We start from the raw sequence: 57,671 nt of genomic DNA on the forward strand, positions 1-57,671 counted from the left end.
ATGCCGGTGATGCGGGCTATGGCGATGATGGGTTCGTCCGAAGTGCCGCCGTGGCCTGAAGAGGGAGGCAGGGCCTCAATCGGCTCGCGTCATGATCCGCAAGTTGCCTCGGTCCTCAGTCTGGGAGCAGCCCCAGTATTCTTGAAATGATATCGCGAGCTTCTTGCGCGAAAACACCGGACCGGCATGGCGTCGTTCCCTTGTCATAGAGGCTCACTACGATGCGGACCGCCAGCATTCCACGATCTACCGGTCCGACATGCAACGCCTCAGAGCTTTGGTTTCACTCTGTTTTGAATACCGCTATCGCATTCTCGACTGGGTAACGGTGTCCGCATTTGCCCTGTATGTTCTCGTCTTTCTTCAAAGCTACCCGCAATCGTAGCGATTTGGCGCTGCGCGCGCCTGTCATCAAACGTCGACGTTACCGTCCTAGGCTGGATTGACAGGGCGCGGGACCATCTGCCACTTGGCGAATGACATATTTTTTGAATCGCCTGCAATATGACACGTCTGCATTGAGGGGCGTCCGAGATGTAACCACCCCCCGCTCTCGGTGCTGACATCATTGCCAGAGCGTTGTGTTTCGTTCCGTCCAGCGTTGGAGCGGCAACTGCTGGTCCGCCTCGAAGCGAACCAGCAGTGCATTCCACCAGGCTCGCTCAGGCCTTGATAAATGCCAACAGGTCCTCGTTGATGACGTCCGCGTGCGTGGTCGGCATACCATGTGGGAAGCCTTTGTATGTCTTCAACGTGCCTTTCTTTAGAAGCTTGGCCGACAGCGGCCCGGAATCGGCATAGGGCACGATCTGATCGTCGTCGCCGTGCATCACCAGAACAGGCAGATTGATCTTCTTCAGGTCCTCGGTGAAGTCAGTCTGCGAGAAAGCCACGATGCCGTCGTGGTGCGCCTTTGCGCTACCCATCATTCCTTGCCGCCACCAGTTCTGGATAATGCCTTCCTGGGGCTTTGCGCCCGGCCGGTTGAAGCCGTAGAACGGACCTGCGGGAAGGTCGCGGAAGAACTGCACCCGGTTGGTGGCCGTCTGCAATTGCAGACCGTCGAACACCTCCTTTGGCAGACCGCCCGGATTGGACGCAGTCTTGACCATAAGCGGCGGCACTGCCGCGACGAGGCAGGCCTTCGAAGCCCGCTTCTCGCCGTGGCGCGCCAGGTAACGCACAACTTCACCGCCGCCAGTCGAATGGCCCACGTGGATGGCACCCTTGAGGTCGAGATGAGTCACCACGGCTGCCAGGTCGTCGGCGTAATGGTCCATGTTGTGCCCGTCCCAGACCTGCGACGAGCGCCCATGGCCCCGCCGGTCATGGGCAACGACGCGAAAGCCCTTGGAGAGGAAGAACATCATCTGGGCATCCCAATCATCGGAGCTCAGAGGCCATCCGTGCGAGAAGACGATGGGCGTCGCATTGGCGGGACCCCAGTCCTTGTAGAAGATTTGGACACCGTCCTTGGTTGTGACGTAGCTCATGGCTAAATATCCTTGCGAGGTTGCCGCGCTGCCAGACGCGGTCGAAGTAGCGGAGGCTGCATTGGGCACAGCCGCGGTAACTGCGGCGCCGGCCCCTAGAACCAGCAATTGGCGGCGCGTAATTTCAGGGAAGGTAGGCTTTGGTAATTCAGACATGCATTTCATGACAAGATCTCACATAAGTTGTACGGCGGTAATGAATGGGGCAATGAATGGGTATGAACGCTGTAGCCGCTCGCGAAGACGTTTCGTCTCCCATTGGAAGGAGCCAGATCAAGCGCCATCGGTGTAGGGATCGCGCGGCTCTGCGACGCTTCGTGCTCCGTCGGTATAGGGATCGCGCGAATCGGTCACGCTTCGAGCGTTATCGTAGTAGGGGTTGCGCGCATCGCGAACGGGCCGCGCACCGTCAGTACGGACGTCGTGCTCGGCCAGCGCAGAGGCGGATGCCAACTGCGGCGCAGAGGCAACAAAATAGACAACGGCGGCCGATAGGCCGAGGACAAGTTTCTGGGCTGTGAATTTCATGGAAGGAAGGCTCCTACTGAATGGAGAAAGACATCTGTACCAAACCTGGTGTAGTGCTTGGCGATCGTGAGGCTCAATGCGTGTCGATGTAGCGCCGCGGAGTCGACGCCACAAGGCCAGCACAGTAAGAATGGTGTCAGGGCGGATGAAGAACAAGTCGTCGTTCCGAAACGACCGTCTCGCGCCGTGAGACGATCGGACCTGCAAAATTCTTATAGAATCCGCTGTAAAACCAGGGAATCTGCAGTCCGGACCGGAGGGCGCTATGCGATCTTGGCGAAGGCTGCGGCGATCAACGCAGCAGGCATCGGGGCCTGGAAAGAGTCCGTCTCCAGCAGAGGGCGACTCGATTCAGAGCGCAGCGGGCGGTCCGCGAGGGCTTGCCGGCAGGTAGTGACGAGTGAGGTCGCGGGGGGGGGGATGGATAAGCTCAGTGCGATGAGAGCGTTTGTCAGAGTTGTCGAATGCGGCAGCTTCACAAAAGCGGCGGATGCGCTAGGTTGGCCGAAGCCGACGGTGAGTCGCTGGGTCCAGTGGTTGGAGAGTGAGCTAAAAGTGGTTCTGCTCAACAGGACAGCAAGACGAGTCGCCGTAACACCCTGCGGGGCTGCGTACTTTGAGCGCGCGACCCGCATCCTTGCCGAAGTCGACGACCTGGAAGCAGGGCTGTCCAGCGAGCGGGCGATGCTTAGCGGCCAGCTTCGCGTCGACGTTGGGTCCGCCGTCGCCCAAACAATCCTTGTACCGGCCATGCCAGACTTTTTCTCGCGCTATCCGGGCATTGATATCAAGCTCGGCGTGAGCGATCGTCCCGTTGACCTGGTGAGTGAAAACATCGACTGCGTTCTGCGCGCGGGGAACTTACGCGACGAGTCACTGGTGGCCAGGCGATTGGGGCAGTTTCGTTGGATCTTCTGTGCATCTCCAGAGTATCTGAGGCGGCATGGCGTTCCCACCCACCCCAAGGACCTCGAAAGCGGATCTCACCGCGTCGTGAACTACTTCCTTCACCGAACCGGTCGCATCTATCCATTTGTTTTGTCCAGGGATGAGGAGCGCGTGGAAGTGCAGGGCTCTCACTTGTTAGCGACGAACGACGTGATGACGACGCTGGAGGCTGGCGTTCAAGGTTTGGGCGTCATCCGCACGACCACAGCGACTGCGGGGCGGCACCTGAAGTCAGGGGCTCTGCAGCAAGTGCTAACCGACTGGTCCACAGATACAGTCCCGATTTACATGGTGTATCCGTCGCATCGGCATATGAATGCTCGATTGCGGGTGTTCATCGACTGGGTCGCGGAGGTTTTTGCTCCCTATGATGCACACCAACCACCGGCAGTGGTGCAAACGGCCCATGACGACTCAATGAGCGGCGTCACGGAAGTGGCTGACATCGCTATCCCCGCTGACTCAGGGCGCGGCAAATGTGCCGATCAACCGTCATAGAAAACCGTTCTTGAGTTGCCCGCATGGACCAGCAAGACCTGTCACTGGCATGGCGCTCCGGTGATGCCAGTGCTCGCACAGATCGGGGATCGCCTGGGGATGTCCGGCGCATCCGCGCGCCACTTGGAGTTGCCCCTGCTGCGGAACCCAGGCGCATGAGGGCAGGCGTTGAACAAACCTCAGGGGAGGAAACCGCGGAGTCCGGCGATGCCGATGATGCGGGCTATGGCGATTGATGGGTTAGCCGCATCAGTGGCGTCATGGCTTGAAGGGGAGGCAGGCCATCAATCGGCTCCTGCCATGGCGCGAAGGTCGGAGCAGTTCAGGATCGCGTGGATACCCAGTGCATTCAACGTGGTCGAGCGAGTCGGCGAGCGCAACTGTCCGCTTGCGGCTCCGGATTTCGCAGAGTCGTCGGTAGAGTGGGAGGTGCGGGACGTGTGGGCTCACGCCAGGGCTCGCTGCGGTGGCGGGCCGCGGATGCACGCACTGCGCGGGATGACCTCGATGATGAGCATCGGTGCGCCACAGTGCCGGCAAAGGAGGGGCGGACGTGTAGTGACATCGGTGTCGTCAGGCGCCGCGGTCACCGTCGACACGACGTTCAATAGCTCGCGTACCTTGACCAGGTTCGCGCGGCGCACCGGATTGGCAAGCAGCCCGTAGTGGCGGATGCGATGGAAGCCGCCCGGCAGCACGTGCAGCAGGAAGCGCCGCATGAATTCTCCGACATCCAGCGTCATGGTCTTATGGCGCGTGCGGCCCTTACCTTCTACCGAGATAACCTGCACGCCCTTGTTGGATGCTTCGCCCAGTGCCGCGGTGCGACACCGTTCGATGGCCGGCGGATCAGCCGCCCTTGGTCCTTTTTTGGGGGTATGCGCGAGGCTATATCGCCAGACGGGTAAGCGCGGACAAGGAGGCGCTGCGACGCCTCTGGAAGAACTTCAAGGCGGAGAGCCTTCCCATCTAAGTGAATAATCTTGGTGCATCCGTAAGACCGATCCCGGGGTTGTCGGGTGAGGCCTGGTGGTGACCGAAGCAACTCTCAAATCGGCCTTTCAAAGAACAATGTCCGACTGACGCAAGCTGGCCGGCAAGCGACCGCTAGGGGCGAAGCACGGTGGGCCGAAACTACTGTTAAGGATTGTTTGATGCCTGCCCTCGTCTGCAGGCTGTAAGAGGCCGCGGCGCCTGTGGGCAGGCGTCGAACAATCCTCGAGGGAGGAAACCGCGGGGTGAAGCGATGCGGCGTGCTGTGCTATGGCGATTGAAGCGTTTGTTCGATCAGCAGAGCCGGGAGATCTCGGAGGAAGCGCAGTGTGAAGCGTACGTAGGCATGGCGGGAGGTTGCAGCAGGTTAGGGACAATCGAACGATGCGAGCGTGCAACGAGGCGGCCTGAGGCAGCGAGCACGACTGTCCGCTTTCGGCTCCGGTCTCCGAAGAGCCGACGATCGAGTTTGATGCGTAGGACGTGTGGTGTCATGTGATGACTCGCTGCGGTGGCGGTCCGCGGATACAGGCACTGCGCGGGATGACCTCAATGATGAGCATCGGTGCGCCACAATGCCGGCAGACGAAGGGCGTGGGCATCGCGAGCTCGGTGTCGTCAGGTGCAGCGGTGACTGCGGGCGCGGCATCCAACAGCTCACGCGCCCTGGCCAGGTTCGCGCGGCGCACCGGGTTGGCAAGGAGCCCATAGTGCCGAATGCGATGGAAGCCGTGCGGCAGCACGTGCAACAGAAAGCGCCACATGAACTCACCGGCATCCAGCGTCATGGTCTTGTAGCGGGTGCGGCCCTTGGCCCGGTAATCCTTCCAGCGGAAGGTCACGCCACGCTCGTCCAGGGCGAGCAGGCGCTGGTTGGAGATCGCCACGCGGTGGGTATAGCGCGACAGGTAGGCCAGTACTGCCTCGGGTCCGGCGAACGGTCGCTTGGCATACACGACCCATTCGGAGGTGCGTAGCGGCGCGATCCACTGCGCAAAGGCAGCCGGATCGGCGAGCGCGGCGTAGTCGCCGAAGAACTGCAACTGACCCTGACCATGCGCGGCCTGGAGGGCCTCGAGGAAGCGGCGTCGGAACAGGCGGGAGAGCACGCGCACCGGCAGGAAGAAGCCGCGGCGGCAAGCCACCCACCGTTCCCCGTCCAGTGACAGGCCGCCGCCGGGGACGATGCCGTGCACGTGCGGATGATGCGTGAGTGCGGATCCCCAGGTGTGCAGCACCAGGGTGGCGCCAATCTGCGCACCGAGGTGCTTCGGGTCGGCGGCGATGGTCCGCAGGGTGTCGGCGGCGACATCGAACAACAGGCCGTAGATCACCGCCTTGTTGTACCAGGCAATGGCGCTGATGGGTCCTGGCAGCGTGAATACGACGTGGTAGTACGCCACGGGGAGCAGATCCTCACTGCGCGCTTCGAGCCAGCGATGCGCAGCGCTGGCTTGGCACTTGGGGCAATGCCGGTTGCGGCAGGAGTTATAGGACACCTCGAGCCTGGCGCAGCCGGAACAGCGCAGCACATGCCCTCCCAGTGCCCCAGTGCGGCACTGTTCGATGGCCGACATGACCTGCAACTGCCCAAGGCTCAAGTGGGCAGTCTGTCGCCAGGCCGGCCCGTGGAGGCGGAAGATGTCCACAACCTCGAGCACAATGAGCTCGGCGGCGGGACCTCTAGTCGGAACGCAGGTTCTCGAGCGGGCTGACGACCTCGCACAGCAGATCAGTCGCGACTTGGGCATAGAGCGCTGTCGTCTCCAGCTTCTTATGCCCAAGCAGTACTTGAATGACGCGAATATCGACCTTCTGTTCGAGCAGGTGGGTGGCGAAGCTGTGTCGCTTATATCGCTGGGTAGATAAGCGGCATTATCTACCCTTCCGGATTATGTCTTGTAGCCGCGTGATGGCCCGTTTTTCCGGGCAAATGGACGATGCCGAATAGAGATAATCTCGAACTCCTTCCACCCGCTCCCCCGTCGGGGAAGGAGTCCATCATGAAGTTCATCATCCATGATCAGGTCGTTCTCTTGCGAGAACCTGAAGGTCCACTCGCAGCCCATTTAACATCCTTTGCCAACGCCATCAGCGTGCAGGGCTACAACGTATGGTCCCTGAAGCGGTCGGTCCGAATCGCCGCATATTTCAGTCGATGGCTTAAACAGAGAGGTGTTGGCGTACAGGACATCTGCTCCGATCACGCAACACGATATTTACGCTATTGCGTCTATCGAAACTAAATGCGGCCGATGTCGTGCGCTTTGTGCAGGTCCAGGCGCCACGACTGCATTTAAAAGAGGCGAAGCTTATGACCACTGTCCTGCGATCTTTTCTGCGCTATGTGCGCTATCGCGGCGACATTACGCTGGACCTCGCTGCCGCCGTTCCCGTGGTTGCCAACTGGTCGATGCCGTCAATTCCCCGGGGAATCTCAGCAGACCAGACACGGAAGTTGCTGGCTAGCGTCGATCGACGGACTGCAGTCGGTCGTCGCGACTACGCGATCCTGCTGGTGCTCGCGCGACTGGGGTTGCGGTCCAGTGAAGTGGTCTTCCTCGAGCTCGATGATATCGACTGGGACGCAGGTCAACTGAGCGTACGCACCAAGGGTGGACAACGCATCGAGCTACCCTTACCTGCGGACGTCGGCAAAGCCCTCGCCGCCTACTTGCAACACGGTCGGCCGAAGAGCGCCAGTCGCCGCGTATTTTTACGTGCACGCGCGCACATCACCGGCTTGCGTGGGCCAAGTAGCCTCGGCTCCGTCGTTCGGCGTGCACTGCAGCGTGCCGGCATCGACGCGCCGACAACGGGTGCCCATCAGTTCCGCCACGGACTGGCTACCCAGATGCTGAACCATGGAGCTTCGCTCAGCGAGATTAGCGAGGTGTTGGGTCATCGTCACCCACAGACCACGATGATCTACACGCGGGTCGACATCAAGGCATTACGCGCACTCGCGTTGCCCTGGCCCGGAGGCGCGCGATGAACACGCTTCGGCAGGCTGTTCAGGATTACCTCGACCTGAGGCACAGCCTGGGATTCAAATTGAGGGAGGAGAGCACGGCGCTACCAGATTTCGTCGCGTTCATGGAACAGCATCGTGCGTCTTACGTTACGCAGGCGTTGGCGCTCGCTTGGGCCCGGCAACCCGCAAATGTTCAGCCCGACCGATGGGCGCAACGACTGCGCTGGTTGCGCGGGTTCACGCGATATCGCATTGCTACCGATCCCCGCACGGAGATACCAGCACCGGGTTTATTGTCATTTCAACCGAAGCGGGCTCGACCGTACCTATATTCGGCCGACGAGATCCGGTGTCTGCTACAGGCGGCGCTGCAGATGCCATACCACTATGAACGGGGTGCACTGCTGCCATGGACCTATCATTGCCTGTTCGGGCTGTTGAGCGTGACGGGTATGCGCTTGGGTGAAGCGCGCAATCTCGAACTTCAGGACGTGGATCTGACGGAGGCGATATTGACGATCCGCGGCGCGAAGCTCGGAAAGACCAGACTTATTCCTTTGGATGCCTCGACATGCAAGGTGCTCGCAGACTACATCACGCGGCGGAAGCATCACTGGGCGGGTCGACCGGTATCTTCCTATCTCTTTGTTTCCAGCCGCGGTAACAGGATGGATGCCGGCGCGATTCATCGCACTTTCTATTCGTTGTCGCGACAGATTGGCTTGCGCGGGGCATCCGACAGTCGCGGGCCGCGTCTGCACGACATGAGGCACGTTTTCGCGACGAACACACTTGTTCGCTGGTACAAGTCCGGAGATGACCCGGAGCGCTGTCTGCCAATCCTGTCAGCCTACCTCGGCCATGCTCACGTCGAGGATACGCAGTGGTATCTGAACGGCTCGCCTGAATTGATGCGCGAGGCGATGCGCCGGCTCGAACAACTCTGGGAGAACCGGTCATGAATAATGCCACCACCGTTGCTCCGTTACTGGAGCGTTTCTTCACGCAGCGCCTGATGCAGCAGCGCCATGCGAGTCCACACACGATCAGTTCCTATCGCGATACCTTTCGTCAATTTCTTAAGTTCGTGCAGCAGCGCCTGCATAAGCCACCGTCGCGACTGAACTTCGAAGACATCGATGCTCCTCTGATCGTCGCGTTCCTGGACGAGCTTGAGAAGAACCAGGGCGTTAGCGTTCGCACCCGAAATCTGCGCCTCGCGGCGATACATTCCTTCTTTCGCTACGCCGCTTACGAAGCACCGGCCCATTCCGCACAGATCCAACGGGTGCTTTCCATCCCCTGCAAGCGCTTTACCCGTACGCTGATCCACTTCCTGACGCCTCCAGAAGTCGACGCCTTGCTTGCCGCGCCTGATCAAGGCACGTGGTCTGGCCGGCGCGATCACGCCTTTCTGTTGGTTGCAGTACAGACCGGCCTTCGCCTGTCCGAGATGACCGGGCTCAATCGTGAGGACCTGATCCTTGGCGCCGGCGCTCACGTGCGCGTGATCGGGAAAGGTCGAAAAGAGTGCTGTACACCTATCGCCAGATCCACACGCGCCGTACTGAAAGCGTGGTTGCGAGAACCACAACGCGGCGATGGCACGGTCCTGTTTCCCAGCGAGCGGGGTGAACGCCTCAGCGTCCACGGTGTGCAATACCTGCTAAACAAGCACCGCAAGACCGCGTGTGAAGTTTGTCCGTCATTGAAGCAGAAGCGGGTCACTGTCCACTGTTTAAGACACACCATGGCCATGGACCTTCTTCAATCAGGCGTTCGCCGCTCGGTCATCGCGTTGTGGCTCGGGCATGAATCGGTGGAAACCACGGAGATCTATGTCGAAGCGACCCTTGCGATAAAGGAACAGGCCCTTGAGAAGGCAACTCCGCGACGCGGCAAGCCAGGAGGCTTCAAGCCGACAGACGAGCTACTCGACTTCCTGAACAGTCTTTAGACCCTCCAAATTATGTCGGGTGATCGCTTCAGTTCATCTGCTTTACGACCCGTAATCAGCAGCCGATCGTCGGAGCTCGATCGTGTCACCCGACATAATCGGGAAGGGTAGATAGTGTCGCAGCGTATGCATGGATACGTGCTTCTCAATCTGCGCCTCCTGGGCGGCGGCATGGATGGCGCGATTGAGCTGCCGGGGCTGAGCGACTCGATGGGGTTGAGGCCCGGGAACAACCAGCCACCGTCGAGCATCTTGCCTTGGGCTTGGGCGACGCGCCACCAGACGCGCAGGCGTTCGAGCAGCACGGGTGAGAGCATCGCGTAGCGGTCCTTGTGACCCTTGCCCTGTTCGATGCGCAGGGTCATGCGTTCACTGTCGATATCGGTCACCTTCAACGCCACCACTTCGCTGGCGCGCAAGCCGGCGCCATAGGCGACCGCGAGCGCGGTCTGGTGCTTCAGGTTCCCAGCGGCCGCCAGCAGTCGGGCGACTTCGTCGGGACTGAGTACCACGGGGAGGGTGCGTGGTACTCGTACCGGGCGCATCTTGGCCATGCGTTGAGCATCGCCGAGCGTCACTTCAAAGAAGAACTTCAATCCGGTGATCGCGGCATTGAGCGAAACCGGGGAGATGCCGTGATCGACCAGATGGAGTTGATAGCGCCGTAGGTCCTCGGTGCTGGCCGTGTCGGGAGAGCGGCCGAGAAAGGCCGCGAACTGGCACACGGCGCGGATGTATTGGGTCTGGGTCTGATCCGCAAGCTTGCGCATCCGCATGTCTTCGATCATGCGCTGGCGTAGCGGGCTGATGGTAGGCGTCGCGACTGACATGGCTGTGCTCCTGTCGAGGCTCGAGGCGAATTGCCTCGGTCTTCAACATAGAAAACACCGCTGGCGGTTGAGTCACTTCGCGCTTGGCCGGAGGGTTACCGCGCGAGCGGTTTAGGCCACCGACCCTCTTGCGCCGTTCGAGGCTTCGCCACCTCGATGGCGGCTAACCGGCTCCAACGGTCATCCGCTCACACATTCGCTCCGGCAGGTCGGAAGGAAGAGCCAGCCGCCGGGGCGCCGACGAACTTATATCAGCGGCCGGTGTGGACCTACACAGCCCACCGATAACGGCCATCCAACGAGTATTGGGTCGAAAGCATCACGCTTCAGGCCTCGGAATCTTCGGGAGTGCTCGATTCTGATTCCATTTCACCGTCGCCGAGGGTGGCATTAGCAAGCTCAGCCGTTTCCTTCGTGACTTGCTGGACTGACACGTAAGCAGTCTGGGCTGCGTGGATGGCCGACTTCACGATGGCCACGGTCGACTCCGAAGCAACCGGGCTGGCATCCGAGACCTTCGCAAAAAATGCCTGCAACTTCTCTGCATTGGCGGCTTGGACGCCTTCAATAATCGCTGAGAAATCAATCTGGGCGGCGTTGGAAATCTCGGAAAGTTGACGGATGTAGCTCAGGAATTTCTCGTGCGCCGGCTTGATGGTCTCCTTCTGGAGCGCCAAGATATCCTGAATACTCGTTGCGGATAGCGCTTTCAACGTAACATTGGCGTCGTTAGCGAAATGGGCCCTACTTGCTTGCAGGTTCAACGCCGCAAGCCGCTCCAGGCTTTCGAAGACCTTTAGTGTCAGCCCACATAAGGTCTCCAGGCTGGCACGCTGCGCGGCGGCGATCTGTTCAGAGGTAAGGAACATCTGCGTCTCCTTTATCGCATTTATCTTCAGAGCCGGTACTCTAACCGCTGACGATGACAGCGCAGTGACCAATCGGCTCCGGGATTACACGATGGGAATCATCTGGGCATGGAATCTAACTAACCTTGTTCGATCGCCTACTGGGGGATCGCCGTAAATCTACTGGGCAATTCCCTCGCAGGCCCGCCACCGCAGCGCGATGCCCAGGCGGGGTCGGAAATCCTTGTCAAGGCTCGTGCAGTCGGACAAAGACCGCACGCGATCGTGACTGGATCGACGCGTGTTACCGTGACTACGACAAGGTGCCCCTCGGCGCCAGGCTTTTGGCCTACGCGGACGCCATGCAACGGATGACGCAGCGCTATCCGGAGGACGACGAAGTCTGCATCTATTACGCGCTCTCCCTGCAGGCTGCCGCCCCACCGACTGACAGAACCTATGCCAACCAGCGGAAGTCCGCTGAGATTTTGGGGAGGCTGTTTGCAAAGAACCCGCAGCATCCCGGCGCCGCGCATTACCTGATCCATGCCTACGACTATCCGATCAGAGATGCGAGGGGGAGGAGGAATGTGAGTATTGCGGCACAGTCAGCCGTCGTGCCGGTGGTGACCTCGCGATTGGACTAATCGCAGGACTCCCCTTAAATGAAGTGCCTCATAAGCCATTGGTTATTGAGGCGGCACTACGCGACTGTCGCGCAAAAGCGTCGCCATGTAACGACGAACGAAGGTCGAACTCAACTATTGCAAGGCGGCGCTGGATATGCAGTTAGAATCCGCCCGACCGCGCTCAGGACCTTCCACGAGCGTCGTTTGAATGTGCTTTGGCGGCCATATGGGGCAGGGGTGATGTTGGTGGAAGTGGTATGGCGCTGACGAAGTTGGCTGGGGCCTTTCTTGCGCGCCCAACTCTCTTTATTGTGGGGGCGATTGCGGCTGCTGTGACCCTGGCGTGCATCACGGCGGTAGCGCTTTACGAGATGCGCTTGGACGCGTTCGCACGAGCACGCGACGCCGCAGATAATCTCTCACTGATTCTGCAGCGTGATATTGAACGCAACATCGAGGTTTACGAGCTGTCGATACAAGCTGCCATTGATGGCGTCAACGACCCGGCCATATTGCGTTTGCCGCCACAGATTCGGCAGCGTGTTCTCTTCGACAGGTCAACCAACGCCAAGGATATGGGCTCGCTCCTGGTCACAAACAGTGCGGGCGACGTAGTGATTGATTCTCAATCGGCTCCCCCCAGAAAGTTCAATCTTAGTGACCGGGACTACTTCAGGATTCAACAGCAGTCGGCCGATGTCGGGCTTTTCATCAGCAAACCATTCTCACCGAAACTAGCAAAAACGGACACGTCAATTGGGCTAAGCCAACGATTGGTGGATAGCCAAGGCCAGTTCGCAGGTATCGTCGTCGGGACACTTCGGCTGAACTATTTCCACCGCCTGTTTGAGGGGATGACTCTGGGCGACCATGGCTCCCTCACGTTGCTGCGAACGGACGGAACAATTCTAATGCGACGCCCTTACAACCAGGGCGACATCGGTCAGAGCATTGCAGGCGTCCCATCATTCAAGCCGCTCATTCAAGCTGACCGAGGCAGTTACATTGGCATTGCGGCGCTAGATGGTGCCCGGCGCCTGTACAGTTTCAAGCATATAGGGAAATATCCGTTGATAGTCGTCGTGGGGCTCGCCACTGAGGACATCTACGCCGAGTGGAAGCGGCGCGCTTGGGCCATTGGTAGCGCTGTGGCAGCGCTCGATTTTCTCATCGTCGTGATGTCAGTTCTGTTCGCGAAGCAATTTCGCAAGCGGCTCAAAATGGAAAAGAGGCTTCATCTACTCGCCAATACTGATAGCCTAACGGGTGTGGGCACGCGCCGTTATCTGGATTCAGCCCTCGATGTCGAGTGGCGACGTGCGAGCAGGAATAAGCAGAATCTTTCTGTATTGATGGTAGATGCCGATTACTTCAAGAGCTTCAACGACCACTATGGACATGCTACCGGAGACAGGGCGCTAAGAGCCATCGCTCGCTGTATCATCGATAGTATCCGTCGTCCGGGAGATTTCGTCGGACGTTATGGAGGTGAAGAGTTCTGCGTGTTGCTCCCGAATACAGACCTGCAGGGTGCGGTTCAAGTAGCGGAGAAGATTCGTTCTGCGGTCCTTGCAACTAACAAAGAGAATTTCGGTAGCCCAACCGGAAGACTGAGTGTAAGCATTGGCGTCGCCGTTTTTGATGGCAATGCCATGCCTGGTGATACGGCGGACCAGCTCGTACATATGGCCGACCAACGACTCTATGAAGCCAAAGCCGCTGGTCGAAACACCGTAATCCCCCAGCAAGAACTCCCTCAATTGGCGGTAGTTTGAGGATGGATTTTGGCACTTCCTGCAATGGCTGGCGTGGGTGCGTGATACTTGTGCGAGCCGGTCTGGAGGTGGGGCGCGGAATGGCGTCGCTATACACCAGAGCAAAGTGCTCGGAAGTCGGGGCGCCGGCGTTCGATTTCAGGTTACAAGCGAACTTGCAATTCCTTCGCCTTCCAAGGCGAGCAAACAGCGTTTTGAGTTGGAAGCCCGGTGGCGAAGCAGTGCCGCAACAGCTTAGTCATCGGCGAACCCGGCGAACTCTTTTCAATTCCAATCGTTCACGCAAAGCGCGAGCTAGCAGATGGCCGTCACAGTAATGTCATTTGGATGCCGACATAATCGCTCATCAAGCAACTCTGCGGTTTCGAATGATATGCACGTAACGATTCGTACATTTATTATCCCAGGAAAGCGGAGCCGCGAGCCTCTGCACCAAGCGGCCGTGTACGCCACGACAGCACAGGACGCCACTCCCCTAATGAGAAGTGATTGGAGTCAGCGAGAGTCCGAGGTATTCAAAGAAGCGCTGAATTGGGCTCGACGGAATTCTTATATCGTGTCGAATCCCCGGTCGGGCTCATTCTATGGAATCGCTGCCGCCCGCTAAGTGGAACACGGTTGCCATGGCACTGCTGTCCAGTGCGATGGGATTCAGGCGCGATAGTATGTTTCAACCTGCCATTTACCGCGCTCGGTACCATTGCCGCACCGTTGTGAGCAAGGTGATGGCTTGCTGTTGTGGCATCTATCAACCGGCCGTCACGGCGGAGCGGCTTCCAGAGGCTTGGGGCACGGCGGCTATTTCCACCTGAGAGCCAAGAGCAGTTTCTTGTGCATCCAGGCGGGGAGGAGAGAGTCTGAACGGTAGCTGCGCCTGGCTTGATACCGGTGGGCACGGCAATCTCGCGCTCCGGATTGAGCGTGACCGTGTCGATTGGCGACCAGTCTCGCGTGTCGCATGTCCAGCGACGCGGGTTGCGCTCACGGGCCTGAACATACAGCGCGTGGCGCGCGGCCAGAATCTTGTCGTCTTGTCCGGCGTGGCGCTGTGCCGGGCTCACGTAGCGGATGCCGCTGTGCTGATGCTCATGGTTGTACCAGTGGACGAAGTGCGCCGCCCAGGTGCGCGGCGCGGCCAGATCGGCAAAGCCCGTGGACGGGAACTCGGGTCTGTACTTGGCCGTGCGGAACAGGCTCTCCACAAAGGCGTTATCGTCGCTCACGCGTGGGCGCGAATACGAGGGCTTGACGCCCAGCCAGTGCAACATCGCCAGCACCGTGGTGGCCTTGAGCGTAGCACCATTGTCCCCGTGCAGCACCGGCTTGGTCGCCATGGCGTGAATACCCTCGGCCAGCGCCGTGCGCTTGACCAGATGCGCCGCGTGGTTGGCGTCGTCCCGATCGTGGACCTCGAAGCCCACGATCTTGCGGCTGTACACGTCCAAGCGGGCAAGAGAGCAACGTCTCCGCTGCCCCCTCCCCAAAGAACCGCCCAAGCGACTTTCACCGCAAACGGCTCAAGCACGGCTAAAGTATCAACTTGGTGATACCGGGCTTGTCGTTCTGCACAAGCCCTTCGCATTCGTCATATCGTTGGTCCATCTCATTACAGAGACGAGGGCGCTGAACTGCCATCAGGCTGTAGTGGTCAAGTTATTTCGGACAGGCAGATAGGTTCTTTTTCTATCGATTTCGCCTCGTAGGCAGCGGGCGACAGATACCCCAGGGGATTAGCTTGGCATCGTGGCCGAGTGCCCGCAGTTCTCGCGCAAGACAAATGGGTGCCGGCGCAGGCCTCCATGACCAGCGTGTCGCTGGCCTGTCGTGCCGTTCATCAAGCTGGTCCGACGGGGTGCCGCTCGTGCACGTCGGCAAGCACCGCCTTGAAGACGATCTCAATAAGCTGCTCCGGAAAGGCCAGCCTCGATACGCCGATCAGATTGCTGGTGCACTGAGGCCGCGCGTTGGCGTAGGCTTCTTTGCGCACCTTGCCCGCTACTGCAAACGCCTCATCGACATCGAGGACATAGAGCGTCTCTTCCACCACGTGGTCGAGGGTGGCTCCGAACTGTGCCAGGATCCTTGCGGCGTTTGCATAGGTCACTCGCATCTGCTCCGCCATCATCGAGAAGTCCGCTGGCTTGCCGTTTTCATCGAGCGCAGCAGGCGCGATCATGCCGCCCTTGTCGTCGTGGCTGAGCTGGCCGGACACATAGATCATGTTTCCGATCTTGATCGCCTGTGCATAGCCGTAGTCGTCTTCCGCCGGCACACCGTGATAGGCAGCCTCTTTTCTATTCGCTGCGGTCGTGTTGGTCATATCTGATCTCCTGTTGAATAAGCCGGCCCGGATGTCCGGGTCATTTGTTTACCTCATGACTTCTGAGCGTTGGGCCATGAGCCCTGTACGGAAGCCAGAAGGAGAGAAAGCGATGCAGCTAGCAGAACGAGATCCTTAAGAAGGAACTGGCCAGGCATAGCTGAAATGGCCGGAAATCCACCCGCCGTCGCTTCTGCTACGCCGGGGGTGGTCAAGAAGAAGGTGAGCGTGATCAGATAGGTCGCAGCCGACATCGCCGCTCCCAATGCGGAGAAAATGGGCTGGAAGGCTCCGAGAATCAGCGCTGCTGCGGTCGACAGCTCAAGTACACCTATAACGTAACTTGCCCCTTGAACTCCGAACACGGCGTGCAACCAGCTCATGATGGGGCTGTTGGCGATGAACGGAGCGATGCCGTTGGCTTCGTAAGCGGTGAATTTCATTCCACCGAACCAAAGAAAGATGGCGACCAGCGCCCATCTGAGCAGGGCCAGAAGAGAGAGCGATCCAACGCTCTTTTCAGCGATTTGTAGACGAAACTGATTTGCACGAGTGATCATTGGGGTTTCCCCTTCAAGTTGTTCATCCGGTGGTTAGGAGCCTCCACTGTAGGCCCACCAGATATCGATTTCGAGACTACCTTTGCTCAATAAAATGCCAAAAAGGATCAAAACAGCGAGGCAATCCATCCCCCCAAACGCGGCACGGCCCGGCACGACGCAAGCCGTCTGTCGAGATCGAGATTCAGGTGCTTGCAGGTATAGACGAGCGCGTCGTGGATCACTTTCCCGAACGAAACAGAACGACAACGACATTCCGATCCGCCACGGATCGGGGTAGTTGCTACTGGGCGTGCATGTTGGACCGCGCATCATTGCTAGACCCAGACCCGAATGAGCTCCGCTCGAAGGAATGGCCTGCCTTGCGCCGGCGCATCTAGCGCCTCATCGAAGCTGCACACGGAAAGCGAAGCGCATTACTCGGCTTCGCGCGCCAGGCGGCGCCATTGCCCCGGCGTCATCCCCATCCTGTCGGTGAACACACGCCGGAATGCCGATACGGATCGATACCCGACTGAGTCGGCCACAGCCTCCGCGGTCATTGCCGGCTTCTTCAGCTCGTTGGCGGCCAGGCTCATCCGGATATCGGTCAGCAGTTCGTTGGCCGAGCGCCCCAGATTGGCCTGAAAGTGCCGCATGAAGGTGGCGCGTGACATGCTGCACAAGTCGGCCAGATCAGACAGGTTCCAGGGTCGCGCCGGATCGGCGAACATGGCTGAAATGGCCGGGGCCAGTCGTGGATGGCCGGCAAGCGCCAACAAGCCTGCCGGGGCCTGTTCGGATTCGCTCGCCGCGCGCAGTACCAGTGTGAACAGCGCGAAGCTAAGCGCGTTGAGCATGGCATATCCGCCCGGTTTATCGCCGGTGGACTCCATGCGCATCAGCCCCACGAGACTGGCCAGGTGGTTCGAAGCGGACACGATGCCCTCTTCACCACGGCCGTCCATGGCCCGTACTACGAGAGTCGTGGGTAGATAATCGCGAATCAGCCGATCATGGGGCGGCCCGATGAAAAATCGCCCGCACAACATGTCCAGATGCTCGCCCTGGCCGTCATTCTCGCTGAGCGTCCATCCTGCAGAACCTTGGCGATTGTAGGTAAGACCCGGCGCATGTCCGCTGCCATCGTGCAGCACGTGCGCCGACCCGTGAGGCAACAGCGCGATATCTCCACCCACTAGCTCCCTGGCCGTCCCCGTCCCCGGATCCTCAATAATGGCCCGGCCCTTGAGCACGACGTGGTAGGGAATCTCGTGCGCCGCGGACTGATCCCAGGCCACACGCCATGGCGCACCGTAGACGCAGCGAACCTCCAGCTGGCCAGTGATGTTGATCATTTGCAAGAGATGGCTCAGCCAGTCGACTTGGGACATAGGACCTCGGGAACTTGATACGCTCAAGCGTCTTATTGCGATTGCACACCGGTTGTACGCACCACATGGCCTCAGTGCAAGAGCTGATCGGACACGTTGCGCACCGGCCGAGCTGCTCGATTGCAACCATCTATCGCGACCCAGCCAGGATCATGGAGGATAGCGATGCGCCGAACGAGTCCTGAGGACAGTACCCGCATCAGCGGGTTAGGCCAATAGCTTTCGGTACTGGATGAAACCCGAGCGATCAGCGATGCGGTCGTAAAGCTGCATGCCGTTATGGTTGGATTCGTGTGTCAGCCAGTGCACACGGGACGCCCCGCGACGTCGCGCTTCCGCATAGACATGCTCGATCAGCGAGCGACCGATGCCGCCGCCACGCGCATTGTCAGCAACAAACAGGTCCTGAAGATAGCAGTAGTCGCCCGTCGTCCAGGCAGATCGATGGTAGATCGAATGCACCAGCCCCAATGCTTGTTCGCCCACCATGGCAAGCGCTGCATGCATCGGTTCGTCTGGGTCCAAGAAGCGCCTCCAGGTATTGAGCGTCACGGACTCGGGGATATCCACTTCGTAAAATCGCTGATAGCCTTTCCACAGCGAACGCCACATATCAAAATCGTAGTTATCAATGGCTTTGATCTCGACTGATTGCATAGAATATTCCTGAAATAAGAGATGTGCATTCATGCACTGGCCGTCATCTATGGCGGTCAATTGTCGCTGCGTGAATGTTGCGCCCGTCTTTGGCCCGTGACTATTGGTAAGTACCGTTCGCTGCAACGGCGTCTACGCAGCTCGTGGGGCCTGCAGAAGCCTTCCCTCTCCGGGCTTCTGGCTAGGCCGCCGTCACTTCGAGCCCGCGCTGCACCGCCGGACGCGCGAGGCCGCGATCGAGCCACATCTGCACATGAAGAAAGCGGTCGAAGCCAACAATCTCGCGCGCTTCGTAAAAGCCGATCAGGTTGCGCACCCAGCCAAGCAACGAAATATCGGCGATGCTGTAGTCAGCGCCCATCACCCAGTCGCGGCCTGCGAGCCGTTCGTCGAGGACACCGAGCAGCCGCGCTGATTCGGTTGCGTAGCGGTCGCGCGGGCGCTTGTCCTCATAGTCTTTGCCGGCGAATTTGTTGAAGAAGCCAACCTGGCCGAACATCGGTCCGACACCGCCCATCTGCCACATCAGCCACTGGATCGTTTCGTAGCGCGTGCCGGGATCGGGGGAGAGGAACTGCCCCGTCTTGTCGGCGAGATAGATCAGGATCGCTCCCGATTCGAACAAGGCCAGCGGCCGTCCGCTCGGACCGTCAGGATCGTAGATCGCAGGGATCTTGCCATTGGGGTTGAGCGCGAGGAAGGCCGGACCGTGGTTCTCATTCGCCATGATGTCGATGCGGTGCGGCTCATAGGCGAGGCCTGTCTCCTCCAGCATGATGCCGACCTTCACTCCGTTGGGCGTCGGTAAGGAAAAGAGCTGGAGCCGATCGGGGTACTGCACCGGCCAGCGCGTGAAAATTGGATGATTGAGTGTCACTTTCTTCCTCCTAGACTTGTCGGCACATACGAAAAGCCCGGACGCGTTCCCAAAACTCTTTCCTGGGTGCTTACGGGCTCTGGCGTTACGCTAGGACCCTCGGAGAGGGTCGATGCGGCCGGATAAAGTTCAGATCGAGCCAGCCGGTGTGACGGCAGGAAAGTCCTTCTCGGGGTCGAACACGTTGTTGAAAAAATTCGTCAGGGAGTACATGGCCACCAGCGCGACGATCTCCATGACGTTCGCATCCGTGTAGCCGGCATCGCGCACAGCTTTCAGATCGGTGTCACTGACCTGGCCGCGGGTCTCGATGACTTTGCGCGCAAACTGGAGGGCGGCGTCCCGCTTCGGGTCGCTGGCGTGGCCCTTCCGAGCGAGAATGATTTCCTCGGCCGACAGCTTGGCCATATGCTCGGCCGTAAAGCTGTGAACTGTCAGGCAGTAGTTGCAGCCATTCACTTCGGAGACAGCGAGACCGATGCCGTCACGCGTCTTCACGTCGAGCGCCCTGCTCAAGGAGCCGAGCAGAGTGGCCCATGCGTTGAACGCAATCGGGCTCTGCGCGAAGCTCGCCATCATGTTTGGGGTGAACCCGATGTTCTTGGTGAACGCATCGAGAGTCGGTTTCGAATCGGCCGGTACCTGTTCCGGCTTTAGAGCTACAGTTCTTGCCATCATAATCTCCGTGAGTTACGCGTTTCGCTAATTGGGGAAAGTCCATGTGGGAACCATCCCTCGGCTTACTTCGTGCCCGAGTCTTGGGTCGAAGCTGGTCATGCCTTCAAGTAGGAGGTACCTTGCGGCCGCCTCCCGCTTGAAGGCCACTTAGTCGTTCGGCGCGATCACTGCCGCCGCGACGCACCTATACCAAATCCAACACATCGTCCACCGGACGGCGCGGCTTCTGCGCCCAGTTTCCCGGGCGCTCTGCCCCGATGGACAACAGCATGACCGGCACTTCGTTTGCAGCCAGTCCGAACTCGCGGTGCACCGCTTCGGCATCGAAACCGATCATCGGCGTCGAACCCAGGCCCAGCGAGCGGGCCGCATAGATCATCGCCGCCACGCCGAAGGTGCCGGTGCGTACGGCCTCGTCGCGCTGGCGCTGTGGGTAGTCCATGTACAGATCGCGTGCGGGGATTTCCCATTCAGGCACCATCGTTGCCGGCATAACGCCTGCTTCAACCAACGGAGCCAGGCGTTCCGGTATTACGCTGGAATCGGCCAATTGGCCGCAGACGATGAAGGTAACGGCGGCATCGGTGATCGCAGGTTGATTCCAGGCGATCGGACTCAGCCGAGCCTTGGCTTCACGTGTGCGCACGGCGATGAAGCGCCAGTTCTGCATGTGGAAGGATGTCGGCGCGGCGGTGCCGATTCGCACCAGCTCGCGGATTTGGTCGTCGCTCAAGGTGGCGGCAGGGTCGTAATACTTGGCGGCGCTGCGGCTCAAGATACATTCGATGACAGCATTGGTAGTTTCGTTGGTCATGGTTATTCCTATGGGTGAAGCGATAGGCTGTCCGGCAAGGCGGCTCACTCTACGGCCGGAAAGTCGACGTCGGTACCGTTGATACGGTTGAAGGTACTGGTGAAGATGGCGAGCGCGATGGCAAACGAGATCTCAGCCAACTGGGTGTCGGTGTAGCCGGCCTCACGAATGGCAGTGAACTCGTCTTGGCTGATCGTGCCGCTGGTGGTCTGCAGGTGGGACACGAAGCGCACCAAGGCATTACGCTTGGCGTCACCCGTGGCTTGCCCCGCGCGAATGGCGCGCAAGGCATCGACCGGCAGGCCCACCATCTTGCCCACAAAGCTGTGGGCGGCCACACAAACGTCGCAACCCGCCTTCACGCTGACCAACAGCTTGATGGTTTGGAGGTCTTGCTGGCTCAGGCTGCCTGAGGCCAGTGCGCCTTGGGCGTTGAGCAGCGCGGCCAAAGAGGCCGGCGCGAGGTGGCCCAAGGCGGCGTACGTGTTCGGGACACGGCCACCGGCAATCTTCTTGACCTGCGCGTAGATATCAGCGGTGGCGCCGGTGGCGGACTCGATGGCGGGAATAGCGATACGGCTCATGGTGCGACCCTTTCATCAGGTGGTTAGGAGCCTCCACTTTAGGCGTACCCGATACCGATTTCGAGACTACCTTTGATCAATAAAATGCCCAAAAGGATCAAAAAAACGAGGCGACCCATCCTCCACCTTCGGCGCGGCAATGAAGCGCGACGTTTGCGGTACGGTTCCCGGATGGGGTCATGCAGCAGCGGTACTCGCACATGACGTACCAGGCCGGCACCCCGCGCGGTGATTGCCACCGCCGAAGCCCGGTACGCCACCGATTTCCTCGAAGACCTGGAGTCTTTCACAGTGCCCCCAAGCTGGGCATCCATGGTGACGACGACCAGAGTGCGCCGGTGGAAGTCACTGGGCGTGAGTCGGCACGCTTCCTTACGCATAGCGCGTTAAGTGGAGTACGAAGGCGGCAGCCACTATTTGGCTCATTAGGCGACAGGTGTGCGAGGACATGGGTAAGCGAAGTCTCCGGTCTGCACAAGCGGAAGGGAGCAAAACCGATCGGTGATCAGGCCGCGAGTTGCAGCGCTGCCGCGCCGAAATGCGGATGCCGCGAAAAGATCTCAGCAGCCCAGTTCACGAACACCCGCACCTTGGCCGACAGGTGCCGGTTCTGCGGATACATCGCTGAGATCGGCAGTTCGTCGGTCTGCCACTCCGTCATGATTTCCACCAGCCGGCCACTATTGATATAGGGTTCGGCCATCGCCCGAGAGATGCGCGCAATGCCGTGGCCTTCCAATGCGCAGCCCAAATAGACGTCGGCATCGTTGGTGGAGATCACCGAAGGCAGCAGCACTTCGCTGCGTTCGCCGCCACGGATCAGCGGCCACGGCGTTGCGCGTCCGGTGCGGTTCGACAGGAAATTCACCGCCTTGTGCTGCGCCAGCTCCCTGAGATCGTGAGGCGTGCCGAAGTGGCGCAGATAGATCGGCGACGCATAGAAGGCCAGCCTCAGCCGGCCGATGCGACGCGCCACCATCGATTCCTCGAGCGCACCCACGCGCAGCACCACGTCCACGCCTTCCTTGAGCAGGTCGATCGGCTTGCCGTTGCTGGTCAGTTCGAGCTTTAGTTCCGGATACGCATTGAAGAAGTCGTGCAGTTGCGGGATCAACACCATTTTCGCGAGCCCGCTCGTGGTGTCCACCGTCAGCGTGCCGCGCGGCGAGTTGTTATGGTGCGTCAGCAACTGCTCCGCTTCCTCGACGTCTGCCAAGATGCGTACGCAGCGTTCGTAATAGGCGGCGCCATCGGTGGTCACGCTGATGCGCCGCGTGGTCCGGTGCAGCAGCTTGACGGCCAGATGGGTCTCCAGCTTCTGGATCAAGCGGGTGAGCGTGGCCTTTGGCAGGTCGAGCGACTCCGCTGCGCCCGCAAAGCTGCCTACATCCACCACCCGAGTGAATGCCTGCATTGAGACTAGACGATCCATGATGAGAGCTTTAGAAAGGAGTAAGACTTAAGCGCATTCTCCGACCGTTACGTATGTCGCAAACCGTGAAATGGGTCACACCGATATCAAACACAGCTATCAAATGACCCGAACGTGTCCAAGCTATTGACCCGTAAAGAAAAGTTCCCCGTACCGTGCCCTTGACAGGTAGTGGTGGCACTTTTGCTTGCGAAGCGGTGGCGCTCTTGCTTCGGTATACGGCGGCGGCGCGCGGATTCCTGTCACCACGCTGCGGGGGCTGATCTCCGGGCAGGCCGACCTGGGGGTATCGAACATGCCGCTCGCGCACCCGAATCTGGAATCGCGCTTGCTGGTGAAGAACCCGATCGTGGCGCTGATTCCCGCCGGTCACCGGCTCAGTACGCAAGGCTGGGTCCGCCCAAGCAAACTGGCGGGGGAGGATCTGATCGGATACGGGCCGGACGTACCCTTCGGCCTGCTGGTGCATGAGGTCTTTGGCCGGGAAGGCGGCCAGTCGGACATGCGGGTGCAGGTGGAACAGGCCCACGGCCAGGGCGCTGCCCCAAGCGGGCGCAGGTTTACAACCTCCCGTACCAACCGAGATGTGGGTAAAGGCAAGCCCGTTGTACGGGAGAGGGCGCCTGCCAGAGGCATACTAACCGGATCAGTTCTTGGCAACCGACTCCGGCAACGGACCCCAGCCACCGCCCAGGCTACGCACCAGCGACACCGCAGCCGCCGCGCGCAGGCCGGCCACCGCGTTGGCATCGCGCTGCGACTGCAGCACTGTGCGGTCCGCGTCGATCACGGTCAGGTAGTCCACCGCTCCGGCATCGTAGCGGCTGCGCGAGGTGCGCTGCGCCCGCTTCGCCCCGGCCAGCGCACCGTCGAGCGCCGTGGCCTGCTGGCTGAGCCAGCGCACATCGGCCAGGCTGTCTTCCACTTCGCGGAAGGCCACCAGAACGGTCTGCTGGTAGCGCGCCACGCTTTCCTCATGTGCGGCGCGGGCACCGGCCAGGTTCGAGCTGTTGCGGCCACCGTCAAACACGGTCTGCGCGACGGTAGTGCCGACCAGCGGCCCAAGCATCCAAGTACGCGACGACCACTTGAACAGGTTCGACAGGTCTGACGACTCAAACCCGAACAACGCCGTCAGCGAGATGCGCGGGAAGAACGCTGCCTTCGCGATGCCGATGCGCGCATTGGCCGCTGCCATCTGGCGCTCTGCGGCAGCGATATCGGGGCGACGTTCGAGCAGTTCCGACGGCAGTCCAGCCGGTACGGACACCGGCGCGGTGTCGAGCGGCCTCGCGGCCAGCCCGAACTGCGACGGCGCCACGCCGGTCAGCACGGCGAGCGCATGCTCCTGGTTGACCCGGCGGCGCTCGGTACTGGCCAGGTCGGCACGCGCGGTGCCGAGCTCGGCTTCGGCGCGTGCCGGGTCCAGATCCGTCGTCTCACCCGCTTCGTAGCGCTTGCGCAGCAGCGACAGCGCGTCCTCGCGCAACTTGATCGTCGCGTTGAGCAACTCGCGGTCGCTGTCGAGCGTGCGCAGTGCGAAGTAGGCTTGCGCCGTATCGGCTTGCAGCGCGAGCTGGACCGAACGGTACAGGTCCGCGGCGCCCTGCTCCTCGGCACGCGCCGCGTTCACACTACTGGCCACGCGGCCGAACAGGTCCAGCTCGTAGTTGGCAAACAAACGGGCCTTGTACACCGTCCGGGCCGGCACACGCGTGCCATCGGGCAGCCCTTGCGAGGCGGCCGAGGGCTGCGTGCGGGTCGGATCGAAGCCCGCCGTCAGCTGCGGATACATGTCCGCCTCGGTGGCGCCGGTGAACGCGCGCGCCTGCTTCAGGCGGGCCGCCGCAGCGGCCAGGTCCTGGTTATGCGCGTTGGCCGCGTCGATCAGGCGGTCGAGCTCGGCATCGCCAAACACCTTCCACCAGTCGCCGCGCTGCTGGCCCTCGGCCGGCGCGGCGGTCTTCCACTGCGCACCCTCGGTGGCGGCGGCCTCGGCTTCCTTGAACGTCGCAGCGGTGGGCGTCTCCGGCACCTTGTACGTCGGTGCCAGCGAGCAGCCCGCCAGCACCAGCGCGGCAGCCAGGGTGGCAAGCTTGGGCAGGTACTGCTTCATCACGTTGTTGTTCATGTCTTTCACCATCACTCTGCGGACGCCACGACGTGCGAGGCCGAAGCAGCCGTCGACACCGCCTCACGGCGTTGCTTGCGGGTGGCCAGTAGACGCAGTGCCACGTAGAACACCGGCGTCAGGAACAGGCCGAAGAACGTCACACCCAGCATTCCCGCGAACACGGCCACGCCCATCGCATGACGCATTTCCGCACCGGCACCGGTGGACACCACCAGCGGCACCACACCCATGATGAACGCGAACGACGTCATCAGGATCGGGCGCAGACGCAGGCGACTGGCTTCGATGGCAGCCTGCACCACGGTGCGGCCATGGTGTTCCAGCTCCCGTGCGAATTCCACGATCAGGATCGCATTCTTCGCAGACAACCCGACCAGCACGATGAAGCCGATCTGCGTGAAGATGTTGTTATCACCACGCGTGAGCCACACGCCAGTCATGGCGGCCAGCAGGCTCATCGGCACGATCAGGATCACGGCCAGCGGCAGCGTCAGGCTTTCGTACTGGGCAGCCAGCACCAGGAACACGAGCAGCACGCACAGCGGGAAGATCCACACACCCGCATTGCCCGCCAGGATGTCCTGGTAGGTCAGCTCGGTCCATTCGAAGCTGATGCCCTTTGGCAGCGTCTCCGCCGCGATACGCTCGGCAGCCGCCTGTGCCTGGCCCGACGAGAAACCGGGTGCCGGGCCGCCGTTCATGTCGGCAGCGGTAAAGCCGTTGTAGCGGGTCACGCTATCGGGGCCGAAGCTCTGCTTGACCTTCACCAGCGACGACAGCGGCACCATCTCACCCGAACTGCTGCGCGCCTTCAGCTGCAGGATGTCCTCGGCGTGCTGGCGGAACTGCGCATCCGCCTGCACCTTGACCTGGTACGTACGGCCGAACTTGTTGAAGTCGTTCACGTAGGACGAACCTAGATAGGTCTGCAGCGTCTCGAAAACGTCGGTCACGGGCACGCCCAGCTGCTTGGCCTTGGTACGGTCGAGCTGCACGTCGAGTTGCGGCACGTTTACCTGGTAGTTACTGAAGATGCGGGCCAGTTCAGGCGTGGCGCGCGCCTTGGTCATGAACGCATTGGTCGCATTGAACAGCTCGTCATACCCCAGTGCGGCACGGTCCTCGATCATCATCTTGAACCCGCCGATCGTGCCCAGGCCCTGCACCGGCGGCGGCGGGAACACGGCGATGAACGCGTCCCGGATCGCCCCATATTGCTTGTTCAGGTCGGCGGCAATCGCATTGCCCGACAACTCCGCGCTCTTGCGCTTCTCGAACGGATCGAGCGTGACGAACACGATGCCGGCGCTCGGGCTGTTCGTGAAGCCGTTGATCGACAGGCCCGGGAAGGCCACGGCCGATTCCACGCCTGGATGCTTGAGCGCGATCTCCGACATGCGGCGGATCACGTCCTCGGTACGATCCAGCGTGGAGCCATCAGGCAGCTTGGCAAAGCTCACTAGGTACTGCTTGTCCTGCGCCGGTACGAAGCCCTTCGGCACGAGTTGGAAGACCCCCCAGGTGGCCACCAGCATCACGGCGTAGACGCCGAACACCGAACCCTTGCGGCGGATCACGCCCTTCACGCCACGGCCATAGCTGTCCGAGCTGCGGCCAAAGAAGCGGTCGAAGCGGGCGAAGAACTTGCCAAATACCTTGTCTATGCCGCGCGTGAGCCAGTCCTTGGGCGCATCGTGGCCCTTCAGCAGCAACGCGGACAGTGCCGGGGACAGCGTCAGCGAGTTGAACGCCGAGATGATCGTCGAAATCGAGATCGTTAGCGCGAACTGCTTGTAGAACTGACCGGTCAGGCCCGTCATGAAGGCCAGCGGCACGAACACGGCAATCAGCGTCAGCGCGATCGCGATGATCGGGCCACTCACTTCGCGCATGGCCTTGTACGTGGCCTCCTTCGGCGACAGCCCTTCCTCGATGTTCCGTTCGACGTTCTCCACGACCACTATCGCATCGTCCACCACGATACCGATCGCCAGAACCAGGCCGAACAGGCTCAGCGCGTTGATCGAGAAGCCGAATGCATGCATCAGGCCGAACGTACCGACGATCGACACTGGCACCGCCAGCAGCGGGATGATCGACGCACGCCACGTCTGCAGGAACAGGATCACCACCAGCACCACCAGCGCGATGGCTTCGAACAGCGTGTGGACCACGGCCTCGATCGAGTGGCGCACGAACTGCGTGGGGTCATAGACGATGCTGTAGTCCACGCCTTCCGGCATATTCTGTTTCAGCTCGGCCATGGTCTTGCGCACGTCATTCGCGATCTGGATCGCGTTCGAGCCCGGCGACTGGCGGATCGGCAACGCCACTGCGGACTTGTTGTCCAGCAGCGAACGCAGTGCGTATTCCGACGCACCGAGTTCAATGCGCGCGATGTCCTTCAGGTACGTGACGACACCGTCAGGCGAAGTCTTGACGATGATGTCGCCAAACTCCTCCACGGTTTGCAGACGACCCTGTGCGTTCACCGACAGCTGCAGGTCGGTGCCTGGCAGCGACGGCGACTGGCCGATCACGCCGGCCGCCACCTGCACGTTCTGTTCGCGGATGGCGCGCACCACGTCGGACGCGGCCAGCCCGCGCTCGGCGATCTTCTCGGGGTTCACCCACACGCGCATCGAGTAGTCACCCGAGCCAAACATCAGCACCTGGCCCACGCCCTGGATCCGCGCGAGGCGGTCCTTCACGTTGATCAGCGCATAGTTGCGCAGGTACGTCATGTCGTAGCGGTCGTTCGGCGAGACCAGGTGGACCACCATGGTCAGATCCGGCGAGCTCTTGACCGTGGTGATGCCCAGGCGGCGTACGTCTTCGGGCAGGCGCGGTTCGGCCTGCGAGACACGATTCTGCACCAGCTGCTGGGCCTTGTCGGGGTCCGTACCGAGCTTGAAGGTCACCGTCAGCGTCAGGTTGCCGTCGCTATTGGTCTGCGAGTTCATGTAGAGCATGTCCTCGACGCCGTTGATCTGCTCTTCCAGCGGCGTGGCCACGGTCTCGGCGATTACCTTCGGGTTGGCGCCCGGGAACTGCGCGCGCACTACCACCGACGGCGGCACCACTTCCGGGTACTCCGAGATTGGTAACTTGAACATCGAGATGGCGCCGATCAGGAAGATCAGCACCGACAGCACGCCCGCGAAGATCGGACGATCGATAAAGAATTTCGAGAGATTCATCTTGGTCTCGGCGAAAGCAGTCCCCCCTGGCGGTCCGCCGGAGCGGACGCCATGTACAACTGCAGGGGAAAAAATCAGTTCGGTGTCGGGCAGGCTCAGCTCACCTTGGCCTTGTCGGCTCTCCCCTCGTCCGCCGCCTGCTTGCGTTGGGGCGTGGTGCCACGCGGCTCCAGTTCGCCGCGATACGCCATCGTCACGGCCTTCGGTGCCACGGTGTCGCCGGGGCGCACACGCATCAGGCCATTCACGACGATGTTCTCGCCCGGCTGCAGACCCTTGCGGATCACGCGCAGCCCTTCGTACGTGGGCCCGAGTTCGACTTCGCGATACACGAGCTTGTTGGCCTTGTCGACCACGAGCACGAACTTCTTGCCCTGGTCGGTACCGATGGCGCGGTCGTTGATCAGCACGGCCGGGTGCGGCGAACCGCCACCGAGCTTGACCTTCGCGTACAGGCCCGGCAGCAGACGGCCATTGTCGTTGTCGAATACGGCACGCACGCGGATGGTGCCGCTGCGCGTGTCGAGCCGGTTGTCGATCGAGTGGATACGACCCTTGTGCGGGTTGCCGTCCTCGTTGGCCAGGCCCAGGAATACCGGCAGGTCGTTCTTGCCGCCGCCAGCGCCCGGCTGCGTGTAGCGCAGGTAGCTCTGCTCGTCGACATCGAAGCTCGCGTACACCGGCGAGACCGACACCACCGACGTCAGCGGCGGCGACGCGGCACCGGCCGCCACGAGGTTGCCCACCGTGATTTCCGCACGCGAGACCTTGCCCGAGACCGGCGCAACGATGCGCGTGTAGCTCAGGTTCAGCTTCGCCACTTCCAGCGCAGCCTGCGCGCCGCGCACATTGGCCGACAATTCGCTGGCGGCGTTGATGCGCTCGTCGAATTCGCGACGCGAGATTGCGTTGTCGTCGAGCAGGCGTTGCGCACGGGCCTTCTCGGTCTGCGCGTGCGCAGCGCGTACCTGGGCCGCGGCCAGCGCCGCTTCGGCGCGCGCCACTTCTGCGGCGTACGGACGCGGATCGATCGTGAACAGCGGGTCGCCCTTCTTCACGATCGAGCCTTCGCGGAAATGCACCGTTTCGATCGTGCCGGAAACGCGCGGACGGATTTCCACGCGGTCCACGGCTTCGATGCGGCCCGAGAACTCATCCCATTCGGTGATGGTCTGGCCCACTGCCGATGCCACTTCGACGGCCGGAGCCGGCGGCGGCGTGTTGGCCTGGGCTTCCCCTCCGTGCCATGGGCGCAGTACCGAGGTTGCCACGCCCGCCCCAAGGATTGCCACGATGGCAAAGGCGATCAGCATGCGTCGAGATTTGTGATTCATCTTTCTTAACTCCGTGTTTCGTCGGGTTTCTTCAACTGGAAAAGCAAAAATTCGGGCCGAACGCTCCCCGCCTGCCTCGCGGCTTGCCGGCCGCGATGGAATTCAAGCGCGCCTGCCAGGCTTCGAACTCAGCCAGAATCTCCGTCTTTCGCGCCAGATCCCACCGCCGGATCACGTGCAGCAGGCCGTCGGCGGTCTTGCCGTTGATCCACCCGCGGTGGCTGCTCGTTCTGCAGCATGCCTTCAGGCGTGCGAAGTCGTGTGAGCGGTCTTGTTCGGATCTCTTGCGTGATGCCGCATAAAGCCGGATATTGTTTTCCCGGCGCAGGCTGTGATTCCGTCGTATGTCCAACTGGATTTCACGAGTTTCATAGCTAACCGCAGTATTTACCGACCTGGCGGTGGTCCGTATCCATCTTTAACGGCCAGCTGTGACACTATAGGCTTGCCCAATTGATCGCTCAGGCATCATCTCAGTCCCTGCAGGACCACTTCCGCTGTGCCGCCGCTCGAAGCCGCCGTCGTCCACTTAAGTTGGTCTCCACTAATGGTGAACGGTCGCTTCTGCTGGACTCGGTTCCAGTTCGGAAACGAACTGGTGGCGACATGGAACGTGATCGTCTTGTCGGCCTCGTTCACTGTATAGGTCCCGAAGTGAGCGATCATTCCTCGCGCGATGGCCTTGTTTTCCTCCGGCGTGCCCTCCATTCGGTTGGCGGACGCAAATTTTGCAATATCGGCGCGAGATGTCATCAGGATATAGTGGCCGCTCCCGTCGAAAACTGCGAGCCCTTGCGGATTGGTGCCGTACATCGGTTGCCGACTGCCGTCCGGGCGCACGGTATCGACCGATACGTAGGCCGACGTTCCGACAACCTGTTCCTTCAGCGTCCCGGTTTGGGCGGCCATCCCACGACCCGCAGGGCCGTCAATGGGCTGCTGTGGCGTGCTTCAATCCCGTTTCTGGACACCGTATTTCGCCATATACACTTCGCGAAGGGCCTCTTCCGAAGCCCCCGCTCCGAAGCGGTAGGCCGGCGACAGCAGCGACAGCGCCTCGCGCACGTCGATGCGGACGACGTGATTCACCGGATAGTCCGGGCCGTTCGTCTGCCTAACCCACTCAGCGACGTACGTCCGTTCAGGATCGGCGGTGGGTAGGATCCGGGCCATCCCGTTGAAGCGATAGCCGCGCCGGGTGAAGACATCGACGACGTTGATCGAAATCGCCGGATTGCGTCGGAGATTCTCGATGGTCTGAGGCGAGGCGATGTCCGCGAAAAATAACGTGTCGTTTTGCGCGAATAGCGACGCCTTCGGCGAAAGATTCGGCGTTCCATCGTCATTTACCGTCGCGACGAACGAAAGGATCGCGCGTTGAATGACATCGAGCATGTCGGTGGTAAGAATCGGCATCATGGACCTTAAGTTTGCGGCTGCGGAGTGCTACCGGGGTCTATACTACGAAAGCGATGGCATAGTGGACAGAGCCATGATTCGCCATATCGACCAAGCCATGATTCACGCACAGACAGGCAAGTTTCCCCCACTCGACACGGCCTCCACGGAGCCTCTGTACCGACAGATCTATGCCCGGTTCCGCGGAGCCATTGCGGACGGTCTTCTCGCGCCAGGGGATCGGGTCCCATCGGCCCGCGCACTGGCCGAGGAATTGGGATTGTCGAGAGGAACCATTGACGTTGCCTATGCGACGTTGATCGCCGAGGGGTACTTTCAGCCTCGCGGCCAAGCGGGCACTTTCGTCACGCCGGGTCTGAAGCCCCGGTTGCCGGTACCGCCGGCAGTCCAGCCGGCGGTTTACGCCGCGGGTACGGTGAAGATGCGCCCTACGTCGATGCTGCCACTGCAGATGGGACTGCCCGCGCTAGACGCATTTCCCCGAAAAATCTGGGCCCGGCTAGGCGCGCGATGCATACGTGCCACCCAGATTCCCGAGATGATCTATCCGCCTGCACACGGCCTGCAGCCGTTGCGGACTGCAATTGCCACCTATCTCCAGGTCGCGCGCGGGATTACCTGCTCTCCATCACAAGTGTTCGTTACTTCCGGATATCGCAACACGCTGGAGTTGATCGTCCACGCGCTTCTCAATGCAGGGGACCGGGTCTGGGTCGAAGATCCCGGCTACCCGCCCACTCGACAGTTGCTGCAACACGCGAACATTGTGGTCACCCCCGTTCCGGTGGACGAGGAAGGACTGGTCGTCGCGCGCGGCGTAAGAACCGCGTCGCGCGCGCGTGCGGCAGTCGTTACACCGGCGCATCAGAGTCCACTTTGTGTGTCGCTATCGTTGCATCGGCGCCTGGCACTGCTTGATTGGGCATCACGAAGCCAGGCGTGGATCGTCGAAGATGACTACGACGGCGAATACAGGTATGTGAGCCGTCCGTTGCCCGCGCTCAAGAGCCTCGATCGCGACGGGCGCGTTCTCTATGCGGGCACGTTCAGCAAGGTTCTGTTTCCCGGCATTCGACTTGCGTACCTCGTGGTACCGGAAGCGCAGGTTGAACGGTTCGAACTGATCAGTCAGATTTTCTCGGGCGGCGGGCCTGAACTAACGCAGGCCATCGTCACCGCCTTTCTAGCGGAAGGACATTTTGCCCGTCATATCCAGCGCATGCGAAAGCTGTATGCGGAGCGCCGGGCAGCCGCCACAAACGGACTGGAGCGAGCCCTAGGAGCGCACATGCGCATCGATCCGCAGCCGGGAGGAATGCATCTAGTTCTACGCATGCAGGGTCAAGGATCGGATTGCTCGCTCGCTGAGCGCATACGGAGCCATGGCATGTTTGCTCACGCGCTGACCAACTGGAGCATCAGCGAAAAGGTAAAACCTGCCTTGCTGCTCGGCTTCACCAACATCGACTCCGAGAGCACCGCCGAGAAACTCGGACGGCGCATCTTGAAGCTCATCTGAGCGCGCCCGCAATTCGATCCTGACGATTTCGCAAGTGCCATGGCCTACAAATCTGGGCCACTCATGGCCCTTTGCTACTGGACCATAGTGCGGCAGGATGAAGGCTCCTTAAACATAGCCCCGTCGAGAGGATCCGCGATAAGCAGTGGTGTCGACTACGCCTAGATTGCGCCGCGGCCCGGCTTGTCGTCGCTTTTCTTTTGAAGGACGCCCATGAACGAACTTTCCGCCTTCCCGATCACCCGCAAATGGCGCGCACAGCACCCTGAGCGCATCCAGCTCTATTCGCTACCGACACCGAACGGCATCAAGGTTTCGGTCATGCTCGAAGAAACGGGACTGCCGTACGAACCACACCTTGTGCGCTTCGATACCGACGATCAGATGTCGCCGGAATTTCTGTCGCTCAATCCCAACAACAAGATCCCGGCCATCCTTGACCCGGCCGGCCCCGGCGGCAAGCCGCTCGGCTTGTTCGAATCGGGCGCTATTCTGCTTTATCTGGCCGACAAGAGCGGGCAGTTCATCCCGCAGGACGCCGCCGGCCGCTATGAAACCGTCCAATGGCTGATGTTCCAGATGGGCGGCATCGGCCCGATGTTCGGTCAGGTGGGCTTTTTCAACAAGTTCGCCGGCAAGGACTATGAGGACAAGCGCCCGCGCGACCGTTACGTCGCCGAGTCACGCCGTTTGCTCAACGTTCTCGACGGACGGCTCGCCGGACGCACGTGGATCATGGGAGACGCTTACACGATCGCCGACATGGCCGTATTTCCATGGGTGCGCAATCTGGTGGGCTTTTATGAGGCCGGCGATCTGGTCGGCATCGACGATTTTCCGCACGTCATGCGGGTATACAAAACGTTCATCGAGCGTCCAGCCGTTGTGAAGGGTATCGATATACCCAGCCGCGGCTGAGACGCTCCCCATCGTCCGTCGAAATCCGGTTACCGCGCAAACGCTCGTGTTGCGAAGCCGATCGATTTCCGTCGATTAGCCAGTGGGACGGCGGCCTTTAGCGGACCCTCTCGCTCGAACGGCGGAAGTGTTTTCTCAAAGCGATAGGGCGATCGCGAGGAAACTAGTCATCCCAATTCTGGTTGCGGCGTTAGCCGCGGATCAGGCGACCAATAATCCCCCATTGGCACGGCGTGACTTTAGTCTTGCGCATTGCCACTGCAACCAGAGTTAGGACCATGACGCATGTCGCAACTGCAAACAACTCGCCAGCTGTGCATTCCTACTGGCATTTGGCCCCCGCCGTCCTGGCGCTGGGTTATCCCTGGTATCTTGCACGTTTTTACGACGCGGCCGCTGCCCATCATACGTTCGCCGCGTTGACGGCTTTTGCAGTTGTCCTCACAGTTCCGATAAGCGCCTTCGTCAGCCTGTGCTCCCTCGGACGACAACCGGCGCCAACCGCACGCGGCGTCATTCTTCAGCGTCTCGCCCATTTCACGTTTGCTTCACCACCGCTCTTTGTCATCGTGGGAGTCTTCCTCTATCTGATGAAAATAAGCGGCGCAGACGAAAAAGTCTGGCTGGGTATCTGGGCCGCGGTGCTCTGTGCCGCCATGCTGGCCTTGCTGACGAGCCCGACCGTCGATAAGAGTGCGCGCGCGGCACGCCGCTTGGCGCCGGTGCGGGCGATGCATGGCGTCGCATCGGCCACAATCATTCTCGTTTTCCTTTTCCCGCACCTTGGCAATCATGCGATCGGCATCTTCGGCACGGACACGCACAAGGCGGTCATGCTGGTCCTGCGTCACCTCTATCGCGCCGGATGGCTCGAACCTATCCTGATTGCGCTCTTTTTATTCCAGATCGTGAGCGGTCTCGTGCTGTTGTTGCCGAAGCTAGGTGAGAAGCGGGATCTCCTTGGTACGCTGCAAACGGCATCGGGTGCCTATCTTGTGATATTCATAGCGTCGCATATCAACGCGGTGTTTATCCTCGCGCGATATTTCGGCACCGATACGGACTATGCATGGGCCACCGGGCTGCCGAATGGTCTCATCGCCGATTCCTGGAATGTGCGGCTAATCCCGCATTATTCACTGGGCGTGTGGCTGATCCTTAGCCACATCATCTGCGGCCTGCGCACGGTCATGCTGGCTCACGGAGTTTCCATGCCTCGAACCAATGTCATTTGCTGGACGTTGATTGGCGCCGCATCGCTGTGGGCTGCGGTAGTCGTTACCGGCATGGTTGGGGTACGGATCTGACGCCCAGTATGCGCCTGGAAGATCGACAATTGCATTCGCCGGGGTTCAGCCGATTACACCGCTCAGGACCGGCGCAAACGGGAATTTTGACCTGTTCTGGTCTACGGAAGCCGTCTCGTGCCGATGGCAGAAACGTTTAACGGAAATTCATTGTGTCGCATATGCCGTCTGTCATGCAGCCAATATCGGATATTCGAACTCGTGAGAAGACTTTTTTGGCTCGCTATGCCTAGATTTCCAATTGTCGGTTGGATCGTACGATGTGAATCTACAAGTGAACACTGGATCAAATATCTGCGCGTTCCCTCCAACATTTTAATTCACCGTGTTTTTTCCGTTGGATTTCTGAGTTTGGGATACGGATAACGGTGCCGTCTACAAAGAGAATATCGGCGGGACGGCACGGCACTTCATCTGAAGCTAGATTTGGATCTTCTGTGCTTGCTGAATTTGAATAGAACCCGGTGTGACCGACTTACAAGTGCACACTGTTTAGTCAATGAGAGTATAGACATGCATGGTTTTGATTTTGACCTATTTGTAGTTGGCGGTGGGTCCGGTGGGGTTCGTGCCAGTCGTATCGCTGCGTCGCACGGCGCAAGGGTTGGTATCGCTGAGGCGTATCGGCTGGGAGGCACTTGTGTGATCCGGGGTTGTGTTCCGAAGAAGCTCATGATGTATGCGTCTCAGTTTCGCGGCGCATTCGAGGACGCGTGGGGATATGGATGGAACATCGAAGGCCCCTATGTTCACGACTGGCCGCGCATGGTGGCTGCCAGGGACGAGGAAATCGATCGGCTGGAGGGCGTATACCGAGGGCTGCTCGATAGGGCTGGTGTCGCGGTCTTTCAAGGCCGAGCGGAACTGGACGGCCCGAATCGGATCCTGGTCGATGATCAGATCATCACCGCCAAAACCATTCTCATCGCGACCGGCGCGGCACCAGTTCGGCCTGATATTCCTGGAGCCAAGTTCATGGCGACGTCTGATGACATCTTTAGCCTACGGAAAGCGCCGTCCCGCGTAGCAATAATTGGTGGGGGCTACATCGCGTGCGAATTCTCAGGGATCTTTAGCGGACTGGGGGCGCAGGTTGTCCAGTTGCATCGCGGGGAGCAGATTCTCCGGGGATTCGACGATGAACTGAGAGATCACCTTGCGGATCAAATTTCACGCAGGGGTGTTGACCTTCGCTGCAGCATCCAAGTTACGGCGGTTGAGCGTACGCACGACGGTATGTCCGTCTATCTATCTGACGGCTCAACCTTGGAAGTCGACACGCTGATGATTGCTGCCGGGCGTCAATGCGCCACCAGCAGACTTGGATTGGATACGGTTGGTGTGGAAGTCGACGATATCGGCGCTATTAAAGTAGACCAATTCTCCTGCACTACGAACCCAGGCATCTATGCAGTCGGCGACGTGACTAATCGGGTCAATTTGACGCCCGTGGCCGTTCAAGAGGGGCACGCATTCGCTGATACGGTGTTTGGTGGGCGACCCCGAGCAATCTCACATGAGAACGTCCCCAATGCAGTCTTCAGTCAGCCCCAGGCAGCGTCTGTTGGCCTGAGCGAGACGCAGGCTAAGGCGAAGTACCCCAATGTCAAGATATTTGGTAGCTCCTTCCGGCCGATGACGGCGGTGTTGTCGTCTCGAGATGAGCGAGCGCTTATCAAGCTTGTCGTCGACGCGAGCTCTGACCGAGTGCTTGGAGCGCACATTGTTGCCGCCGATGCTGCGGAGATCATTCAAGGCTTGGCGATTGCGATTAAGTCGGGTGTAAGAAAGGCCGACATGGACGCAACCCTCGGTGTCCATCCAACGATCGCCGAAGAGTTTGTCACGCTGCGCGAACCGCGATGAATTTGGGTAGAGCAGCATCTGCAGCCTTCTGTAGGCGGCTAGAACCATCGCTGATGATTCCTGCGTCTTGCAGGTCTGTAATTCGATGCGCAACGGCGGTTTCCGTCGCATGCCTGCCAATGGCATGCCGAATGCATCGAGGTGCAATAACGTCACGCGGTCCAACAACGCTGGATCCCGGTCGGACAGCTGGGTCCGAAACTTCTGCGCCGCCCGGTTACCAGGTGGCGCAGGCCCCGGTCACTGTAGTCGGTACGACCCGCGCCTGTTTTCACCCTGGCGTTGGGAATCGTCACCCCTTCCAGCGGTGATCATGCCAAAGCCGCCAAGCTGGAACAGCACCATGATGACCGCCTGGCCGAAGCCGGACCAATAAGTTCCCGTATCCACGACCACCAGGCCGGTCACGCAGACTGCAGAGACCGCGGTGAAGAATGCGGTCAGCCAGGGCACACTCCCGCCATCGACCCGGGACCAGGGCAACATCAGCAGTACGCTGCCTGCCACGATGGCCAGCAGGAAACCCATGGCAACGGTCCGAGTTGGATGCAGAGATGCTCTCATTCCGGAATTGTGTCCTGAAGTCTGTCACAAATCCACGTTTCCAAACGGTCCGCCCAGCGTCCGAGCGGGGCCCACTCGCCGCCGCAGTGGTTGGCGCAACGAAGACGGAAATACGATCGGGGCAGGGCTAAAGCTACCTCACGCGCCAACAACAGCGACCAGCGCCACACACCGGTCAGCACCTCCGGAGTTGCTGAGACGCCGTGAATCCCGCTCAGCCGAAAGTGCATTGCCACATACATTGTGGCGACTTGCCCGCTGGATGCCGGCAAGCGGACCGACTCTGCTCGGCGACGCGTGTCTTTACACATTTTTTATGTCGCCGACCCTGGTCTTTACACGCTCTTTACACCAATTTTTCTACATTCCGTTTGTCACCCTCCGTGGCACGGAGCCATCTCATGGACACGCTGGTCGCGTTATCCATCGCGGTCTTTGGTGCGGCGCTATGGGCGCTGATTGCCGCCTGCCGGCGGCTGGAACGTCGGTCCCATGAGCGCTGAACAGCTTTATTGGCTGGTGGGTGGCGTTTCCTTCGGCCTGTTCCTCTACCTGCTCTACGCGCTGTTCAACGCGGAGGAGGTGACATGAACGCGTCGCCCTTCGTCCAGCTCGGCCTCTACCTGGTTGTACTGTTCGCGATGGCCTGGCCACTAGGTCGTTACCTGACCGCCGTAATGGATGGTCAGCTGAGCGCCCGTTACGGCTGGCTCGGTGCCTTCGAGCGGGGCATCTGCAGGCTGATCGGCACCAACGCCGACGAAGACATGCCGTGGTGGCACTACGCCATGGCCATCGTGCTCTTCAACCTGCTCGGCATGATTGCCGTCTATGTGCTGCAACGCTTGCAAGGCGGGCTGCCGCTCAATCCGGCCGGCATGACGGGTGTCGAAGCCGGCTCGGCCTTCAATACCGCCGTCTCCTTCACCACCAACACCAACTGGCAGGGCTATGGCGGCGAAAGCACCATGAGTTACTTGACGCAGATGCTGGCGCTGACGGTTCAGAACTTCCTTTCGGTTGCCACGGCGATCGCGGTGGTGGTGGCATTGGTTCGAGGTTTCGCGCGCCGCTCGGCCGCCGGCATCGGCAATGCCTGGCTCGATCTCGGTCGTGCAACCGGCTATGTGCTGTTGCCGCTGTCCTTCCTCCTTGCTTTGTTCCTGGTCGGTCAGGGGGTAATCCAGAATTTTGCTGGCTACCAGGATGTGAAGCTGATCGAGCCGCTCGCCTACCAGCGGCAAAAGCTCGATGCCAATGGCCAGCCCATGGTGGATGCCGTTGGGAAGCCGGTCATGGAGAACCGGAGGACCGACAAGCAGATCATCGCGATGGGTCCGGTGGCCTCGCAGGAAGCGATCAAGATGGTAGGCACCAATGGTGGCGGCTTCTTCAACGCCAACTCGGCTCACCCCTATGAGAATCCGAACGGTGCCACCAATTTCATCGAGATGCTGGCGATTTTGCTGATTCCGGCTGCACTGTGCTTCATGTTCGGCGCTATGGTCGGCGATATGCGCCAGGGCGTAGCGGTCGTCGCCGCCATGACCGTGATCTTCGTCGCCATGTTCGCCGTGGTGCAGTGGTCCGAGATGCAAGCCAACCCGCTGCTGACCAGGCTCGGCGTAGATGGCGCAGCCGGCAACCTCGAGGGCAAAGAGATTCGCTTCGGCATTACCGCGTCCAGCCTGTTTGCCACCATTACAACGGCGGCGAGCTGCGGCGCGGTGAACACGATGCATGACAGCCTGATGCCGCTGGGGGGGCTTGCGCCGATGCTGCAAATGCAGCTCGGCGAGGTCGTATTCGGCGGGGTCGGCTCGGGTCTGTACGGCATGCTGGTCTTCGCTATCCTGGCAGTGTTCCTCGCGGGCCTGATGATCGGACGCACGCCAGAATACCTCGGCAAGAAGATCGAAGCCTATGAGATGAAGATGGTGTCGGCCGCGATCCTGATCACCCCCCTCCTGGTGCTCGGTGGGACCGCGGTCTCGGTGCTGGCCAAGGATGGCCTGGTGGGCATCCTGAACCCGGGCGCACACGGCTTCTCCGAAGTGTTGTATGCCTTTTCCTCCGCCGCCAATAACAATGGGTCGGCGTTTGCCGGACTGGGCGCCAACACGCCTTACTACAACTTCTTGCTGGCGCTGGCAATGTGGTTCGGCCGCTTCGTTCCTATCGTGGCGGTGCTTGCCATTGCCGGAAGCCTGGCCAAAAAACCTCGCCTGGCCGTATCGAGCGGCACCATGCCAACACATGGGGTGCTATTTGTTCTCTTGCTGGTCGGTACGGTGATGATGGTCGGCGCGCTCACCTATATTCCGGCCCTGGCGTTGGGTCCCATGGTCGAACACCTGCAGTTGTTCGCGCATTAGGACACCGGACATGAACGATACGACAAAACCAGAGCTGCACCCGCAGACTATTCAAAGAGCTGGCGCCCACACCGCGCAGACGCTGCCGTTGTTCGACCCGGCACTGGTCAAGCCAGCCATTGCGGAATCGTTTTGTAAGCTCTCGCCGCGCGCTCAGCTCCGTAACCCCGTCATGTTCGTGGTCTGGGTCGGCAGCGTGCTGACTACTCTGCTCGGCATCCAGGCAGTCAGGGGCCAAGGCGAGGCGCCGGCCGGCTTCATCCTTGCCATCTCGGCGTGGCTTTGGTTCACTGTGTTGTTCGCTAATTTCGCCGAAGCGCTGGCCGAAGGCCGCGGCAAGGCGCAGGCTGCCACGCTGCGCCATAGCCGCAGAAACGTCATGGCAAAGAAGCTCGACCACCCCCAACGCGAAGCCAGGATCACGGTGACGGACTCGGCCAGCCTGCGTCGGGGTGATCTCGTATTGATCGAGGCGGGTGACTTCGTGCCGGCCGACGCCGAGGTACTGGAAGGCGTCGCCTCGGTGGACGAATCAGCCATCACCGGTGAATCGGCTCCGGTCATCCGCGAATCCGGCGGCGACTTCTCGGCCATCACCGGCGGCACCCGTGTATTGAGCGACTGGCTGATAGCGCGCGTCAGCGCCAACCCGGGCGAGGCCTTCCTCGACCGCATGATCGCCATGGTGGAAGGTGCTAAGCGGAAGAAGACACCCAACGAGATCGCCCTCACCATCCTGCTGGTCGCGCTGACACTGGTGTTCCTGATGGCTACCGTTACGCTGCTGCCGTTTTCGCTCTACAGCGTGAACGCGGCAGGCACCGGCAGCCCCGTCAGCATCACGGTGCTGGTAGCACTGCTGGTCTGCCTGATCCCGACTACCATCGGTGGCCTGCTCTCCGCCATCGGCGTGGCCGGCATGAGCCGCATGATGCAGGCCAACGTGATTGCGACCTCTGGCCGCGCGGTGGAGGCCGCAGGCGACGTTGACGTACTTTTGTTGGACAAGACTGGAACCATCACCCTTGGCAACCGCCAGGCTAGCGCGTTCCTGCCGGCACCGGGCGTCACTGAAAGCGAGCTCGCCGATGTCGCGCAGATGGCTTCGCTTGCCGATGAAACGCCGGAAGGTCGCTCCATCGTGGTGCTAGCCAAGGAAAAGTTCGCCCTGCGTGGGCGTGAGCTGCACGACGCCCACTTTATCCACTTCACCGCCCAGACCCGCATGTCCGGCGTCGATATCGGCGAACGGCAAATTCGCAAGGGTTCTGCCGACGCCGTCAAGACTCACGTGGAAGCCATAGGAGGCCATTGCCCGCAGGGCGTGACCGACCTGGTCGACCAGGTTGGCCGACGCGGAGGCACCCCTCTGGTAGTGGTCGATGGCCAGCGGGTGATGGGCGTGGTCGAACTAAAAGACATCGTCAAAGGCGGCATCAAGGAGCGCTTTGCCGAGCTGCGCGTGATGGGCATCAAGACAGTGATGATCACTGGCGATAACCGCCTGACCGCAGCCGCCATCGCGGCCGAGGCCGGTGTCGATGACTTTCTCGCCGAGGCCAGGCCAGAAGACAAGCTCAAGCTGATTCGCAACCATCAGACCGAGGGCAGACTGGTGGCGATGACCGGCGACGGCACCAACGACGCTCCTGCGCTGGCGCAGGCAGACGTGGCGGTGGCGATGAACAGCGGGACACAGGCCGCCAAGGAGGCCGGCAATATGGTCGACCTCGACAGCAACCCAACCAAGCTGATCGAGATCGTCGAGACTGGCAAGCAGATGCTGATGACGCGCGGCGCACTGACTACGTTCTCAGTGGCCAATGACGTGGCCAAGTATTTCGCCATCATCCCGGCCGCGTTTGCGGTCACGTACCCGCAACTGAAGGTGCTGGATGTGATGCACCTCTACAGCCCGGCTTCGGCCATCCTGTCAGCAGTAATTTTCAACGCCGTCGTCATTATTGCCCTGGTCCCGCTGGCGCTGAGGGGGGTGAAGTATCGCGCGTTGGGCGCCGACGCGTTGTTGCGGCGCAACCTGCTGATCTACGGGCTGGGCGGGCTGGTTGTGCCATTTGTCGGTATCAAGCTGATCGATCTGGTACTGGGACTCATCGGCGTCGCCTAGCTGGCGGGAGGCTCGCCAGAGGTGAAACCGGATTCAGCAAGGAGCTCCGATCATGAAAACGCTGATTAGACCGGCCGTGTCGCTGTTCCTGGTGCTGAGCGTCGTGACCGGCCTGCTCTATCCGGCTGCCGTCACCGGCGTGGCGAGGCTGCTGTTCCCGCATCAGGCGGCGGGCAGCCTGATCCAGCACGGCAACGAGGTGGTCGGCAGCGAGTTGATCGGTCAGGCATTCAGCGGAAAGGGATATTTCTGGAGCCGCCCGTCGGCCACCGCGCCGATGCCAAACAATGCCGCATCGTCCGGCGGCTCTAACTTTGGCCCGACCAATCCGGCCCTGGCCGATGCGGTCAAGGCTCGCGTGGAGGCGGTCCGTGCCGCCCATCCGGACCAAACCGGCCCGGTGCCGGCTGACCTAGTGACGGCCTCGGCCTCCGGTCTTGACCCGCACATCTCGCCGGCAGCAGCCTACTATCAGGTTGATCGCGTCGCCACGGCCCGGGGGATGCCACCGGCCAAGGTCCGGCAGTTGGTCGAGCAGTATCGCGAGGGGCCCAGTTGGGGCATTTTCGGCGACAGCACCGTGAACGTGCTCAAATTAAATCTGGCGCTCGACGAGGCATGACCCGCGTCTTCCCAACGGCGGAGGAATGCGAATCTTCAGGCCTTGCCAGGCGAGCCGTTTCTGGACCGAGATAGATCGACCATGAACGCCGAACGCCCCGATCCTGACCGCCTGCTGGAAGCGATCAAGGAGGAAGAGCAGGCCGCCGCGCGCGGCAAGCTGAAGATCTTCTTCGGCGCCTGCGCGGGCGTCGGCAAGACCTATGCCATGCTGCAGGCCGGCCGGCAGAAGCAGGCCGACGGCGTGAACCTGATGATCGGCGCGGTGGAAACGCATGGCCGGGCGGAGACGGCCGTGCTGCTCGAGGGGGTATCCGTCCTGCCGTCGCGCAAGATCGCCTACCGAGGCCGGCTGCTACCCGAATTCGACCTTGACGCCGCGCTGGCGCTAAAACCGTCCCTGATCGTGGTCGATGAACTGGCTCACTCGAACGTCGAAGGAAGCCGCCACCAGAAGCGCTGGCAGGACGTGGAGGAACTGCTGGCCGCCGGGATTGATGTCTACACCACGCTCAATGTGCAGCACCTCGCAAGTCTCAACGACGTGGTGGGCTCGATCACCGGCGTGCGTGTGCGAGAAACTGTACCCGACCGCGTGTTCGATTCCGCCGACGAAGTGACGCTCGTCGACCTGCCGCCTGACGAACTCCTCATCCGGCTTGCTGCCGGCAAGGTCTATCTCGCCGATGCGGCCGAGCGGGCGGCCAGGAATTTCTTCCGCAAGGGCAACCTGATCGCGCTGCGGGAGTTGGCGCTGCGTCGCACAGCGGATCGGGTCGATGCGCAGATGCGGGCCTATCGCGCTGACCGGGCCATCTCCAGCGTCTGGCAGGCGAAGGAACGTCTGGTGGTCTGCGTCGGCCCCGGCCAGAGCGGCGAAAAACTCGTGCGCGCTGCCGCCCGGCTCGCGGCCAAGCTGCAGGCCGACTGGATCGCCGCGTATGTCGAGACGCCGGCGCTGCAACGAATACCTCCCGCGGGCCGCGAGCGTGTACTGAGCGCGCTCAAGCTAGCCAAGGACATGGGTGCCGAGACTGCCACGCTGGCCGGCAGCGACGCCGCCACAACGCTAGTAGCCTATGCGAAGGGCCGCAATGCCGGCAAACTTGTGATCGGTCATCGGCTCAGGCCCGGTTGGCGGCGCAAGTTGCTGCCAGGCTTGGCCGACCGGCTGGCGGAACGAGCGGCCGAGCTGGACCTTTATCTGGTGGGCATCGATGAAACGGCACCACCGTCCGATGAGCGGCGCGCTCCGCTTGGTCAACTGGACTGGCGCGGCCACGGTGCAGCCGCCGCCATCGTGGCGGTCACCACGGTGCTGGCGGCGGGCCTCTTGTCGGTGTTCGATCTGGCCAATGTGGTGATGGTGTTCCTGCTCGCGGTGGTGGGGATTTCCATCCGCCACGGACGTGGCCCTGGCGCGCTGGCGGCCATGTTGTCCGTGCTGGCCTTCGACTTCTTCTTCGTCCCGCCCAAGCTAACCCTCACCGTCAACGACACCCAATACTTTTTCACCTTTGCCCTGATGCTCGTGGTGGCCCTGGTGATCGGCCAATTGGCTGCCCAGTTGCGCTTCGAGGCCAAGATCGCACGGCTGCGCGAACGGCGTGCCGGCGAATTGGCCGGGCTGGCGCAGCAACTTTCGGCAGCATTGACCATCGAGCAAATCGTTGGCATCGCGATCGACCGGATCGACGCCGTGTTTCAAGCCAAGTCGGCCGTGCTGCTGCCCGACAGCCAGGAGCGCGTGCGCGAACCGCACGAGGCACCCGAGGCGGCCTCGCTGGCGGTCACCGACAATAGCGTGGCGCAGTGGGTTTACGACCATCAGCAGGCGGCCGGCGAGGGCACCAACACACTGCCGTCAACGCCGGCGCGGTACCTGCCTCTGAAGGCGCCGATTCGCACCCGTGGCGTGCTGGTCATCCAGCCGGCCGACGTGGCCTTATTCGATACGCCGGAAGACATGCATTTACTTGAAGCCTGCGCCGCCCAGATCGCCTTGGCACTGGAACGGGTGCACTTTGTCGAGGTGGCACAGGACGCATTGGTCAATATGGAGCGCGAGCGGCTGCGCAATAGCCTGCTGGCTGCGGTTTCGCACGACCTGCGCACGCCGCTGACGGCGCTGGTGGGACTTGCCGATACCTTGACACGGAACCGCTTGACTGCCGAGGCCAAGCGGGAACTGACCGTGGCTATGCGGGACAAGGCCAAGGCTACCGCGGAACTCGTGGGCAAGCTGCTCGATATGGCGCGATTGCAATCCGGCGCAATCAAGCCCAAGAGTGATTGGCAGTCGCTGGAGGAGGTGCTCGGTTCGGCGCGGCGCGAGCTGGATCCGGTGCTGGTCGATCACCGTGTCAGTAGCCGTCTCCCGCCAGATCTGCCGCTGTGCGAGTTCGATCCCGTGCTGATTGAACGGGTACTGGTGAATCTGTTGGAGAACGCCGCCAAGTACACCCCGCCCGGTAGCGAGGTGGTCGTTTCGGCCACGGCTGGCGACGATACGCTGCGTGTGACCGTGGATGACAACGGACCTGGCTTGCCGGCGGGGCGCGAGGAACAACTGTTCGGCAAGTTCGAGCGGGGTGAAAGCGAATCCTCCACGCCCGGCGTTGGTCTGGGCCTCGCCATTTGCCGCGCTATCGTCGAGGCTCACGGTGGCAGCATGCACGCCGAGCGACGCAGCGAGGGAGGCGCCCGCTTCGTCTTCACGCTGCCGCGCGGCAGCCCACCAAGTGTTGTCGAGACTGAATCCTGAACACGGCCGTCCATTTCGCCAAACCGCAACCTTATGAAATCCGCCGCCCGCATTTTGGTCGTTGAAGACGATACCGATATCCGCCGTTTCGTCTGCACTTCGCTGGAAGCCGAAGGCTTTAGCGCATTCGAGGCGGAAACCGCGACGCGTGCGCTGATCGAGGCCGCCAGCCGGCAACCCGAGTTGTTTATCGTGGATCTTGGCCTGCCTGACCGCGATGGCCGCGAACTGATCTCGGAGCTGCGCGGCTGGACCCTGGCCCCCATCATCGTGCTGTCGGCCCGTGACCGCGAAGAGGAAAAAGTGGCGGCGCTGGACGCAGGCGCCGACGACTATCTGGTGAAGCCGTTTGGCGTGCCGGAACTGCTGGCTCGGGTCAGGGCGCAGTTGCGCCGCAGTGCCGTGGTGACCGGCGGTGATCATACCGCGGTGGTGAGCTTTGGTGAAGTCACGGTGGACCTGGCCGGCCGAGAAGTGAGACGGCAGGGTGAACTGGTACGACTGACGCCCATCGAGTACCGCCTGCTGGCTGCCCTCATCAAGGGGCACGGCCGCGTGCTGACGCATCGTCACTTGCTGGTCGAAGTATGGGGACCGAATGCGGTGGAGCACGGCCACTATCTGCGGATCTATATGGGCAACTTACGCCAAAAACTTGAGCTCGATCCCGCAACACCTCGCCACTTCATTACAGAACTGGGGGTGGGGTACAGACTGATTGGCCTGGGCTGAAATCATGGAGCCACGCCAATAGGACACCGTCGACGACGGTCAGGGAGAAGTCCCTGCGGTTCGTCCTCGACTCGGAAAGGCCTGTTCAGTCTCGAAAATGTCAACGATCAGGAGGAGCCATCGTGGATTCTCATGCAAATAGCCGCGAAACGCCAAGCGGCTCGCACCTGGAGCATTCCCGCGCAGCGCTCACGCTTGCTGCGCTGGGCGTCGTCTACGGTGATATCGGCACCAGCCCTCTCTATGCGGTCAAGGAAACGTTCAATCCCGCGCATGGGATCCCACTGTCCCCTGAAAACATACTTGGCGGTATCTCGGCGATCTTCTGGGCGCTGATGGTCGTCGTTTCGCTCAAATACGTGATACTCATCATGCGGGCGAACAATAGGGGGGAAGGCGGCATCATGGCGCTGCTCGCGCTTGCCTTGTCTTCGGTGAAGAAGGTGGGGCGCTCCCCCGCACCTGTCCTGCTCATTGGCCTGTTCGGGGCCGCGCTGTTCTACGGGGATGCGGTGCTGACGCCGGCCATCTCGGTACTCTCCGCCGTCGAAGGACTTGAGGTGGGCACGACAGCGCTGAAGCCATATGTCCTGCCGGTATCCGTGGGCGTGTTGATCGTGCTGTTCCTGGCCCAGCGGCATGGTACCGCCAAGATTGGTGCGCTGTTCGGGCCAATCACGGTCTTGTGGTTCGTCGCCCTGGCCGCCGCAGGCATCCACGGCATTGTCCAACACCCTGCCATCCTGGGCGCGCTCAATCCGCTGCACGCATTGGGCTTTGTCACGCAGCACGGCTTCGCCTCGTTCGCCGTACTGGGAGCCGTGCTGCTTGCGTTCACCGGTGCCGAAGCGCTCTATGCCGACATGGGGCATTTTGGCAGTGGCCCGATACGGCTGGCGTGGTTCGGGCTGGTGTTCCCAGCACTGGCGCTCAACTACCTAGGACAGGGCGCGCTGCTCGCCGTCAATGCGAAAGCGGTCGAAAATCCGTTCTATCTCCTTTTTCCCGCCTGGGCGCTGTATTCAATGGTGGCACTCGCCACTGCAGCAACCGTGATCGCTTCGCAGGCCACGATATCGGGCGCCTACTCGCTGACTAAGCAGGCAATCCAGTTGGGTTACCTGCCGCGCATGCACGTCGTGCAAACATCGGAGAGGGCTATGGGGCAAATTTACATGCCAAGTCTCAACGCCATACTGCTGGTGGCAGTCCTGGCTGCCGTGGTCGGCTTCGGTTCGTCTACAAAGCTGGCCTCGGCGTATGGCGTGGCGGTAACTGGGACCATGTTGGCAACGACCCTCCTCACCTTTTTTGTAGTCCACTATGGTTGGGGCTACACCCTGTTGCTGAGCATCTTCGCCACTAGCTTCTTTGTCGTCGTAGACGTAGCGTTCCTCTCATCGAGCCTGTTGAAAGTGGCCGAGGGGGGGTGGTTCCCGCTGCTTGTCGGCACCGGGATGTTCGTCGTGATGCTGACATGGCTACGCGGTCGCCAGGTCCTGCTCGGACGACTTCAGAGTACCGACATGCCGCTCAAGTCATTCCTCGACTCCCTGTTCCGTGCACCTCCATCGCGCGTATCCGGGACCGCGGTATTCCTCACAGCGACATCGGATGTCGTGCCCCACGCACTGATGCATAACCTTAACCACAACAAAGTTCTGCATGAGCGCATCCTGTTTCTTACCGCGAAGATGAAGGATGTGCCCTGGGTACCATTGCGCGAGAGTCTTGCCATCGAACCGCTCGGGCACGATTGCTATCGGATCACGTTGAGCTTCGGCTTCATGAACCGGCCGGACGTCTCGCAGGCGCTAGACATGCTGCCGCGAGTATCGGATCTCGGATTCAATATGATGGAGACCTCGTTCTTCCTGAGCCGCGAGACAGTCATTCCGGTCGCCGGGATCGCCAGTGGGATGGCGTTTTGGCGAGAGCGCCTTTTTGCAGCAATGAGCAAGAATGCCGGCAATGCGGGCGAGTACTTCAACATACCGCCAAATCGCGTGATCGAGATCGGAACGCAGATCCAAATCTAGTTCCTTCCGTTTCCCAAGATTGCTGTTCGGTCGACGCCACCACCGGCGCAATCCTGCACCAGGTCGAGCCGCCAATGCTCTCCTTGTGAATACAATTGCCGAGCAGGGCAGCGCCCCGCTTTGCAGCGATTGAACACGGAAATTGGTGCCTGTACATCAGAATGTCGACCCGTACCTTCCTAACACGGTCAGTCGCCGCCTCCGACGGCTGGCGTGTCTGAGGCAGTGGCCATTTTGCGACCGGCCGTCAAGCCTAGCAAGCACGTCGATGATCGAACACATCGCACAGCTATTTTGGACCGCGCCATCACGTCTTCCAATAGTTGATGCAAGGCGGCCACGTCCGAGCGCTGCAGTACTGGTGGCTTGATTTTTCGGCCCCTCGCGCTAGCCTTCTTAGATGGGGTCATCGTACTTTTGGTGCGAAATCTGGCGCTAGCAAGCCGGAATGCCGCCTGCGGCAAGGCTTTCCCGGTTACTCCTCCCTACCAGCCGATCTTCCAAGTCCCTGATTGCAAACGGTTTGAAGGACGGAACCGCCAGATTTCGTACCAAAAGTACGATGACCCCTGTATTGACACCTACCTGGCGCTTGCCGGCCTGCCCGAGCGCAAAGTCCCGATCGCCGCCGAGCGCGCCTTGGCCAGCGCGCGCTACGTGATCGGTAGCGGGGTTGTGTCGCAGTAAGTCCCCCGTAGAATGGGCCGGTGTCGAGCTCAGCATGTGTGGGCAACGATCATGAACCCGGAAGCGGCAATGGGCTGGCCCGGCGCGATGAAACCGGGTTAGCATCGCTGCCAGTGCCGCACGGGGTGCCCACGAGGCCGCACCCTGGCAATTTCTCCACGGACGTCAGCATGAAGAACGCTGACCTGGGTCGTACGTCGCCACTAAGCTTGCGCCATGTGGAGCAGATGATGGCCGAACGAGGTCATCTCGGTCGCTCACTCGACCGTGCACCGCTGGGTGCTCAAGCCGCTGCCGGCTCTGCACAGGGTGTTTCGTCGTCGCAAGCGGCCGGTGGGCAAAAGCTGGCGCATGGGACGAGACCTACATCCTGCGGTCAGCGGAAATACCTGTATCGCGCGGTGGACAGGGCCGGCAATACCATCGACTTAATGTAACTGCCGACTTCTTGCCGACTGGTCTCTCTTTATTATCAAAACCGTTTGCCTTGCAGGTTTCAATGCGTCAATGTGGGATAAGGAACGGCCGGCCGGCCGTAGTGACTTGTCTCGAGTGTACCGGCCGGTCGACTAAGGCCATTGCTGGCGCGCATGCTTGACGCGCAGGATAGTCACGGTGTCTGCGGTGACCCGATAGAAGACCACATAGTTGCGATGCACGACCATTTCGCGCGTGCCGCGTACGCGCCCACTGCGGTAGAGGGTAGGGCTCAGGCACAGCGCCTCGGCCTTGGCATAGACCATCTGCGCGAATGCCGACGCCGCGTCCGGATTCTCCGCGCCGATGTGGTCCACAATCTCGAGCAGATCGACTTGGGCGGCTGCCTTCCACTCCAGCTTACGCGTCACGCTTGGCCTTTCGCAATGCCTCGATGCGTGCCTGCACAGCGGCCTTGACCTCGTCGTGCGCGAGCGCCGGCGTGTGGTCGTCGAGCGCCTCCTGAACCTGGGCCCGTACCCATTTCTCGTAGGCCGCGGCTTGGGCATGGGCTTGCCGCAGGGCGGCGGCACGATCGGGGCGCGCTGGCTTGTTGGCCGGCGCAGTCTCGGGGCGCCAGTCCTCGAGGCTAAAACGCCCAGTCTGTAGGCCTAGCGCGCGGATGACTTCGAGCGCGCGCAACGGATTGCGAAAGGCGCGCGGGCGGCGTCGATTGCTGGTAGCTAGCACCGCTTGGCCGCCGGCACGCGTCTCGAGCTCGATTAGGAAATGGTCGCCGTCGGCGCGCAGGTTGGCCGAAAGCAGCCCGCCCGCCTGGGCCGCCGCCGTCGCTTGAGAGAGGTCAAGGGTCTGCATGGCACTCCTAATAAATAACAGTTACACGATCAATTATAGATTGTGCCACGCGTGCCGCGCTAGAAGAGGGTCGGCCGGAATTCGTGAAATTTTCGCCAAATATTGTCTAAATCATTGATTTGTAACGAAAATTTCGTGTCTGTGTCAGCGCATCGCCACGCGCCATGGGCACTGGCCGGCTAATCGTCTCGGACGACCTTACTCGGCTGGTTCGCTTCAGCCCACCGGGCTGACCTGTCCAGGTCGAACTTCAGTCGTTCGCAGATAGGAGGCCCCACGCGCGCTGGGGTAAGAAATGAAAGCGCGTGATATGAATATTCGCAACTCGCTCGTGCTTGCCGAGCGGCATGAGGCCCTAGAAGGGCATCTCGACCTGCCGATGCGCAACACTGATCGCGATGTGCGGGTCGTGTGTGACCAGCATGAGTGCGCACCCACAATCCTGCGTGACATCTGCAATGACGTCCATTACTTCCTTCTGGGTAATCGGGTCGAGCCGTGACGTCGGCTCGTCGGCGAACAGGAACACCGGGTCCAGCAGCAACGCGCGCATCAGCGCGAACCGCTGCAGCTCGCCGCCAGACACCTCCGCGGGGCGCCGGCCAAGGAGCGCCGGGATCAGGCGCATTTGCTTCATCAGGGGCGCAATCCTCGCGCGCTCGAGACGATGGCGCCCACAAAGATCATCGAGCGCATGGCCTATCGAGCGCCGGGGGGCGAACGCCGCAGTGGGATCCTGGTAGATCTTCTGGTAACGGTTGGGCTCGAAATCGGACTGCCGGAGCACGGTGCCTGCATCCGACGCCACCAGACCCAGCAGCACGTTGCCAAGCGTCGATTTCCCGCTGCCGCTCGGGCCGGTGACAGCGATCCGGTCGCCGGCGTGCAGCGCAAGATCCAGCCCTCGAAACAGTTCGCGCGAGCCGAAGCGCTTGCTCAGGCCGGCAGCGGCCATCACCTCTCGCCCCGCTTGCCCGCGTGGGCGCATGGGCCACGCTTGGGGATCCGCGGCGATCAGCGCGCGGGTGTATTCGTGCCGGGGTGTCGCCAGTACGGCATGAGCGGGTCCGTCTTCCACGATCCTGCCGCCGAGCGCCCGCGCTACGGCGATGTCATGCGTGATGGTCAACACCGCGCAGCCTGCTTGCAGCGCTTGCTGCAGGCGAGATACGACTTCATCGCGGCAGACATGGTCGAGTCCCTTTGTGGGCTCATCGACGATCAGCACGGGTGCCCCGCCAGCACGTGTCATCGCGAAGGCGGCGCGCTGGGCCATGCCACCTGAAAGCATGCCGGGCCAGGCGTCGGCGGCATGAGCCAGGCCAAGCGTGCGCAACTCTTCGACCGCCTGGCGACGGGCTCCACGCGAGATTGTCCATGCACGAGCCCATGGACCTCGGCCAGTTGCGAGCCGACCCGCATGGTCGGGTCGAGTGCGAGCCAGGGCTCCTGCGGAAGCAGCGCCAACTGGCGGCCCCACATCGGCCGGCGCGCGCTGGCATCGTCTGCATTGAACGATTTTCCCGCCAGCGCAATCCGTCCGCTGGCACGCAGTCTGTGAGGCAAGGTTCCCATTACCGCCTGTGCCAGCAAGCTCTTGCCGGAGCCGCTTTCGCCCAGCAAGGTCAACGCCTGTCCCGCCTGGAGTCCGAAGGAAACCGGGCCGAGCAGTTGTCCTTCCGCGCTTCGGACGCACAGACCGGCAATCTCCAGCAGCTTGTGCATATCGCCACTCATCTGGCACCGCTCCGTACGCTACTGTCGCTGAGCAACACCAGGGCCAGCGTGGCCAGCGTCAGCACCACGATCGGACTGGCCATGATCCATGGTGCATCCGCGGCATAGGGCAACAGTTCCGTCATCATCAGGCCGAGTTCCGCCGCCGGGGGCTGGGCGCCCAGCCCGACAAAGCCCATTGCCGCCAGCGCGAGGATGGCCGCGCCAGCGCCGAAGCTCATCAGGGTCCCAAGCAGCGGCAGCAGCTCAGGCAGGACATGACGAGCGAGTATGTAGCGCGGCCCGAAGCCGAGCAGGCGCGCGGCCTCCACATGATCGCTGGCCAGCAGCACAGTGGCTGTGGCACGAGTCACACGGAAGTATTCCACCCAGAGGACCAGCGACAACCCGACGTAGAGCGGCCAAAAGGCGCCGGGGGCAAAAGCGCTCAGCAGCAGCACCAGCAGCAGCCCGGGCAGAGCCAACACCGCGTCGGCAATCGCGCCGATGATGCGTGCGGTCCAGCCGCCATGCCATGCGGCAATCAGGCCCGGCAGCGTGCCAGGCACCGCTGCCGTGAGCACGCTCAGCAGCGCCAGGCCCAGGGAGAGGCGGCTGGCGCTGGCGAGGCGGGCAAGCATGCTGCGCCCCAGATGGTCGGTGCCAAGCGGCTCCAGCAGGCTCGGCGCTTGCAAGACGCCATACAAGTCTTGCTCGAACGGCGCGCGCTGGGCCAGCCAGGGGCCCGCCAGGGCAAACAGCGCCAGCACCAGCAGCAACGCTATGCCAACGCATCGACGTGTCAGTGCGCCCATCACACCCTCCTTGCGATGCGCAGCCGCGGATCAATCCACGCGCAGACGAGGTCCACGAGGGTGTTGAGGCCCACAAATAACAGCCCCATCACGAGGGCGGTGCCCTGGATCATGGGCACGTCACGTCCAAAGATGGCATGCACCAGCGCGTGACCGATGCCGGGCCATGCGAACAGCGTCTCGATCACGACCACGCCTTCCACCAGATAGACGAGCTGCACGCCAACGTAAGCGACCAGGGGAATGGCGGCATTGCGGATGCCGTGCCGCAGCAGCGCCTGTCGGTCGTTCAAGCCTTTCGTCCGCGCAAACTGGAAGTACGCCGAATCGGAAACGGAGGCCATGGCGTCGCGTGCGACGCGCATGGCCGTGGCCGTGAGCGCAAGCCCCAGTGTGATGGCTGGCGCGATAAGCGTCCCATGCTCATGATGGCCACCCGCGCGCATCAGGTTCCAGTCGATTGACAGCAGCGATACAAGCATGATGCCGAGCACGAACGGCGGCATGGCGCGCAGCAGGACCGAGGCGACCAAAGTAGCGCGATCTGTGACCCCACCCTTGCGCATGCCTGCAATCAGGCCAAGCGGGACCGCGATCATGCAGGAAACGCCCAGCGCGGAGAGGGCAAGCAGGATGGTGTGCCCCAACAGATGGGCGATCTCGTCGATCACCGGAGCGCCGGTGACCGCTGACACGCCGAGGTCCAGCTGCAGGAGTCGAGCCCACCAACCCAGCAGCGCATGATGCCAAGGCTGGTCGAGTCCGAGTTCGAGCCGTACGGCTTCGGCTGCCTGTGCCGTGACCATGTCGTAGCCATAGCGGCCCGCTGCGACCCGAAACGCCATGTCACCGGGCAGCAGTCGCATCATCATGAAGCTGAGCGTACCGACGAGCGCGGCCACGATGTGCGCCTGGATGCCGCGGTGCACCAGTATGTTGCCCGAGGGACGAGTGGCTCGGCCAGCTCGCGATACTTGTCCCCACACTTGCGCTGCCACCGGTATGGACCTGTCGTTCATGATTTCCACCGCATCTGGGTCAAGCGGTAGGTGCGCTCGTACGGGTCGATCGACACATTGTCCAGCCGAGGGCTGGCGGCGAGTGTCTGGCGATACCAGACCACCGGGATCAGCGGCAGGTCCTGCTGCAGGATCCCGGAGATCTGGCTGCGCATCGCCTGCGATTCCCGCGCCTCGGGGGCCGCGGCCAGTGCAGCCAGCGCTTGCGTGACGCCAGCAGCAGACCAGCCCATTGCCCCCCAGTCGCCACCATTTGCACCGAAGTCCTGGGCGACGGTTCCGTATGCATCCGGCACGACACCGTAATTACGCGCCAGCAAGCCGATCTCTAGCGTGCCGTCGCGGTGCGCGAAGGGAATGTCGCTGGAATTGCCCACGGCAACCCGCACCTGGATGCCAACCAGCCGCAACTGCTCCTGGATCGCCGTCGCAATGACCGGCAGTTCGGGGCGGTCGGGAAAGGTGCGAAGCGTCAAGGCGAAGCGGGCGTTACCCCGGCGCAGAATGCCGTCATCGCCGGCACGCCAGCCGGTGCTGGCCAGCAGGCGACGCGACTCGGTGCCATCGTGCACCAGAGGGGTGAGCGCAGGGTCGTGCCAGCCGGGCAGCGATGGCGGGAACAATTGTCCAGCGGCCAGCTCCGGGGCGCGCAAGATCGCACTGGCGATACCGCGACGGTCCAGGGCCAGTGACAGTGCGCGCCGCGTGGCAGGCTCGGCCAGGAACGGATGGGCAAGGTTGAGCTTGAGCGATGTGGTGCGCGGAACCGTGACAGCGTGGATCCGTACACCCGGAAGGCGTGCCAGGCGAGCGATGCTTCCCGGGTCGAGGCCATAGGCAAGTTCGGCCTGGCCGCCCTCAGCCATGAGCGCGCGCATCTCCGCTCGCCCGACCGAAAGGTACTGCGCGCGCGTCACGGCAGGCTGCTGGCCCCGCCATGCCGGAAAGGCCGAGACGGCGAAGCGCTGAGGCGGCTCCAGTTCGACGATGCGATACGGGCCGGTGCCCACAATGGCGCGGACAATGCCGCCGGGACCAAATGATGCCGGTCCGAGCACCTGCGTGCTGCTGTGGGACAGCAGCGCCAGCAGCGGCGCGAACGGCCGCGTCAGCCGGATCCTGATGGTCGCGGGCTCCGCGACGATTTCAGCGACAGGCGCGTGCGCCAGTACGCCCGCGGCGTGCCGGGCGCGCTCGAGCGCGGCCACAACGTCGGCCGGTCGTACCGCCGAGCCGTCGTGAAAGCGTGCATTCGGCTGCAGTGAGAAGCGCCATTGCAGGCGGTCGGCGGATACCTGCCAAGCGGCGGCCAGGCCCGGTTGTGGCTGACCTTGCGAGTCATAGTCGACCAGTGTCTCGGTCACCTGCATCCGTGCAAACAGATAGCCGTTGCGCAGCGGATCGAGACTCGACAGCTCCCACGGGCCAATGATCCTCAACAGACGGTTCGACGACGGCTGCCCATGCGCCCGCCTGGAGCCAAGAGACGCCATCGGCAACAGTGCCGCGGCACGCAGCAAGTGGCGCCGCAGCGGCGAGTGCGCAGACAAGGGGATCGGGATCATAGGTCTCAATAGCTCAACCGCAGCCCGAGGCGCACCGTTCGGCCTGCACCCGGCGCTACCCAAACGCTACTGTAGGAACTGGTGTAATAGGTCCGGTCGAACAGGTTGTTGACATTGAGCGTAACCCTCACTGTCTTGCTGTACTGCCAGTAGGCGAGCAGGTCGGCCAGCGTATAGGCGGGCAAGGAAAAACTGTCTTGCGGATCGCCAGAGCGCTTGCCGACGTAGCGCACGCCTGCCCCCACGCCGTAGCGCTGGCCAATGGGGGCCTGGTCCTCGAAGATCGCCATCACGCTGCCGCTGGTTCGCGGGATGTTGGCCAGCGGGGTGCCGGGCGCCAGCCGTGCGTCCTGCGTAATTTCGGCGTCGGTATAGGCAAAGTTTCCGGTCACGCGCCAATGGGTTCCCAACTGGCCGGCCACGTCGAGTTCGATCCCACGGCTGCGCGCCTCGCCGGCGGCCACCTGGAATGCCGCATCGTTCGGATCCGTGGTCAGCACATTACGCTTGCGGATGTCGAACACCGCCAGCGTCGCACTGGTGCGGCGGTCGGCACTGTCGAATTTGACGCCTGCCTCGGCGGCACGCCCATCCTCCGGAGCGAAGGCATTGCCGCTGGCATCGCTGCCCGCATTGGGACGGAACGAGCGGCTCACGTTGGCGAACAGCGAGAGGTTCTGGCTTGCCAGGTAGGTCACGCCGATTCGCGGCGACATGGCAGTCTGATGCTGGCTCGTCGTCGTGCCGCGCAGCCGGTTATCGAGCGACTGGTTGTAGATGTCGAAGCGCGTGCCGGCTAACAGGCGCCAGCGCTCGCCCAATTGCATCTGGTCCTGCGCGTAGAGGCCGACATTGGTCTGGCGCTCATAGGTGTCGGTGTTCGGCAGCAATGCGGGAGGCGCCTGGCCATAGACTGGCTGGTAGATATCGATCGCGTTCGGCGCAGTGGCGGAGGGATTGCGGCGCAGCATCACCTGCGTCGTGCTGAAGCGATAGGTATCGACGCCAAGCAGCAACTCATGCTTAACGGCACCAGTCGCAAACTTGCCGGTAACATCGGCTTGCAGCGACACATCGTCGGACTGGTAATCGCGATAGCGGCGCTGGCGCGTCAGCGTTCGGTCATCGGCCAGCAGCATACTCGCTTCGGTGGAATAGCCCTCCAGGCTGCCGCCCCGATAGGCCATGGCGACGCGCCCCTTCCAGTTGTCCGAGAACTGGTGCTCGACCGATAGCTGGTGCGACTGGCTGTCGAGGCGAATGTCGCCATCGTTTGGCTCACCCAGGAAGCGCGAACGAGGCACGGCACCGAGCCGGCCGTCGACGGCCACCACGCCGCGGTCCAGCGGCACGGTATAGCGCTGCAGTTCGGCGGTGTACTGGATGAGCGTGTCGGCACCGAACGCCCACGTAACCGACGGCGCCAGCAGGTAACGCTTGCTGTTGATGAAATCCCGCGTGCTGCCATCGTGCTCGGCCACGGCAATCAGCCGGCCGGCTACGTTCTCGCCCAGCGCGCCGGTGACGTCCGCTGCCGCGCGGTAGTGGTCCTGGTTGCCGGCTTCCAGCTCGTAGGTCTGGCCGGGCTTGAACTGCGGCTGCCTGGTGACGATGTTGATAACACCGCCCGGATCGCTGCTCCCGTAGAGCGAAGATGCCGGCCCCTTCAGGACTTCGATGCGCTCGACGGTCGCGGTATCGCGTGGCGCGGTATAGCCACGGTTTGCCGCAAAGCCGTTGACCAGGTAGCCGGCGCCGGTGTTCTCGTTGCCGGTGAAGCCACGCAACGCATAGTTGTCCCACAGTCCGCCAAAGTTGTTCTGACGCGAGACGCCGCTCGCATAGTTGTAGGTCTCCGCCAGGCGGGTCGCGGCAATGTCATCGATCAGCGAGCGCGATAGCACCCGGACAGACTGCGGGACCTCGCGCAATGGCGTCTCGGTTCGCGTCGCACCGGTGGCATACGGCGGCGCATAGCCTCGTTCCGCTGGATCTGTGACGACAAAACCTCCGGAAGCGTGGCCTCCTCGGCATCAGCCGGCGCAGCCATGACGAAGGTCACCACCAGCAGCATCGTTTGAGTCAGGATCGACGGCGACCGCGTATTGGACATGAAGATTTCTTGTTGCAACAAAGTTGCATATAGTAGCAACTGTCAGGCGCCGCTTCCAGTACTTTCTTTGAGCCGGACAGCCGACCGCCATTCATACAAAGAAATGGTGACGGCTGTAAGCAACCCCTTACCTATCGGATGCACATCATCGGTGCAGACATCTGCCGCGCGCCTGAACAGGAACCAGTGCGCGCCGATCAGTCCGCAATCGGCGTTCCACGTGCCTGGCACCACTTCGGCATTCTGTTGCTGGCTGGCATGCGTCGCTGTGTCACATGGCGAACGCTCCTTGCCCTCCGTATTCTTCGGGGCCGCATGATAATCACGGAAGCCTTGCCCAAGAATGCAGGCAGTCCGCGGGGAGGAAAACAATGAAACGAGCCAAGTCGTGGCGCCGGGTAGCCGTATTGCCGGCGGCCGCGCTCACAGGCGCCGCACTGGCGCAACCGTCCAGCGAGCCCGCATCGGAAGCGGCAATTCCGACCCTGCCCACCGTGACCGCCACAGCGGCAGCGGCAGGTTCACTGACAGCGCCGGGAATTGCGCAGCAACGCCAGTCGCTGTTCCAATCCGCCGGTTCGGTCGGATTCGTCGATGCCGCCTCTTACTCGAATACCTATGCTAGCGATTTGAGGGATGTGCTCAAGGACGCTCCAGGTGTCTACGTCCAGGAACGCTATGGCGTGCTTGCAATCAGCGATACCAATCCTGATCGGTGTACCCCCAACCATCAGTGCGGCGGCCATGACCCGAACCACAAGCACGGCCCTGGCTG

General features: G+C 61.5%; 46 protein-coding genes and 8 pseudogenes (1 of these 54 only partly in view). 22 read left to right on the forward strand and 32 right to left on the reverse strand.

Annotated features, from left to right (window positions below):
* Positions 1-662 precede the first annotated feature (662 nt).
* Positions 663-1,493 (reverse strand): alpha/beta fold hydrolase, encoded by an 831-nt coding sequence (locus KB879_RS38885; RefSeq protein ID WP_211983213.1) that lies wholly within the window; start codon positions 1,491-1,493, stop codon positions 663-665.
* A gap of 273 nt (positions 1,494-1,766) precedes the next feature.
* Positions 1,767-2,021, reverse strand: coding sequence for a hypothetical protein (locus KB879_RS38890; RefSeq protein ID WP_211983215.1), 255 nt, complete (start codon positions 2,019-2,021; stop codon positions 1,767-1,769).
* Between the two features lie 420 nt (positions 2,022-2,441).
* Between KB879_RS38890 and KB879_RS38895 the strand changes: the two genes are divergently transcribed.
* Complete coding sequence (locus tag KB879_RS38895; RefSeq protein WP_211983217.1) at positions 2,442-3,467, forward strand: LysR family transcriptional regulator; 1,026 nt, start codon at positions 2,442-2,444, stop codon at positions 3,465-3,467.
* A gap of 446 nt (positions 3,468-3,913) precedes the next feature.
* Here the strand turns inward: KB879_RS38895 and KB879_RS38900 are convergent.
* The 3 genes and pseudogenes from KB879_RS38900 to KB879_RS38910 all read right to left on the reverse strand — a co-directional run.
* Positions 3,914-4,234 (reverse strand): annotated as a pseudogene (locus KB879_RS38900) (transposase); the annotation flags it as partial.
* A gap of 717 nt (positions 4,235-4,951) precedes the next feature.
* The gene (locus KB879_RS38905; RefSeq protein WP_211983219.1) at positions 4,952-6,121 is read right to left on the reverse strand and encodes an IS91 family transposase; all 1,170 of its coding nucleotides are present in this window, start codon (positions 6,119-6,121) and stop codon (positions 4,952-4,954) included.
* A gap of 22 nt (positions 6,122-6,143) precedes the next feature.
* A pseudogene (locus KB879_RS38910) lies at positions 6,144-6,308 on the reverse strand (tyrosine-type recombinase/integrase); the annotation flags it as partial.
* A 155-nt stretch (positions 6,309-6,463) separates the two neighbouring features.
* Here KB879_RS38910 and KB879_RS40135 point away from each other — a divergent pair.
* The 4 genes from KB879_RS40135 to KB879_RS38925 all read left to right on the forward strand — a co-directional run bounded on the left by KB879_RS40135 (position 6,464) and on the right by KB879_RS38925 (position 9,391).
* On the forward strand, positions 6,464-6,706 hold the full coding sequence (locus KB879_RS40135; RefSeq protein ID WP_249221437.1) for a hypothetical protein: 243 nt from the start codon (positions 6,464-6,466) through the stop codon (positions 6,704-6,706).
* A 68-nt stretch (positions 6,707-6,774) separates the two neighbouring features.
* Positions 6,775-7,455 (forward strand): site-specific integrase, encoded by a 681-nt coding sequence (locus KB879_RS38915; protein ID WP_249221438.1) that lies wholly within the window; start codon positions 6,775-6,777, stop codon positions 7,453-7,455.
* Positions 7,452-8,396 (forward strand): tyrosine-type recombinase/integrase, encoded by a 945-nt coding sequence (locus KB879_RS38920; RefSeq protein WP_211982638.1) that lies wholly within the window; start codon positions 7,452-7,454, stop codon positions 8,394-8,396. Before KB879_RS38915 ends, KB879_RS38920 begins: the two co-directional genes overlap by 4 nt.
* The gene (locus KB879_RS38925; protein ID WP_211983221.1) at positions 8,393-9,391 is read left to right on the forward strand and encodes a site-specific integrase; all 999 of its coding nucleotides are present in this window, start codon (positions 8,393-8,395) and stop codon (positions 9,389-9,391) included. Before KB879_RS38920 ends, KB879_RS38925 begins: the two co-directional genes overlap by 4 nt.
* A 42-nt stretch (positions 9,392-9,433) precedes the next feature.
* Here KB879_RS38925 and KB879_RS38930 read toward each other — a convergent pair.
* Both KB879_RS38930 and KB879_RS38935 read right to left on the reverse strand, forming a co-directional pair.
* A pseudogene (locus KB879_RS38930) lies at positions 9,434-10,221 on the reverse strand (tyrosine-type recombinase/integrase).
* A gap of 326 nt (positions 10,222-10,547) precedes the next feature.
* Complete coding sequence (locus tag KB879_RS38935; protein ID WP_211983223.1) at positions 10,548-11,090, reverse strand: phasin family protein; 543 nt, start codon at positions 11,088-11,090, stop codon at positions 10,548-10,550.
* Positions 11,091-11,431: 341 nt separating this feature from the next.
* Between KB879_RS38935 and KB879_RS40140 the strand changes: the two genes are divergently transcribed.
* Positions 11,432-11,716, forward strand: a complete 285-nt coding sequence (locus KB879_RS40140; protein ID WP_249221439.1) for a hypothetical protein — start codon at positions 11,432-11,434, stop codon at positions 11,714-11,716.
* Between the two features lie 239 nt (positions 11,717-11,955).
* Complete coding sequence (locus tag KB879_RS38945; protein WP_211983225.1) at positions 11,956-13,473, forward strand: sensor domain-containing diguanylate cyclase; 1,518 nt, start codon at positions 11,956-11,958, stop codon at positions 13,471-13,473.
* Between the two features lie 893 nt (positions 13,474-14,366).
* Here KB879_RS38945 and KB879_RS38950 read toward each other — a convergent pair.
* The 10 genes and pseudogenes from KB879_RS38950 to KB879_RS38995 all read right to left on the reverse strand — a co-directional run.
* Positions 14,367-14,915 (reverse strand): annotated as a pseudogene (locus KB879_RS38950) (transposase); the annotation flags it as partial.
* Between the two features lie 392 nt (positions 14,916-15,307).
* The gene (locus KB879_RS38955) at positions 15,308-15,793 is read right to left on the reverse strand and encodes a RidA family protein (protein WP_211983227.1); all 486 of its coding nucleotides are present in this window, start codon (positions 15,791-15,793) and stop codon (positions 15,308-15,310) included.
* Between the two features lie 53 nt (positions 15,794-15,846).
* On the reverse strand, positions 15,847-16,353 hold the full coding sequence (locus tag KB879_RS38960) for a YkgB family protein (protein WP_211983229.1): 507 nt from the start codon (positions 16,351-16,353) through the stop codon (positions 15,847-15,849).
* A 416-nt stretch (positions 16,354-16,769) separates the two neighbouring features.
* The gene (locus KB879_RS38965; RefSeq protein ID WP_211983231.1) at positions 16,770-17,726 is read right to left on the reverse strand and encodes an AraC family transcriptional regulator; all 957 of its coding nucleotides are present in this window, start codon (positions 17,724-17,726) and stop codon (positions 16,770-16,772) included.
* Between the two features lie 207 nt (positions 17,727-17,933).
* Positions 17,934-18,383: a GNAT family N-acetyltransferase gene (locus KB879_RS38970; protein ID WP_211983233.1), complete on the reverse strand. Its 450-nt coding sequence runs from the start codon at positions 18,381-18,383 to the stop codon at positions 17,934-17,936.
* Positions 18,384-18,564: 181 nt separating this feature from the next.
* Complete coding sequence (locus tag KB879_RS38975; RefSeq protein ID WP_211983235.1) at positions 18,565-19,260, reverse strand: glutathione S-transferase N-terminal domain-containing protein; 696 nt, start codon at positions 19,258-19,260, stop codon at positions 18,565-18,567.
* Positions 19,261-19,389: 129 nt separating this feature from the next.
* Positions 19,390-19,935, reverse strand: a complete 546-nt coding sequence (locus tag KB879_RS38980) for a carboxymuconolactone decarboxylase family protein (protein WP_211984599.1) — start codon at positions 19,933-19,935, stop codon at positions 19,390-19,392.
* 187 nt (positions 19,936-20,122) lie between these two features.
* Positions 20,123-20,752 (reverse strand): nitroreductase family protein, encoded by a 630-nt coding sequence (locus tag KB879_RS38985; RefSeq protein WP_211983237.1) that lies wholly within the window; start codon positions 20,750-20,752, stop codon positions 20,123-20,125.
* Positions 20,753-20,796: 44 nt separating this feature from the next.
* The gene (locus tag KB879_RS38990; protein ID WP_211983239.1) at positions 20,797-21,336 is read right to left on the reverse strand and encodes a carboxymuconolactone decarboxylase family protein; all 540 of its coding nucleotides are present in this window, start codon (positions 21,334-21,336) and stop codon (positions 20,797-20,799) included.
* A gap of 505 nt (positions 21,337-21,841) precedes the next feature.
* A complete protein-coding gene (locus KB879_RS38995; RefSeq protein ID WP_211983241.1) occupies positions 21,842-22,768 on the reverse strand; it encodes a LysR family transcriptional regulator in 927 nt (308 codons plus the stop codon).
* 295 nt (positions 22,769-23,063) lie between these two features.
* Between KB879_RS38995 and KB879_RS40145 the strand changes: the two are divergent.
* Positions 23,064-23,237 (forward strand): annotated as a pseudogene (locus KB879_RS40145) (LysR substrate-binding domain-containing protein); the annotation flags it as partial.
* A 177-nt stretch (positions 23,238-23,414) separates the two neighbouring features.
* Here KB879_RS40145 and KB879_RS39005 read toward each other — a convergent pair.
* The 6 genes from KB879_RS39005 to KB879_RS39030 form a co-directional block, all read right to left on the reverse strand.
* The gene (locus tag KB879_RS39005; protein WP_249221440.1) at positions 23,415-24,899 is read right to left on the reverse strand and encodes an efflux transporter outer membrane subunit; all 1,485 of its coding nucleotides are present in this window, start codon (positions 24,897-24,899) and stop codon (positions 23,415-23,417) included.
* An 11-nt stretch (positions 24,900-24,910) separates the two neighbouring features.
* Positions 24,911-28,102: an efflux RND transporter permease subunit gene (locus KB879_RS39010; protein ID WP_211983243.1), complete on the reverse strand. Its 3,192-nt coding sequence runs from the start codon at positions 28,100-28,102 to the stop codon at positions 24,911-24,913.
* A 95-nt stretch (positions 28,103-28,197) separates the two neighbouring features.
* Positions 28,198-29,436 (reverse strand): efflux RND transporter periplasmic adaptor subunit, encoded by a 1,239-nt coding sequence (locus KB879_RS39015; protein WP_211983245.1) that lies wholly within the window; start codon positions 29,434-29,436, stop codon positions 28,198-28,200.
* 31 nt (positions 29,437-29,467) lie between these two features.
* Positions 29,468-29,788, reverse strand: coding sequence for a hypothetical protein (locus KB879_RS39020; RefSeq protein ID WP_211984621.1), 321 nt, complete (start codon positions 29,786-29,788; stop codon positions 29,468-29,470).
* Between the two features lie 116 nt (positions 29,789-29,904).
* Complete coding sequence (locus tag KB879_RS39025; protein ID WP_211983248.1) at positions 29,905-30,345, reverse strand: lipocalin-like domain-containing protein; 441 nt, start codon at positions 30,343-30,345, stop codon at positions 29,905-29,907.
* A 42-nt stretch (positions 30,346-30,387) separates the two neighbouring features.
* Positions 30,388-30,852 (reverse strand): pyridoxamine 5'-phosphate oxidase family protein, encoded by a 465-nt coding sequence (locus KB879_RS39030; RefSeq protein ID WP_211984609.1) that lies wholly within the window; start codon positions 30,850-30,852, stop codon positions 30,388-30,390.
* 100 nt (positions 30,853-30,952) lie between these two features.
* On the opposite strand from KB879_RS39030, the gene KB879_RS39035 reads away from it, so the two are divergent.
* The 4 genes from KB879_RS39035 to gorA all read left to right on the forward strand — a co-directional run bounded on the left by KB879_RS39035 (position 30,953) and on the right by gorA (position 36,465).
* Complete coding sequence (locus KB879_RS39035; protein WP_211984611.1) at positions 30,953-32,374, forward strand: PLP-dependent aminotransferase family protein; 1,422 nt, start codon at positions 30,953-30,955, stop codon at positions 32,372-32,374.
* A 213-nt stretch (positions 32,375-32,587) separates the two neighbouring features.
* Positions 32,588-33,292: a glutathione binding-like protein gene (locus KB879_RS39040; RefSeq protein ID WP_211983249.1), complete on the forward strand. Its 705-nt coding sequence runs from the start codon at positions 32,588-32,590 to the stop codon at positions 33,290-33,292.
* A 278-nt stretch (positions 33,293-33,570) separates the two neighbouring features.
* A complete protein-coding gene (locus KB879_RS39045; protein ID WP_211983250.1) occupies positions 33,571-34,599 on the forward strand; it encodes a hypothetical protein in 1,029 nt (342 codons plus the stop codon).
* Positions 34,600-35,112: 513 nt separating this feature from the next.
* Entirely contained in the window at positions 35,113-36,465 is a 1,353-nt protein-coding gene (gorA, locus tag KB879_RS39050; protein ID WP_211983251.1) for a glutathione-disulfide reductase, read from the forward strand.
* A 306-nt stretch (positions 36,466-36,771) separates the two neighbouring features.
* On the opposite strand, the pseudogene KB879_RS39055 reads toward gorA, so the two are convergent.
* A pseudogene (locus tag KB879_RS39055) lies at positions 36,772-37,029 on the reverse strand (TrkH family potassium uptake protein); the annotation flags it as partial.
* 492 nt (positions 37,030-37,521) lie between these two features.
* Between KB879_RS39055 and kdpF the strand changes: the two are divergent.
* The 9 genes and pseudogenes from kdpF to KB879_RS39100 form a co-directional block, all read left to right on the forward strand.
* On the forward strand, positions 37,522-37,620 hold the full coding sequence (gene kdpF, locus KB879_RS39060; protein WP_211983252.1) for a K(+)-transporting ATPase subunit F: 99 nt from the start codon (positions 37,522-37,524) through the stop codon (positions 37,618-37,620).
* Positions 37,617-39,404 (forward strand): potassium-transporting ATPase subunit KdpA, encoded by a 1,788-nt coding sequence (kdpA, locus tag KB879_RS39065; RefSeq protein ID WP_211983253.1) that lies wholly within the window; start codon positions 37,617-37,619, stop codon positions 39,402-39,404. The genes kdpF and kdpA overlap by 4 nt, the downstream gene beginning before the upstream one ends.
* Positions 39,405-39,414: 10 nt before the next feature.
* On the forward strand, positions 39,415-41,532 hold the full coding sequence (gene kdpB, locus KB879_RS39070; protein WP_211983255.1) for a potassium-transporting ATPase subunit KdpB: 2,118 nt from the start codon (positions 39,415-39,417) through the stop codon (positions 41,530-41,532).
* 52 nt (positions 41,533-41,584) lie between these two features.
* Positions 41,585-42,154, forward strand: a complete 570-nt coding sequence (gene kdpC, locus KB879_RS39075; protein ID WP_211983257.1) for a potassium-transporting ATPase subunit KdpC — start codon at positions 41,585-41,587, stop codon at positions 42,152-42,154.
* 81 nt (positions 42,155-42,235) lie between these two features.
* Positions 42,236-44,917 (forward strand): DUF4118 domain-containing protein, encoded by a 2,682-nt coding sequence (locus tag KB879_RS39080; RefSeq protein ID WP_211983259.1) that lies wholly within the window; start codon positions 42,236-42,238, stop codon positions 44,915-44,917.
* 33 nt (positions 44,918-44,950) lie between these two features.
* The gene (locus KB879_RS39085) at positions 44,951-45,649 is read left to right on the forward strand and encodes a response regulator (protein ID WP_211983261.1); all 699 of its coding nucleotides are present in this window, start codon (positions 44,951-44,953) and stop codon (positions 45,647-45,649) included.
* Between the two features lie 122 nt (positions 45,650-45,771).
* Positions 45,772-47,688: a potassium transporter Kup gene (locus tag KB879_RS39090; RefSeq protein ID WP_211983263.1), complete on the forward strand. Its 1,917-nt coding sequence runs from the start codon at positions 45,772-45,774 to the stop codon at positions 47,686-47,688.
* A gap of 366 nt (positions 47,689-48,054) precedes the next feature.
* Positions 48,055-48,375 (forward strand): hypothetical protein, encoded by a 321-nt coding sequence (locus KB879_RS39095; protein ID WP_211983265.1) that lies wholly within the window; start codon positions 48,055-48,057, stop codon positions 48,373-48,375.
* A 200-nt stretch (positions 48,376-48,575) separates the two neighbouring features.
* Positions 48,576-48,809 (forward strand): annotated as a pseudogene (locus KB879_RS39100) (DDE-type integrase/transposase/recombinase); the annotation flags it as partial.
* 135 nt (positions 48,810-48,944) lie between these two features.
* On the opposite strand, the gene KB879_RS39105 reads toward KB879_RS39100, so the two are convergent.
* From KB879_RS39105 to KB879_RS39135, 8 genes are all read right to left on the reverse strand, one after another.
* Positions 48,945-49,223, reverse strand: a complete 279-nt coding sequence (locus KB879_RS39105) for a type II toxin-antitoxin system RelE/ParE family toxin (RefSeq protein ID WP_211983267.1) — start codon at positions 49,221-49,223, stop codon at positions 48,945-48,947.
* A complete protein-coding gene (locus KB879_RS39110) occupies positions 49,213-49,668 on the reverse strand; it encodes a hypothetical protein (RefSeq protein ID WP_211983269.1) in 456 nt (151 codons plus the stop codon). The genes KB879_RS39105 and KB879_RS39110 overlap by 11 nt, the downstream gene beginning before the upstream one ends.
* Positions 49,669-50,023: 355 nt before the next feature.
* A complete protein-coding gene (locus KB879_RS39115; protein WP_371827448.1) occupies positions 50,024-51,004 on the reverse strand; it encodes an ATP-binding cassette domain-containing protein in 981 nt (326 codons plus the stop codon).
* Positions 50,917-51,393, reverse strand: coding sequence for an ATP-binding cassette domain-containing protein (locus KB879_RS40750; protein ID WP_371827449.1), 477 nt, complete (start codon positions 51,391-51,393; stop codon positions 50,917-50,919). Before KB879_RS40750 ends, KB879_RS39115 begins: the two co-directional genes overlap by 88 nt.
* A gap of 8 nt (positions 51,394-51,401) precedes the next feature.
* Positions 51,402-52,199, reverse strand: coding sequence for an ABC transporter permease (locus KB879_RS39120; protein WP_211983271.1), 798 nt, complete (start codon positions 52,197-52,199; stop codon positions 51,402-51,404).
* The gene (locus KB879_RS39125) at positions 52,199-53,101 is read right to left on the reverse strand and encodes an ABC transporter permease (protein WP_371827450.1); all 903 of its coding nucleotides are present in this window, start codon (positions 53,099-53,101) and stop codon (positions 52,199-52,201) included. Before KB879_RS39125 ends, KB879_RS39120 begins: the two co-directional genes overlap by 1 nt.
* Before the next feature lie 113 nt (positions 53,102-53,214).
* Positions 53,215-54,783: an ABC transporter substrate-binding protein gene (locus tag KB879_RS39130; RefSeq protein ID WP_211983273.1), complete on the reverse strand. Its 1,569-nt coding sequence runs from the start codon at positions 54,781-54,783 to the stop codon at positions 53,215-53,217.
* A 5-nt stretch (positions 54,784-54,788) separates the two neighbouring features.
* Positions 54,789-56,714: a TonB-dependent siderophore receptor gene (locus KB879_RS39135; protein WP_211983275.1), complete on the reverse strand. Its 1,926-nt coding sequence runs from the start codon at positions 56,712-56,714 to the stop codon at positions 54,789-54,791.
* A gap of 871 nt (positions 56,715-57,585) precedes the next feature.
* Here KB879_RS39135 and KB879_RS39145 point away from each other — a divergent pair.
* A pseudogene (locus tag KB879_RS39145) lies at positions 57,586-57,671 on the forward strand (hypothetical protein) (its annotated part continues 112 nt past the right edge of the window); the annotation flags it as partial.

It is taken from the genome of Cupriavidus sp. KK10, assembly GCF_018223725.1.
GTDB classification, from domain to species: Bacteria; Pseudomonadota; Gammaproteobacteria; order Burkholderiales; family Burkholderiaceae; genus Cupriavidus; species Cupriavidus necator.

What these genes read in the sequence shown, in the direction of transcription:
- KB879_RS38885 (WP_211983213.1), bottom strand. Translation starts at nt 1,493, where the DNA reads ATGAGCTACGTCACAACCAAGGACGGTGTCCAAATCTTCTACAAGGAC.
- kdpF (WP_211983252.1), top strand. Translation starts at nt 37,522, where the DNA reads ATGAGCGCTGAACAGCTTTATTGGCTGGTGGGTGGCGTTTCCTTCGGC.
- KB879_RS38965 (WP_211983231.1), bottom strand. Translation starts at nt 17,726, where the DNA reads ATGTCCCAAGTCGACTGGCTGAGCCATCTCTTGCAAATGATCAACATC.
- KB879_RS38945 (WP_211983225.1), top strand. Translation starts at nt 11,956, where the DNA reads ATGGCGCTGACGAAGTTGGCTGGGGCCTTTCTTGCGCGCCCAACTCTC.
- KB879_RS39110 (WP_211983269.1), bottom strand. Translation starts at nt 49,668, where the DNA reads ATGCAGACCCTTGACCTCTCTCAAGCGACGGCGGCGGCCCAGGCGGGC.
- KB879_RS39035 (WP_211984611.1), top strand. Translation starts at nt 30,953, where the DNA reads ATGATTCACGCACAGACAGGCAAGTTTCCCCCACTCGACACGGCCTCC.
- KB879_RS39040 (WP_211983249.1), top strand. Translation starts at nt 32,588, where the DNA reads ATGAACGAACTTTCCGCCTTCCCGATCACCCGCAAATGGCGCGCACAG.
- KB879_RS39120 (WP_211983271.1), bottom strand. Translation starts at nt 52,199, where the DNA reads ATGGGCGCACTGACACGTCGATGCGTTGGCATAGCGTTGCTGCTGGTG.
- kdpB (WP_211983255.1), top strand. Translation starts at nt 39,415, where the DNA reads ATGAACGATACGACAAAACCAGAGCTGCACCCGCAGACTATTCAAAGA.
- KB879_RS38920 (WP_211982638.1), top strand. Translation starts at nt 7,452, where the DNA reads ATGAACACGCTTCGGCAGGCTGTTCAGGATTACCTCGACCTGAGGCAC.
- kdpC (WP_211983257.1), top strand. Translation starts at nt 41,585, where the DNA reads ATGAAAACGCTGATTAGACCGGCCGTGTCGCTGTTCCTGGTGCTGAGC.
- KB879_RS38890 (WP_211983215.1), bottom strand. Translation starts at nt 2,021, where the DNA reads ATGAAATTCACAGCCCAGAAACTTGTCCTCGGCCTATCGGCCGCCGTT.
- KB879_RS38915 (WP_249221438.1), top strand. Translation starts at nt 6,775, where the DNA reads ATGACCACTGTCCTGCGATCTTTTCTGCGCTATGTGCGCTATCGCGGC.
- kdpA (WP_211983253.1), top strand. Translation starts at nt 37,617, where the DNA reads ATGAACGCGTCGCCCTTCGTCCAGCTCGGCCTCTACCTGGTTGTACTG.
- KB879_RS39005 (WP_249221440.1), bottom strand. Translation starts at nt 24,899, where the DNA reads ATGAACAACAACGTGATGAAGCAGTACCTGCCCAAGCTTGCCACCCTG.
- KB879_RS40140 (WP_249221439.1), top strand. Translation starts at nt 11,432, where the DNA reads ATGCAACGGATGACGCAGCGCTATCCGGAGGACGACGAAGTCTGCATC.
- KB879_RS39130 (WP_211983273.1), bottom strand. Translation starts at nt 54,783, where the DNA reads ATGATCCCGATCCCCTTGTCTGCGCACTCGCCGCTGCGGCGCCACTTG.
- KB879_RS39030 (WP_211984609.1), bottom strand. Translation starts at nt 30,852, where the DNA reads ATGCCGATTCTTACCACCGACATGCTCGATGTCATTCAACGCGCGATC.
- KB879_RS39045 (WP_211983250.1), top strand. Translation starts at nt 33,571, where the DNA reads ATGACGCATGTCGCAACTGCAAACAACTCGCCAGCTGTGCATTCCTAC.
- KB879_RS38970 (WP_211983233.1), bottom strand. Translation starts at nt 18,383, where the DNA reads ATGCAATCAGTCGAGATCAAAGCCATTGATAACTACGATTTTGATATG.
- KB879_RS39085 (WP_211983261.1), top strand. Translation starts at nt 44,951, where the DNA reads ATGAAATCCGCCGCCCGCATTTTGGTCGTTGAAGACGATACCGATATC.
- KB879_RS38990 (WP_211983239.1), bottom strand. Translation starts at nt 21,336, where the DNA reads ATGAGCCGTATCGCTATTCCCGCCATCGAGTCCGCCACCGGCGCCACC.
- KB879_RS38895 (WP_211983217.1), top strand. Translation starts at nt 2,442, where the DNA reads ATGGATAAGCTCAGTGCGATGAGAGCGTTTGTCAGAGTTGTCGAATGC.
- KB879_RS38980 (WP_211984599.1), bottom strand. Translation starts at nt 19,935, where the DNA reads ATGGCAAGAACTGTAGCTCTAAAGCCGGAACAGGTACCGGCCGATTCG.
- KB879_RS38955 (WP_211983227.1), bottom strand. Translation starts at nt 15,793, where the DNA reads ATGACCAACACGACCGCAGCGAATAGAAAAGAGGCTGCCTATCACGGT.
- KB879_RS40750 (WP_371827449.1), bottom strand. Translation starts at nt 51,393, where the DNA reads ATGCACAAGCTGCTGGAGATTGCCGGTCTGTGCGTCCGAAGCGCGGAA.
- KB879_RS39015 (WP_211983245.1), bottom strand. Translation starts at nt 29,436, where the DNA reads ATGAATCACAAATCTCGACGCATGCTGATCGCCTTTGCCATCGTGGCA.
- KB879_RS40135 (WP_249221437.1), top strand. Translation starts at nt 6,464, where the DNA reads ATGAAGTTCATCATCCATGATCAGGTCGTTCTCTTGCGAGAACCTGAA.
- KB879_RS38995 (WP_211983241.1), bottom strand. Translation starts at nt 22,768, where the DNA reads ATGGATCGTCTAGTCTCAATGCAGGCATTCACTCGGGTGGTGGATGTA.
- gorA (WP_211983251.1), top strand. Translation starts at nt 35,113, where the DNA reads ATGCATGGTTTTGATTTTGACCTATTTGTAGTTGGCGGTGGGTCCGGT.
- KB879_RS38935 (WP_211983223.1), bottom strand. Translation starts at nt 11,090, where the DNA reads ATGTTCCTTACCTCTGAACAGATCGCCGCCGCGCAGCGTGCCAGCCTG.
- KB879_RS38985 (WP_211983237.1), bottom strand. Translation starts at nt 20,752, where the DNA reads ATGACCAACGAAACTACCAATGCTGTCATCGAATGTATCTTGAGCCGC.
- KB879_RS38960 (WP_211983229.1), bottom strand. Translation starts at nt 16,353, where the DNA reads ATGATCACTCGTGCAAATCAGTTTCGTCTACAAATCGCTGAAAAGAGC.
- KB879_RS39010 (WP_211983243.1), bottom strand. Translation starts at nt 28,102, where the DNA reads ATGAATCTCTCGAAATTCTTTATCGATCGTCCGATCTTCGCGGGCGTG.
- KB879_RS39025 (WP_211983248.1), bottom strand. Translation starts at nt 30,345, where the DNA reads ATGGCCGCCCAAACCGGGACGCTGAAGGAACAGGTTGTCGGAACGTCG.
- KB879_RS38925 (WP_211983221.1), top strand. Translation starts at nt 8,393, where the DNA reads ATGAATAATGCCACCACCGTTGCTCCGTTACTGGAGCGTTTCTTCACG.
- KB879_RS39080 (WP_211983259.1), top strand. Translation starts at nt 42,236, where the DNA reads ATGAACGCCGAACGCCCCGATCCTGACCGCCTGCTGGAAGCGATCAAG.